Source organism: Nocardioides thalensis (assembly GCF_013410655.1).
Classification (GTDB): domain Bacteria; phylum Actinomycetota; class Actinomycetes; order Propionibacteriales; family Nocardioidaceae; genus Nocardioides; species Nocardioides thalensis.
This window is the reverse complement of sequence record NZ_JACCFP010000001.1, coordinates 57,672-112,379: the sequence shown is the minus strand read 5'-3', so window position 1 is coordinate 112,379 and position 54,708 is coordinate 57,672. Positions and strand designations below refer to the sequence as shown.

57 protein-coding genes and 1 tRNA gene (2 of these 58 running past the window's edge) are annotated in these 54,708 nt (G+C 72.8%); 21 read left to right on the top strand and 37 right to left on the bottom strand.

Annotated elements, in window-relative coordinates; all coding sequences use genetic code 11:
• The 4 genes from eccD to HNR19_RS00520 form a co-directional block, all read right to left on the bottom strand.
• On the bottom strand, positions 1-846 hold the 5' portion of the coding sequence (eccD, locus tag HNR19_RS00535) for a type VII secretion integral membrane protein EccD (protein WP_179666062.1). The gene continues 525 nt to the left of window position 1, outside the view; the window shows 846 of its 1,371 coding nt (coding positions 1-846); it begins with the start codon at positions 844-846; its stop codon lies off the left edge, out of view.
• A gap of 137 nt (positions 847-983) precedes the next feature.
• Positions 984-1,280 carry a WXG100 family type VII secretion target gene (locus HNR19_RS00530; protein WP_179666061.1) on the bottom strand — a complete coding sequence of 99 codons (297 nt, stop codon included), beginning with the start codon at positions 1,278-1,280 and terminating at the stop codon, positions 984-986.
• A 34-nt stretch (positions 1,281-1,314) separates the two neighbouring features.
• Complete coding sequence (locus HNR19_RS00525) at positions 1,315-1,635, bottom strand: WXG100 family type VII secretion target (protein ID WP_179666060.1); 321 nt, start codon at positions 1,633-1,635, stop codon at positions 1,315-1,317.
• Between the two features lie 134 nt (positions 1,636-1,769).
• Entirely contained in the window at positions 1,770-3,161 is a 1,392-nt protein-coding gene (locus HNR19_RS00520) for a hypothetical protein (protein ID WP_179666059.1), read from the bottom strand.
• A gap of 173 nt (positions 3,162-3,334) precedes the next feature.
• Between HNR19_RS00520 and eccCa the strand changes: the two genes are divergently transcribed.
• Positions 3,335-7,414 carry a type VII secretion protein EccCa gene (eccCa, locus tag HNR19_RS00515; protein ID WP_343046979.1) on the top strand — a complete coding sequence of 1,360 codons (4,080 nt, stop codon included), beginning with the start codon at positions 3,335-3,337 and terminating at the stop codon, positions 7,412-7,414.
• 6 nt (positions 7,415-7,420) lie between these two features.
• Here the strand turns inward: eccCa and HNR19_RS00510 are convergent, their stop codons facing one another.
• On the bottom strand, positions 7,421-8,143 hold the full coding sequence (locus tag HNR19_RS00510; protein ID WP_179666058.1) for a TetR/AcrR family transcriptional regulator: 723 nt from the start codon (positions 8,141-8,143) through the stop codon (positions 7,421-7,423).
• 77 nt (positions 8,144-8,220) lie between these two features.
• On the opposite strand from HNR19_RS00510, the gene HNR19_RS00505 reads away from it, so the two are divergent.
• A complete protein-coding gene (locus HNR19_RS00505; protein WP_179666057.1) occupies positions 8,221-8,607 on the top strand; it encodes a VOC family protein in 387 nt (128 codons plus the stop codon).
• Positions 8,608-8,620: 13 nt separating this feature from the next.
• On the opposite strand, the gene rpsN is transcribed toward HNR19_RS00505, so the two are convergent.
• The 3 genes from rpsN to rpmB are packed head-to-tail and all read right to left on the bottom strand — an operon-like array spanning position 8,621 to position 9,332.
• Positions 8,621-8,926, bottom strand: a complete 306-nt coding sequence (rpsN, locus tag HNR19_RS00500) for a 30S ribosomal protein S14 (protein ID WP_179666056.1) — start codon at positions 8,924-8,926, stop codon at positions 8,621-8,623.
• A complete protein-coding gene (rpmG, locus tag HNR19_RS00495) occupies positions 8,926-9,096 on the bottom strand; it encodes a 50S ribosomal protein L33 (protein ID WP_179666055.1) in 171 nt (56 codons plus the stop codon). The genes rpsN and rpmG overlap by 1 nt, the downstream gene beginning before the upstream one ends.
• Positions 9,096-9,332, bottom strand: coding sequence for a 50S ribosomal protein L28 (gene rpmB / locus HNR19_RS00490; protein WP_179666054.1), 237 nt, complete (start codon positions 9,330-9,332; stop codon positions 9,096-9,098). Before rpmB ends, rpmG begins: the two co-directional genes overlap by 1 nt.
• A 113-nt stretch (positions 9,333-9,445) precedes the next feature.
• Here rpmB and HNR19_RS00485 point away from each other — a divergent pair, with 113 nt between their 5' ends.
• The 3 genes from HNR19_RS00485 to ykgO are packed head-to-tail and all read left to right on the top strand — an operon-like array spanning position 9,446 to position 10,846.
• Positions 9,446-10,522, top strand: coding sequence for a GTP-binding protein (locus tag HNR19_RS00485; protein ID WP_179666053.1), 1,077 nt, complete (start codon positions 9,446-9,448; stop codon positions 10,520-10,522).
• A gap of 2 nt (positions 10,523-10,524) precedes the next feature.
• Positions 10,525-10,713, top strand: a complete 189-nt coding sequence (gene rpmF / locus HNR19_RS00480; protein WP_179666052.1) for a 50S ribosomal protein L32 — start codon at positions 10,525-10,527, stop codon at positions 10,711-10,713.
• A 10-nt stretch (positions 10,714-10,723) separates the two neighbouring features.
• Complete coding sequence (gene ykgO / locus HNR19_RS00475; protein WP_179666051.1) at positions 10,724-10,846, top strand: type B 50S ribosomal protein L36; 123 nt, start codon at positions 10,724-10,726, stop codon at positions 10,844-10,846.
• Positions 10,847-10,856: 10 nt separating this feature from the next.
• Here ykgO and HNR19_RS00470 read toward each other — a convergent pair whose 3' ends face one another.
• From HNR19_RS00470 to HNR19_RS00455, 4 genes are all read right to left on the bottom strand, one after another.
• Positions 10,857-11,333, bottom strand: coding sequence for a hypothetical protein (locus tag HNR19_RS00470; protein WP_179666050.1), 477 nt, complete (start codon positions 11,331-11,333; stop codon positions 10,857-10,859).
• Positions 11,326-12,024: a TIGR03943 family putative permease subunit gene (locus tag HNR19_RS00465; RefSeq protein ID WP_179666049.1), complete on the bottom strand. Its 699-nt coding sequence runs from the start codon at positions 12,022-12,024 to the stop codon at positions 11,326-11,328. Before HNR19_RS00465 ends, HNR19_RS00470 begins: the two co-directional genes overlap by 8 nt.
• A complete protein-coding gene (locus HNR19_RS00460; protein WP_179666048.1) occupies positions 12,009-13,004 on the bottom strand; it encodes a permease in 996 nt (331 codons plus the stop codon). The genes HNR19_RS00465 and HNR19_RS00460 overlap by 16 nt, the downstream gene beginning before the upstream one ends.
• Before the next feature lie 160 nt (positions 13,005-13,164).
• Positions 13,165-13,443 carry an HU family DNA-binding protein gene (locus tag HNR19_RS00455; RefSeq protein ID WP_179666047.1) on the bottom strand — a complete coding sequence of 93 codons (279 nt, stop codon included), beginning with the start codon at positions 13,441-13,443 and terminating at the stop codon, positions 13,165-13,167.
• Positions 13,444-13,562: 119 nt separating this feature from the next.
• Between HNR19_RS00455 and HNR19_RS00450 the strand changes: the two genes are divergently transcribed.
• Together HNR19_RS00450 and HNR19_RS00445 are read left to right on the top strand one after the other, a co-directional pair.
• Positions 13,563-14,132, top strand: a complete 570-nt coding sequence (locus HNR19_RS00450; RefSeq protein WP_179666046.1) for a hypothetical protein — start codon at positions 13,563-13,565, stop codon at positions 14,130-14,132.
• A 132-nt stretch (positions 14,133-14,264) separates the two neighbouring features.
• Positions 14,265-15,587 carry an FAD-dependent oxidoreductase gene (locus HNR19_RS00445; RefSeq protein WP_179666045.1) on the top strand — a complete coding sequence of 441 codons (1,323 nt, stop codon included), beginning with the start codon at positions 14,265-14,267 and terminating at the stop codon, positions 15,585-15,587.
• A gap of 15 nt (positions 15,588-15,602) precedes the next feature.
• On the opposite strand, the gene HNR19_RS00440 is transcribed toward HNR19_RS00445, so the two are convergent.
• Together HNR19_RS00440 and HNR19_RS00435 are read right to left on the bottom strand one after the other, a co-directional pair.
• Positions 15,603-16,163, bottom strand: a complete 561-nt coding sequence (locus HNR19_RS00440; protein WP_179666044.1) for a M15 family metallopeptidase — start codon at positions 16,161-16,163, stop codon at positions 15,603-15,605.
• Between the two features lie 72 nt (positions 16,164-16,235).
• Positions 16,236-16,775, bottom strand: a complete 540-nt coding sequence (locus HNR19_RS00435) for a GNAT family N-acetyltransferase (RefSeq protein ID WP_179666043.1) — start codon at positions 16,773-16,775, stop codon at positions 16,236-16,238.
• Between the two features lie 66 nt (positions 16,776-16,841).
• On the opposite strand from HNR19_RS00435, the gene HNR19_RS00430 reads away from it, so the two are divergent.
• Positions 16,842-17,423, top strand: a complete 582-nt coding sequence (locus HNR19_RS00430; RefSeq protein ID WP_179666042.1) for a TetR/AcrR family transcriptional regulator — start codon at positions 16,842-16,844, stop codon at positions 17,421-17,423.
• Here HNR19_RS00430 and HNR19_RS00425 read toward each other — a convergent pair.
• Both HNR19_RS00425 and HNR19_RS00420 read right to left on the bottom strand, forming a co-directional pair.
• A complete protein-coding gene (locus HNR19_RS00425) occupies positions 17,412-18,710 on the bottom strand; it encodes a hemolysin family protein (RefSeq protein ID WP_343046978.1) in 1,299 nt (432 codons plus the stop codon). The two genes, HNR19_RS00430 and HNR19_RS00425, sit on opposite strands and share 12 nt — an antisense overlap.
• A 116-nt stretch (positions 18,711-18,826) precedes the next feature.
• On the bottom strand, positions 18,827-19,780 hold the full coding sequence (locus HNR19_RS00420) for a GlxA family transcriptional regulator (protein WP_179666041.1): 954 nt from the start codon (positions 19,778-19,780) through the stop codon (positions 18,827-18,829).
• Positions 19,781-19,851: 71 nt separating this feature from the next.
• Between HNR19_RS00420 and HNR19_RS00415 the strand changes: the two genes are divergently transcribed.
• A complete protein-coding gene (locus tag HNR19_RS00415) occupies positions 19,852-20,094 on the top strand; it encodes a hypothetical protein (RefSeq protein WP_179666040.1) in 243 nt (80 codons plus the stop codon).
• A 43-nt stretch (positions 20,095-20,137) separates the two neighbouring features.
• Here the strand turns inward: HNR19_RS00415 and HNR19_RS00410 are convergent.
• The 9 genes from HNR19_RS00410 to HNR19_RS00370 form a co-directional block, all read right to left on the bottom strand.
• Positions 20,138-20,213, bottom strand: a tRNA-Thr gene (locus HNR19_RS00410).
• A gap of 124 nt (positions 20,214-20,337) precedes the next feature.
• Entirely contained in the window at positions 20,338-21,897 is a 1,560-nt protein-coding gene (locus tag HNR19_RS00405) for an alpha/beta hydrolase (protein ID WP_179666039.1), read from the bottom strand.
• A gap of 7 nt (positions 21,898-21,904) precedes the next feature.
• Positions 21,905-23,053, bottom strand: a complete 1,149-nt coding sequence (locus HNR19_RS00400) for a DNA polymerase III subunit delta' (RefSeq protein ID WP_179666038.1) — start codon at positions 23,051-23,053, stop codon at positions 21,905-21,907.
• A complete protein-coding gene (gene tmk / locus HNR19_RS00395) occupies positions 23,050-23,697 on the bottom strand; it encodes a dTMP kinase (protein ID WP_179666037.1) in 648 nt (215 codons plus the stop codon). The genes HNR19_RS00400 and tmk overlap by 4 nt, the downstream gene beginning before the upstream one ends.
• A gap of 83 nt (positions 23,698-23,780) precedes the next feature.
• On the bottom strand, positions 23,781-26,471 hold the full coding sequence (topA, locus tag HNR19_RS00390; RefSeq protein ID WP_179666036.1) for a type I DNA topoisomerase: 2,691 nt from the start codon (positions 26,469-26,471) through the stop codon (positions 23,781-23,783).
• Positions 26,472-26,603: 132 nt separating this feature from the next.
• Positions 26,604-27,584, bottom strand: a complete 981-nt coding sequence (locus HNR19_RS00385) for a DUF2510 domain-containing protein (protein WP_179666035.1) — start codon at positions 27,582-27,584, stop codon at positions 26,604-26,606.
• 28 nt (positions 27,585-27,612) lie between these two features.
• Positions 27,613-29,070, bottom strand: a complete 1,458-nt coding sequence (locus HNR19_RS00380) for a DUF7059 domain-containing protein (protein ID WP_179666034.1) — start codon at positions 29,068-29,070, stop codon at positions 27,613-27,615.
• 64 nt (positions 29,071-29,134) lie between these two features.
• The gene (locus HNR19_RS00375) at positions 29,135-31,417 is read right to left on the bottom strand and encodes a sodium-translocating pyrophosphatase (RefSeq protein ID WP_179666033.1); all 2,283 of its coding nucleotides are present in this window, start codon (positions 31,415-31,417) and stop codon (positions 29,135-29,137) included.
• Positions 31,418-31,606: 189 nt separating this feature from the next.
• On the bottom strand, positions 31,607-31,936 hold the full coding sequence (locus HNR19_RS00370; protein WP_179666032.1) for an anti-sigma factor antagonist: 330 nt from the start codon (positions 31,934-31,936) through the stop codon (positions 31,607-31,609).
• A gap of 173 nt (positions 31,937-32,109) precedes the next feature.
• Between HNR19_RS00370 and HNR19_RS00365 the strand changes: the two genes are divergently transcribed.
• Both HNR19_RS00365 and HNR19_RS00360 read left to right on the top strand, forming a co-directional pair.
• The gene (locus HNR19_RS00365) at positions 32,110-34,464 is read left to right on the top strand and encodes a DEAD/DEAH box helicase (RefSeq protein ID WP_343046977.1); all 2,355 of its coding nucleotides are present in this window, start codon (positions 32,110-32,112) and stop codon (positions 34,462-34,464) included.
• Positions 34,465-34,474: 10 nt separating this feature from the next.
• Positions 34,475-34,783, top strand: coding sequence for a hypothetical protein (locus HNR19_RS00360; protein WP_179666031.1), 309 nt, complete (start codon positions 34,475-34,477; stop codon positions 34,781-34,783).
• A 6-nt stretch (positions 34,784-34,789) separates the two neighbouring features.
• Here HNR19_RS00360 and HNR19_RS00355 read toward each other — a convergent pair whose 3' ends face one another.
• The 7 genes from HNR19_RS00355 to ssd form a co-directional block, all read right to left on the bottom strand.
• Complete coding sequence (locus HNR19_RS00355; RefSeq protein ID WP_179666030.1) at positions 34,790-35,137, bottom strand: Rv3654c family TadE-like protein; 348 nt, start codon at positions 35,135-35,137, stop codon at positions 34,790-34,792.
• The gene (locus tag HNR19_RS00350; RefSeq protein ID WP_179666029.1) at positions 35,134-35,520 is read right to left on the bottom strand and encodes a TadE family type IV pilus minor pilin; all 387 of its coding nucleotides are present in this window, start codon (positions 35,518-35,520) and stop codon (positions 35,134-35,136) included. Before HNR19_RS00350 ends, HNR19_RS00355 begins: the two co-directional genes overlap by 4 nt.
• Entirely contained in the window at positions 35,517-35,705 is a 189-nt protein-coding gene (locus tag HNR19_RS00345; RefSeq protein ID WP_179666028.1) for a DUF4244 domain-containing protein, read from the bottom strand. The genes HNR19_RS00350 and HNR19_RS00345 overlap by 4 nt, the downstream gene beginning before the upstream one ends.
• A 648-nt stretch (positions 35,706-36,353) precedes the next feature.
• Positions 36,354-37,073: a type II secretion system F family protein gene (locus HNR19_RS00340; protein ID WP_179666027.1), complete on the bottom strand. Its 720-nt coding sequence runs from the start codon at positions 37,071-37,073 to the stop codon at positions 36,354-36,356.
• Positions 37,070-37,852, bottom strand: a complete 783-nt coding sequence (locus tag HNR19_RS00335; protein ID WP_179666026.1) for a type II secretion system F family protein — start codon at positions 37,850-37,852, stop codon at positions 37,070-37,072. The genes HNR19_RS00340 and HNR19_RS00335 overlap by 4 nt, the downstream gene beginning before the upstream one ends.
• 18 nt (positions 37,853-37,870) lie before the next feature.
• Complete coding sequence (locus HNR19_RS00330; RefSeq protein WP_179666025.1) at positions 37,871-39,046, bottom strand: TadA family conjugal transfer-associated ATPase; 1,176 nt, start codon at positions 39,044-39,046, stop codon at positions 37,871-37,873.
• Positions 39,043-40,119, bottom strand: a complete 1,077-nt coding sequence (gene ssd, locus HNR19_RS00325) for a septum site-determining protein Ssd (protein WP_179666024.1) — start codon at positions 40,117-40,119, stop codon at positions 39,043-39,045. Before ssd ends, HNR19_RS00330 begins: the two co-directional genes overlap by 4 nt.
• 130 nt (positions 40,120-40,249) lie before the next feature.
• Here ssd and HNR19_RS00320 point away from each other — a divergent pair, with 130 nt between their 5' ends.
• Complete coding sequence (locus tag HNR19_RS00320) at positions 40,250-41,047, top strand: HAD family hydrolase (RefSeq protein ID WP_179666023.1); 798 nt, start codon at positions 40,250-40,252, stop codon at positions 41,045-41,047.
• Positions 41,048-41,334: 287 nt separating this feature from the next.
• Positions 41,335-42,699 (top strand): cytochrome P450, encoded by a 1,365-nt coding sequence (locus HNR19_RS00315; RefSeq protein ID WP_179666022.1) that lies wholly within the window; start codon positions 41,335-41,337, stop codon positions 42,697-42,699.
• A 1-nt stretch (position 42,700) separates the two neighbouring features.
• On the opposite strand, the gene HNR19_RS00310 is transcribed toward HNR19_RS00315, so the two are convergent.
• Complete coding sequence (locus HNR19_RS00310) at positions 42,701-43,423, bottom strand: Fic family protein (RefSeq protein ID WP_218910354.1); 723 nt, start codon at positions 43,421-43,423, stop codon at positions 42,701-42,703.
• A 43-nt stretch (positions 43,424-43,466) separates the two neighbouring features.
• On the opposite strand from HNR19_RS00310, the gene HNR19_RS00305 reads away from it, so the two are divergent.
• The 7 genes from HNR19_RS00305 (at position 43,467) to HNR19_RS00275 (ending at position 50,401) form a co-directional block, all read left to right on the top strand.
• The gene (locus HNR19_RS00305) at positions 43,467-44,396 is read left to right on the top strand and encodes a class I SAM-dependent methyltransferase (RefSeq protein WP_179666020.1); all 930 of its coding nucleotides are present in this window, start codon (positions 43,467-43,469) and stop codon (positions 44,394-44,396) included.
• Between the two features lie 107 nt (positions 44,397-44,503).
• Positions 44,504-45,658: a sensor histidine kinase gene (locus HNR19_RS00300; protein ID WP_179666019.1), complete on the top strand. Its 1,155-nt coding sequence runs from the start codon at positions 44,504-44,506 to the stop codon at positions 45,656-45,658.
• On the top strand, positions 45,655-46,398 hold the full coding sequence (locus tag HNR19_RS00295; protein WP_179666018.1) for a LytR/AlgR family response regulator transcription factor: 744 nt from the start codon (positions 45,655-45,657) through the stop codon (positions 46,396-46,398). Before HNR19_RS00300 ends, HNR19_RS00295 begins: the two co-directional genes overlap by 4 nt.
• A complete protein-coding gene (locus HNR19_RS00290) occupies positions 46,395-46,787 on the top strand; it encodes a hypothetical protein (protein WP_179666017.1) in 393 nt (130 codons plus the stop codon). Before HNR19_RS00295 ends, HNR19_RS00290 begins: the two co-directional genes overlap by 4 nt.
• A complete protein-coding gene (locus tag HNR19_RS00285) occupies positions 46,784-48,292 on the top strand; it encodes a sodium/solute symporter (RefSeq protein ID WP_179666016.1) in 1,509 nt (502 codons plus the stop codon). The genes HNR19_RS00290 and HNR19_RS00285 overlap by 4 nt, the downstream gene beginning before the upstream one ends.
• Before the next feature lie 43 nt (positions 48,293-48,335).
• Positions 48,336-49,793 (top strand): protein adenylyltransferase SelO, encoded by a 1,458-nt coding sequence (locus HNR19_RS00280; protein WP_179666015.1) that lies wholly within the window; start codon positions 48,336-48,338, stop codon positions 49,791-49,793.
• A gap of 140 nt (positions 49,794-49,933) precedes the next feature.
• A complete protein-coding gene (locus HNR19_RS00275; RefSeq protein WP_179666014.1) occupies positions 49,934-50,401 on the top strand; it encodes a calcium-binding protein in 468 nt (155 codons plus the stop codon).
• Between the two features lie 81 nt (positions 50,402-50,482).
• On the opposite strand, the gene HNR19_RS00270 is transcribed toward HNR19_RS00275, so the two are convergent.
• The gene (locus HNR19_RS00270) at positions 50,483-52,027 is read right to left on the bottom strand and encodes an LVIVD repeat-containing protein (RefSeq protein ID WP_179666013.1); all 1,545 of its coding nucleotides are present in this window, start codon (positions 52,025-52,027) and stop codon (positions 50,483-50,485) included.
• A gap of 94 nt (positions 52,028-52,121) precedes the next feature.
• On the opposite strand from HNR19_RS00270, the gene HNR19_RS22425 reads away from it, so the two are divergent.
• A complete protein-coding gene (locus HNR19_RS22425) occupies positions 52,122-52,814 on the top strand; it encodes a DUF305 domain-containing protein (protein WP_179666012.1) in 693 nt (230 codons plus the stop codon).
• Positions 52,815-52,821: 7 nt separating this feature from the next.
• On the opposite strand, the gene HNR19_RS00260 is transcribed toward HNR19_RS22425, so the two are convergent.
• The 3 genes in view from HNR19_RS00260 to nirB are tightly spaced (each overlapping or abutting the next) and all read right to left on the bottom strand, a layout consistent with a single transcriptional unit that may run on beyond the window.
• Positions 52,822-53,934, bottom strand: a complete 1,113-nt coding sequence (locus HNR19_RS00260) for a uroporphyrinogen-III synthase (protein ID WP_179666011.1) — start codon at positions 53,932-53,934, stop codon at positions 52,822-52,824.
• Complete coding sequence (gene nirD, locus HNR19_RS00255; protein WP_179666010.1) at positions 53,931-54,323, bottom strand: nitrite reductase small subunit NirD; 393 nt, start codon at positions 54,321-54,323, stop codon at positions 53,931-53,933. The genes HNR19_RS00260 and nirD overlap by 4 nt, the downstream gene beginning before the upstream one ends.
• Positions 54,320-54,708 carry the 3' portion of a nitrite reductase large subunit NirB gene (gene nirB, locus HNR19_RS00250; RefSeq protein WP_179666009.1) on the bottom strand. 2,179 nt of this gene lie beyond the right edge of the window, so 389 of the gene's 2,568 nt are visible here — the last part of the coding sequence; its start codon lies off the right edge, out of view; its stop codon occupies positions 54,320-54,322. The genes nirD and nirB overlap by 4 nt, the downstream gene beginning before the upstream one ends.

The following is a 54,708-nucleotide window of genomic DNA, read 5'->3' as shown; positions in this document are numbered from 1 at the left end:
GCCGAGAGCCAGCCACGGGAACACGCTGCCCAGCAGCACCACGACGCCGAGCAGGGTGACGAGCAGCGTCGCCGGGTCCGCGTCGGTGCCGCGCACGACCAGCCCCGCGGCGAGCGCGAGGGCCCCGAGCACCACCGGCGGGAAGACCAGGATCCGTCCCTCGCCGAGCCCGATGACGCACACCAGGCCCGCAACGAGCGCGCCCGCACCTGCGGCGGCCAGCGGGTCGGCGTACGCCGGGGAGTCCTCGGGGGCGAGCATGTAGCCGGCGAGCGCCGCGAACACCGCGCCAAGCCAGGCGACGCCGACCGCGACCTCGGCCTCCCGTTGCGCGCGGGACAGCACGATCGCGCCCGCGCACAGGGCGAGCGAGATCGCGCCGGCGGCGAACACGGCCAGGTCGGACTCGCGCTGGACCAGCAGCGCGAGCGCGCCGAGCACCAGCAGGATGGCCGCGGCGACCAGCGCGGTACGCCGGCCGGCGCTCGGCTGCCAGGGGCGGAGATCGTGCTCGACGACGTCGGTCATCGCCTCGACGACGTCGTCGTAGACCCGCGCGACGGGCTCGTCGACACCGGCGGTGAGGGTGAGCAGTCCGCCGTCCTCCACGCCCTGGAGGGTCAGGCCGGCGTCGGTGCCCAGGCGACGTCCGTCGGCGGTGACGACGCGGTAACCGCCGTGGACGGTCGCGGGGTCGAGCAGGCCGACGCTGCGCGCGAGCTCCGGCAGGAGCTCGGCCAGCGGCACGGCGCCGGGGAGGACGAGGTCCACGCGGCGGGTCCCGGAGCTGACGGTGACGCGCACCAGTCCCGAGGTGCCGGTGCCCTGACTCAGGCCCTGACTCATCTGTTCCTCACCTTTCGACGCCCGATCGCCGCCAGCAGGGGCATCGTGGCACGTCCCCTGTCCGAGCACGAGCAAAGGGGCTGCCCCTCAAGGACAGCCCCTTCCCCGCTTTCGTCGGCCGCGTGTGTCGCCAGCCGTCAGATCTCGAACCGGGCGGCGCCGCGGTGGTCGGCCGCGCGGTACTCGTCGTTCGACTGGTAGACCGTGCGCTGGCTGTCGTCGAGCAGGTCGCGCATCTCGCGGATGGCCCAGTCCCACTTGGCCTTCGCGGTGTTGTAGGCCTGCGGCTGGTTGCCGAGCCACTGGCTCTTGAGGGGGTTGAGCTCGGACTCGAGCCGGTTCATCCGGTCGTCGATGTCCTTCACGGTCTGGTACATGTCGCGAGCGGCCTGGTCGAGGGCCTCGTGGTTGACGCGGATTCCGTCGAGTGTCATCTCTGCTTCTCCTAAAGGTCGGGGGTGGCCGCGATCAGGCGTCGAGCCGGCCGGCGAGCTGGGTGTAGCCAGCGCCCTGCTGCTCGTCGACGTCGGTGTTGTCGCGCTCGGTGTCGGTCAGCGCGGCCTCGAACTCGTTGAGGGCGTCGACGATGACCTTCTGCTTCTCGGTCCACGCCTGGTTGAGCGTGAAGAAGGCGGTCGCACCGGCGCCGCCCCACTTGCCCTGCACCGCGGCGATCTGGCCGCTCAGGCGGTTGCTGTAGCCGAGGAAGTCGGTGCGGGCCTCGGCGATCATCCCGGCGGCGCGGGTGAGTGCTCCATGGTCTTGGCCGTACTCGCCGCTGTTCGACATGTCTGCTCCTTGTCTTTGGTGCTGCCACCAGACGTCCTGTGCCCGTGGCAGAAGTTGTCTTGCTTGGCTGGCTCCCGAGATTCCACGGAGCCGACAGGTATCAGCGTTACCCCACCCCTCTCACGCGCTAAACCTCAGCCCGTGATTTCCCACAGCTGACGGAAGAAGCCGACCGCCACGACCAGCGAGGAGACGGCGAAAGCGCCGCAGAGGGTCTCGGCGACCTCGGCCCGACGTGACCACCAGGCCGACCGCCAGCCCCGGCCGACCACGACCGCCACGAGCACCAGCACCGCGGCGATGCCGATGACGGCGCCGGTCGCGAGCGGCCGCGTCTGCTCGCCGGCGAGGTCGAGCGCCACGAGGGCCACCTCGACCACGCTGACGACGCCGGCCACCCAGAGCAGCCGGCGCGCGACCGGGTGTCGATAGCTCCGCGCGGCGAGCAGGAGTGCGGCGCCACCGAAGAACACCAGGCAGCGGGCGCCGATCCGGTCGAGCGGGAGGTCCGTAGTCACCAGCACCAGCGGGCCCGACACCAGCACGACCACGAGGATCGCGACGGACGCCGCGGTGACGGTCCGGGCGCCGCGGCGCGCGACCTCGTCCACGAGCTCCGGGGGTACGACGATGCGCCCCCGTCGCCCGGTCGGCCGGGCGCGGGCGGACCACGCCGTCACCGCGAGCCGCTGGAGGTCGATCAGGTAGTCGTCGGGCACGTCGATCGCCAGCATCGGCACGAACCGGGCGGCCAGCACGGCCGCGAGGAACAGCACCGACCACGCGACCTGCGGCGGGAGGGACACGATCGCGGCCAGCGCGGCGACGGCGAACCACCCCGCGCCCACGACCAGCCACACCCGCAGCGCCTCCTCGGACTGCGGGTTGAGCGCGCGTCCGACGGCCGCGGTCACCGCGCCGGCGAGGGCGGCGGCGCCCACCACGGTGGGCAGCCGCTCGGGTGCGGGATCCCACGCGAGCGCGAAGCTCGCCGCGGCGGCGAACGCGGGGGCCGCCACGATCCGGTGCGCCGTCAGCGGCCCGATCGGGAGCGAGCCGAGGAACGCGGCGACAGCGAGCACCACGACGGGCAAGGTGCGCTCGTCGGCAGGTTGCTGCGCCGTACACCACCCGGCGAGGAGTGCGACGACGGCGGCGACCGTGCACCAGAGCGCGGAGAGCGCGCCGGGCCGCAGGCCGGGCTCGTCCGTCGCAGGGGTACGGCGCCGCGCGCCTCCGTGGCGCGCCGGCTGGGCTGTCGGGTCGACGGCGATCAGCACCGACCCGGACGCGAGCCCGGCCGCGGTGACCGTCGTGTCGGCCGGGAGCGGCCGGCCCACTGCGGTGTGCAGCGGCAGCACCCGGTCGAGCCGCGCCTGCGCGGCGTAGACCTGGGCGACCTCGGCCATGGTGGCGGACGACGGGACGGTGAGGTCGACGGTGCCGCGGGGACCGTAGATGCTGAGCAGCGTCAGCTCTCCCGGCCCAGGGCGCCTGGGCCCGGTGCGCGACGGCGCCTGCGTCATCGAGCCTCCCGAGCTCTGCTCAACCGGACGAAGTGGACGTACCGGACAACTGGTCAGCCCATGATTGCCCACTGTGGGGCGAGGGTAGTCCTACCTCGCGACGGCTGGCAGGCTGTGGCAGGCGCCCGCCGCCGGCGCGGGCGCGATGATCGGGCATCGGAGGACGGGCACACGTGAGTTCCACGCAGTTGGGCCGCCGCGCGGCGGAGCCGAGCGCGCAGAGCGGGGCGCTCCGCGGTGGACGGGCCGGGCGGCCCGAGATGCCGGTGGGCCAGCTCAGGCTCGAGCCGCCGCCGCAGATCCAGCCCAGCGAGGGCGCGGCCGGCGTGGCGATGAACGCCATCCCGATGCTCGGCAGTCTCGGCTCGATCGTCCTCGTCGCGACGATCGGCGGCGTCGGCGGGCCGGTCCGGTTCATCGCCGCCGGCATGTTCCTCTTCGCGACGCTCGGCTTCATCTTCATCCAGATCGACCGGACCCGGAAGCAGCGCCAGCAGCAGGTCACCGGCACCCGCACCGAGTACCTCCGCTACCTCGCCGGCGTCCGCAAGGTCGCGCGTGACGCCGCCGACCAGCAGCGCCGAGCGTTGACCTGGCTGCACCCGGAGCCGGGCGCGCTGCCGTCGTTCGCCGAGGAGCGGAGCCGCATCTGGGAGCGGTCGACCACCGACCCCACGTTCCTCCAGGTCCGCTACGGCACCTGTGCCCAGCCCCTCGCGCTCGACCTGGTGCCGCCCGACAGCGCACCGGTCGAGGACGTCGACCCCGCGGCCGCGTCCGCGCTGCACCGGCTGCTCGTCGTCCACCGGCTCCAGCCCGACCTGCCGGCGTCGGTCGACCTCCGCGCGTTCGACCGGGTCGAGCTCTTCGGCGCCGAGGAGCAGGCGCGCTCCCTCGCCCGCGCGCTGATCTGCTCGGCGGCCGCGTTCCACTCCCCCGAGAACCTCCAGGTCGCCGTGCTCACCACCGACGAGCGGCTCGCCCACTGGGACTGGGTGAAGTGGCTGCCCCACGCCCACAGCCAGCACCAGTACGACGCCGTCGGGCCCGCGCGGATGGTCAGCACGTCGCTCGCCGACCTCGCCGCGATGCTGCCCGAGGACCTCTCGGAGCGGCCGCGCTTCGGTGCCGACGAGCGGGCGGCGATCCCGCACATCCTGTTCGTGATCGACGGCGCCGCGCTGCCGCCGGGCAACCACGTGATCCCGGCCGACGGCCTCCACGGCGTCACGCTGCTCGACCTCCCGACCGGGTGGACCGAGCTCGACGACCCCGCCGGGCTGCGGCTGGAGATCGACCCGCCGGCGCCCGAGGCCGAGCCCTCCGCGACGCTACCGATGCGCGCCGTGCGACTGCGGGCCGAGCCGATCCCCGCCCGCGGCGACCAGTGCTCGCTCGCGACCGCGGAGGCGTTCGCCCGCCGGCTCACTCCCCTCTACACCGCCGCCGGCACCGTCAGCGGCGTCGGGGAGGAGGCCGGGGGCGACATCACCGGCCCGATGGACTTCATGGACCTGCTCGGCCTCGGCGACGTGCACGAGTTCGACCCCGCGGCGGCGTGGCGGCCGCGGCCCGCGCGCGACCGGCTGCGCGTACCGATCGGCCTCGGCGAGGGCGGCGGGATGGTCCACCTCGACATCAAGGAGTCCGCCCAGCAGGGCATGGGGCCGCACGGGCTCGTCATCGGCGCCACCGGCTCCGGCAAGTCCGAGTTCCTCCGCACGCTCGTCCTCGGGCTCGCCATGACGCACTCCCCCGAGCAGCTCAACATGGTGCTCGTCGACTTCAAGGGCGGCGCGACGTTCGCCGGCATGTCCGAGATGCCCCACGTGTCCGCGGTCATCACCAACCTCGCGCAGGAGCTCACCCTCGTCGACCGCATGCAGGACGCGCTCTCCGGCGAGATGGTGCGACGGCAGGAGCTGCTGCGCGAGGCCGGCAACTTCGCGTCGATCCGCGACTACGAGAAGGCGCGAGCCGCCGGCGAGCCGCTCGCCCCCCTCCCCTCGCTGTTCCTGGTCGTCGACGAGTTCTCCGAGATGCTGTCGGCCAAGCCGGAGTTCATCGACCTGTTCGTCGCCGTCGGCCGTTTGGGCCGGTCCCTCGGCCTGCACCTGCTGCTCGCCTCCCAGCGGCTCGAGGAGGGCCGCCTCCGCGGGCTGGAGTCACACCTCTCCTACCGGGTCGGCCTGCGCACGTTCAGCGCCCAGGAGTCGCGGGCCGTGCTCGGCGTACCCGATGCCTACGAGCTGCCCGCCATCCCCGGCCTCGGCTACCTCAAGCCCGACCCGACCACGATGACCCGCTTCAAGGCGGCGTACGTCTCCGGCCCGCCCGCGACCGGGCGGCCCAAGGTGCGGCGCGACGAGAGCGGCCACATGCGCGGCATCCTGCCGTTCACGATCTCCGAGGTGCAGGCCCCGCTCGACCCGGAGCCCGCGCAGGAGAGCGCCGCGCCGGAGACCGTCGACGACACCGGTGCCTCGCTGCTCGACGTCGCGGTCGACCGGATGGACGGCATGGGGCCGGCGGCCCATCAGGTGTGGCTGCCGCCGCTCGACGTGCCCGACACGCTCGACCAGCTGATGCCGGACCTCGCCCCGCACCCGGAGCTGGGCCTGGTCTCGATGCGGTGGCGCTCCGTCGGCGGCCTGACCGTGCCGCTCGGCACCGTCGACCGGCCGCGCGAGCAGCGGCGCGACACCCTCACCGTGTCGCTCAGCGGCTCGGCGGGCCACGTCGCTGTCGTCGGCGGCCCGCGCAGCGGCAAGAGCACGTTGCTGCGCACGATGACGGCCAGCCTGTCGCTGACGACCACCCCGCTGGAGTCGCAGTTCTACGTCCTGGACTTCGGCGGCGGCACGTTCGTCCCGCTCGCCGACCTGCCGCACGTCGCCGGCGTCGGCACCCGCGCCGAGCCCGAGGTCGTACGCCGCATCGTGGCCGAGGTGCGCAGCATCGTCGACCGCCGCGAGGCCTACTTCCGCGAGAACGGCATCGACTCGATCGAGACCTACCGGCGCCGGCGGTTCCAGGCCGGCCGGCGCGGTGCCGTCGACGACGGCTACGGCGACGTGTTCCTGGTCGTCGACGGGTGGAGCACGCTGCGCTCGGACTTCGACGACCTCGAGCTCGAGATCCAGCAGCTGGCGTCGCGCGGCCTGACGTTCGGCCTCCACGTGCTCGCCGGCGCCTCGCGGTGGGCCGACTTCCGCGCGGCGATGCGCGACCAGTACGGCACCCGCCTCGAGCTGCGGCTCGGCGACCCGCTCGACTCGGAGGTCGACCGCAAGATCGCCGGCCTGGTGCCGGCGGGGCGCCCCGGCCGCGGCCTGGTGCCGGGCAAGCTCCACTTCCTGGGCGCGCTCCCGCGCATCGACCAGGACGCGTCGGCCGAGACGCTCGGCGACGGCGTCGACGCCCTCGTCGACCAGGTTGCAAAGGCGTGGCGCGGCCCCGCCGGGCCGAAGCTGCGGCTGCTGCCCGACCGCATCGACCTGGCCCGGGTGCGCGAGGTCGCCGGCGTCGGTACGGCGGACGAGCGGCCCGGTGCCCAGCGAGGGCTCCTGCTCGGGGTCAACGAGAAGGAGCTCGCGCCGATCGCCCTCGACGTCGACGCCGAGCCGCACCTGTTGCTGTTCGGCGACGGCCAGTCGGGCAAGAGCGCCACGCTGCGGTCCTACGTCCACGAGGTGATGCGCACCCGCACGCCCAAGCAGGCGCAGATCCTGCTCGTCGACTACCGGCGGTCGCTGCTCGGCGAGGTGCCGGAGGAGTACCTGCTCAACTACCTCACCTCGGCCAACCAGGCGCAGCCGGCGATCAAGGACCTGGCGGCGTACCTCGAGAACCGGATCCCGGGACCCGACGTGACGCCCGAGCAGCTGCGCAATCGGTCGTGGTGGAGCGGCGCCGAGGTCTTCGTGGTCGTCGACGACTACGACCTCGTGGCGACCCAGCAGAGCTCGCCGGTCGCCCTGCTCCAGCCGCTGCTCGCCCAGGCACGCGACGTGGGCCTGCACGTGGCGGTGGCCCGCCGGTCGGGCGGTGCGTCACGAGCGCTCTACGAGCCGGTGATCCAGTCGCTGCGCGACCTCGCGATGCCCGGCCTGCTCCTTTCGGGCAGCCGTGACGAGGGGCCGCTGATCGGCAACGTGCGCCCGTCGAACCTGCAGCCCGGCCGCGGCCAGCTCATCACCCGCGACCGCGGGGTCGAGGTCGTGCAGATCGCCTGGACGGACCCCGCGCTCTAGGGCCGGTCAGGGGCGCCGCAGACCGGCCAGCGCGTCGAGCACCCGCGCGAGCCCGAACTCCCACGCGAAGTCGGCGTCGCGGACGCCGCCCTGGGCCTCACCGGCGGCGGCTCCCACCCGCTGGGCCAGCGGGAAGTCGTCGCCGAGGTAGTGCGCGAGGCGCGGGCCCCACTCCTGCCAGTGCTCCGCGAGGTCCGCCGAGCGCGCGTCGGCCAGGGCGGCACGGACGCCGGCCCGCACGAAGTCCAGAACGAAGGTCAGCGCGGCGTCGCGGGTGAGGTCGTCGAGCCCGAGCTGCTCGAGCGCGCCCAGCTCGTGGTCGTACTTCGCGATCGTCCCCGGCCCGAGCGCGGTGCGCTCGTCGTCGACCTCGAGCAGCCACGGATGCGCCTCCAGCAACGCACGGTTGGCTGCGGCGACCAGGCCGACCCGGCCGCGCCAGCCGCGGCGCCCGAAGTCCGGCCGCTCCGCGGACAGGTGGACGCGGTCGGCCATCAGCACCAGCAGGTCGTCGCGGCTGTTGACGTGCGTGTAGACCGACATCGTCGAGACACCCAGCTCGGCGCCGAGGCTGCGGATGGTGACGGACGCCAGCCCGTGGGCATCGGCGAGACGTACGGCGGCGTCGACCACCGCGCCGGTCTCGACGCGACTGCGCGGCCCACGACGGCCGCCGCTCGGGGCCTGCGGGTGGTCGCGCCACAGCAGGTCGATCAGAGGTCGCGGCATCTCGGCTCCATGGCGGGAACAATCCTAGAACACTGTACGTTGTACGGCGTACAATGTTTAAGTCGAAAGGACCCTGCATGCACATCACCTCCACCGCCGTCTCCCTCAACGTGCCCGACGTCGCGGCGTCGGCGACGTTCGCGACGACGTACTTCGGCTTCGAGGAAGCGATGTCCGCCGACGGCTTCGTCTCCCTGGCGCACCCCTCGGCCGGACTGAACGTGATCTTCCTGCGCACCGGGCTGGAGACGTTCAAGCCGCAGGACATCGCGGGATCGGCCGGCCAGGGCACGCTGATCGTGTTCGTCGTCGAGGACATCGACGCCGAGTTCGAGCGGATCCGCTCCGGCGGCGCGCGGGTCGTGACGCCGCCGGAGACCGAGCCGTGGGGCGAGCGCTACTGCCAGTTCGCGGACGACAACGGCATCGTGTGGCAGCTCGTCCAGTGGGTCGAGGCGCCCTGACCGCCGGGCGACGTCACCAGCTCGACTTGCGGATCCCCGGCAGCTCGCCGCGGTGGGCCAGCTCGCGGAACCGGATCCGCGAGGTGCCGGTCTTCCGGAGGTAGCCGCGCGGCCTGCCGTCGACCTGGTCGCGGTTGCGCAGCCGGACCGGCGAGCTGTCGCGGGGCAGCCGGGACAGGGCACGCACCGCCTCCGCCAGCTCCCGCGAGCCGGGAGCGGCGCGCCGTACCTGCTCCTTCAGGGCGGCGCGCCGCTCGGCGTACCTCTCGACCGTGCGGCGACGCCGCGCCTCGGCCGCGACCTTGCTCTGCTTGGCCATCAGCGCTCCTCGCGGAACTCGACGTGGCGGCGTGCCCGCGGGTCGTACTTGCGGAGCACCATCCGGTCGGGGTCGTTGCGCCGGTTCTTCCTGGTGACGTAGGTGTAGCCGGTGCCCGCCGTGGAGCGGAGCTTGATGATCGGACGCACGTCGGATCCTCTCTTCGCCATCAGAACCGCTCTCCCCTCCGGGCGAGGTCGGACACGACCGCCTCGATCCCGCGCTGGTCGATCGCCTTGATGCCGCGCGCGCTGACGCGGAGGGTGACCTGGCGGCCGAGGCTCGGCACCCAGTAGCGCTTGCGCTGGACGTTGACGTCGAACCGCCGCTTCGTGCGCCGGTGCGAGTGGGAGACGTTGTTGCCGAACGCGGGTCGGGCGCCCGTGACCTGGCACACCTGTGACATCCCGGATCCTCTCTGTCATAGTGATGAGAACGATTCTCATTCTAATACGAGAGGCAAGGCATGCAGATCCGGAACCAGCTCGAGTACGGCGCCGCGATCGGGGAGGTGGGCCGATGAGGACGCCCATCGTGCTGCTCTCGGGCGTCGACGCGGACGCGATGGCTGCCACGATGGTCGGCCTCCAGTTCGACCTGCCCGGCGCGGTCGCCGTACGCCACCACATCGACGTCGAGCGCCAGGTGCTCACCCGGACGGTCAGCGACGTCACCGGCGTCATCGAGCAGCACGAGACGCTGCTGGAGCACGCCTGCGTGAGCTGCGCGATCCGCGAGGACATCCTGCCCACGCTCGAGCGGCTCGCCCGCGCCCGGCGCTGGCAATCGATCGTCGCGCACCTCCCGGTGGGAGCGGAGGCGGCGCACCTGTGCTCGGTCCTCGCGTGGGACACGCGGCTCGCGCGCTTCCTCCGGGTCTCGGCCGTCGTGACGGCCCTGAGTGCCCAGCACCCCGTCCGGGACCTGCTCGGCGACGACCTGCTCGCCGACCGCGGCTCCCACTGCTCCGACGACGACCGTCGCGGCGTCGGGGAGGTGCTCGCGGCGATGGTGGAGTACGCCGACGCCGTCGTGCTCGACGGCGCGGCGGATCCCGTCGCCAGGGGACTTGTCGCCGCGCTGGCGCGGCCCGACGCCTCGGTCGTGGACGGTGCCCACGGGCTAGACTCCGGCCTGCTCGTCGGGCGCCTCCATCAGCACCAGCGGACGGAGGCATGGACCAGCCCCGTCCGCACCGACGCGCTCCCCGACGTACGGGCCGAGGGCGTGTGGCGGCTCGACCTGCAGTCGCTCCAGCCCTTCCACCCGGAGCGCCTGCTCGAGGACCTCGAGCTGCTGGGTGCCGGGAACCACCGGTCCCGCGGGTGCTTCTGGCTCCCGAGCCGACCCGACCGGGCTCTCGAGTGGGACGGCGCGGGCGGTCAGCTGAGCATCGGCGACCACGCGTCGTGGGGCCGGCGTACGCCGTTCACGCGGATCGTCGTCACCGGCGTCGGCGCCGCACCCGAACGGCTGCGGCCGGCGTTCGAGGCTCTCGTGGCGAAGCCGGGCGAGGTCGACCGGCGCGACCCGCGGTGGCAGGTGACCGAGGACGGCTTCGAGCCGTGGCTCGGCCCGATCCGGGAGGTGGCATAGCGATGGCCGTCCCGAAGCGTCGTACGTCGCGCAGCAACACCCGCCACCGGCGCTCGCACTGGAAGGCGGTCGCACCCGACCTGGTGCCGGTCACCGTCGACGGCGTGCGCCACCGCGTGCCGCGGCGCCTGGTCGCCGCTGTCCGCTCCGGTCATGTCGACCCGGCGACTGGCAAGCCCACTCGTCCCTGAAGGAGAAGTGATGAAGGTCCGCAACTCGATCCGGTCGCTGAAGAACCAGCCCGGCGCGCAGGTCGTGCGCCGGCGCGGCCGGATCTACGTGATCAACAAGCTGAACCCGCGCCTCAAGGCCCGCCAGGGCTGATCGACCCTGCTCAGGCCGGGCAGTACTCGTTGAGCCAGCCGCTGAACGCCTGGTCGGACCCCGCGACCTGGGGTCCGTCGGCCGCACCGGGCACCGCGCTCGGCGGGAGGGTCTCGCCGAGCGAGCCGTAGATGCCGCTCAGCGCCGTGAAGAGTCCGCCGCGCGCCTCGATCGGCATCGACTCCGGGGGTCCCATCGCCACCACGGCGGCGGCGGCCTCCCGGAGGAGCTCCGCGCCGCGGGCGTCGGGCGTCGCGACGTACACCGATTGAGCAGCCGCGAGCGCGCGGAACGCGCGGCAGAACTCGCCGTCGGTCGCGGGCGGGCCCGTCGGCCCAGGCCCGGACGGCGACGTGCTGGGGTCTGCCTCCGGGCCCGGACCGGCGTCGTCGGTGCCACCCGGCCGCACCAGGAGGACAAGCGCCAGCACGACGAGGATCAGCAGACCCGCACCGACCCGCGACCACAGGTCGCGGCGGTCACTCATACGGTCGCTGGGGCGGTTCGATGGTGACGACGTCAGCGGCAGCCAGGGCCGGGGTCTCGCCCCGACCGGAGCCGACGCCCGTGCCCTCGACCCAGGTGCCGGTCACCTCGATCCACTGCTCCTCGGGCGGCGCCTCGGCACCGTCGACACGCACGCGGAAGGCGGCGGCGTCGGCCGCGCAGCATGCGATCGACAGGCGGGTGACGTACCAGCTGCCGCCGTCGTCGACGGTCACGAACCCCGTCAGCCGGACGTCGCGGTCGACGAGCGAGGAGCCCTCGTCGGTCGCCGCGCGCGCGACGAACGAGGCCACCGGCAGGTCCGAGACCTCGCCCTCGGGCAGCGGCGCGACCGCGACGTCGGTGTAGGCGCTGGCATCGAGGTCGTTGGCGTTGCGCTCGGCGACGTAGGCGCCCAGCGCCGGCGGCTGGACGACGAACGCGACCAGCACGGGAAGGAGGAGCAGCCACGCGAACCGGGTCGTCGTGTGCTCCTCCTCGTCGTCCGCCATGGGACCGAGGGCGGCGGTCGCGGCGAGTCCGACCAGGAGCAGGCCGCTGGCGAACAGCGGCCAGCGCATCCACTCGTTGACGTAGCGCGCGTACTCGTCGGTCCACGACACCCGGAGCGCGATGCCACCGAGGGCCGTGAGGACGAGGGCCTGCGCCGCGCGGGTCACAGGATCACCCACCCGACGATCGATGCCGTCGTGGCGGCCACGACGAGGACCAGGGGCACGAACTGCACGGCGAACGCACGGCCGAACTGACCGGCCTCCATCGCGGCGAGCTTGATGTCCATCGCCGGGCCGACGACGAGGAAGACGAGCTTCGCCGTGTCGGAGAAGGCCGTGAGGCTGACCGCGACGAACGCATCGGCCTCGGAGCACAGCGCGATCACGAACGCGAACAGGGTGAGCGCGCCGACCGCGAGGATCGGGTTGCCCGCGACCGCGTCGACGTACCTGACCGGCACGAGGACGTTGATCGCGGCGGCGATCATCGCGCCGAGGACGAGGAAGGCCGCCGCGGGCAGGAAGTCGTGCCACGCCGCGGCGACGAACCTCTGCCACCGGGTGTCGCCGTCGTGGTGGTGGAGGCGGTCGCGGAGCGACGGCGGCCGAAGCGCGGAAAACCGGCGCGAGGCCCACAGGTAGATCCAGCCGATCACCATCGCGGTCACCAGCGAGGCGAGGAACCGCGCCCCGACCATGTCCATCCGGCCACCGAACGCGACCGCCGTCGACACGAGCACGGCGGGGTTCACGGCGGGAGCCGCGAGCATGAACGTCAGCGCGACCGCCGCCGGCATGCCGCGCCGGGTCAGGCCGTTGGCGACGGGGACCACCGCGCACTCGCAGGTGGGTAAGGCGATCCCCGCCAGGCCGGCCGCGGGTACGGCGAGCGCGGTCCGGCGCGGCAGCAGGCGGGAGATCAGCTGCTCGGAGAGGACGACGGATATGACGCCGGAGAGCACGATGCCGACCACGAGGAACGGGATCGACTGCACGACGACCGCGAGGAAGACGGTGGCCCAGGTCTGGAAGGCCGACGAGCCCAGGCGGTCCTCGAGCAGCATCTGCGCCGGGACCGAGCCCACCAGCACGGCGAGGACGAGCCAGGTCTGGGGGTCGGCGCGTCGGTGGGTGCCCGGCGTTGCCGTGGTGGTCATGTCGAGTCCCTCCAGCGCCTGGTGCCGACCTCCGCGCGGGTCAGGATCTCACCCGAGCAGCGCGGCAACAAACCAACCGTCCATCGTCGTGGAAAGCCCATCGGGGGCCGGACCGGGCAAGGAGAACGGTCCGGCCCTCGCGGGCGCCCGGAGCTGGGGATCAGCCCTCGCTGACGAGCTTCTTGAAGGCCGCCGCGGGCTTGAACGCCGGTGCGACGCTCGCCGGGATGTCCATCGCCTCGCCGGTCTGCGGGTTCCGCCCGGTGCGGGCGGAGCGCTGACGCGGCTCGAACGTGCCGAAACCCGGCACGGTGACGGAGTCGCCCGACGCGACCGCCTTGGTGATCGCGTCCAGGGTCGCGGCGACGGCCGCACCGGCCTGCTGCGTGGTCAGCCCGGCCTGCTCGGCGACGGCGGCGGTGAGCTCGCTTCGATTCATGGCGCTCCTTCAGATGATTGAGAATGATTGTCATTACGATACTGCCACGTCGAGGCCCTTGCCGAATGGTCTAGACCGGCGCATAGTGAGAAGCGGGGGTCCTCTCGGAAGGGCACACCATGCGCGACAACCTCACCAGCAGCATCGCGGTCACCCACCACGTCCTCGGGGAGCGGCTGAGGCGGGCGGAGCAGAGTGCGCCGACGCCGGAGCGGCCCCGGGACCGGTTCCCCACGACCGACACGTTCCTCGCCAGCACCAGCCGGCACGTCGGCGCCATCAACGCGGTCCTGGTGCCGGCCGTGCGCAGGCTCTCGCCCGACGGGCACGACGTCGCCCAGGACCTCGTGGAGCGGAGCCGCAGGCTGGAGTGGGCGATGGCCCAGGCCAAGGCGAAGCTCTACGGCTCGACGTACGCCATCCGTCGCTCGTGGACGTCGATCTGGGCCGACGTCCACGAGCGGTTCGAGGAGCTGCTCACCGCGGAGGAGAGGGCCGTGGAGCGTCTCGGCGCGACGATCGATGAGCAGGCGCGCGACGACCTGTCCGATCGGATCTACCAGGCCGAGCTGGCGGCTCCGACCCGCCCGCACCCCTATCTCCCCCACCGCGGGCTTCCCGGCCGGATGGCCCGCGGGGTCGCGCACGGCGTCGACCGGTTCTGGGACATCCGGCCGAAGGCCGGATGATCCCGGAGCCGGTCCGCATCCGCGACCACTCCCGCGACGGCAGGCTCACGCAGTACCTGCTGGCGCAGTCGCGGCTGCCGGAGGAGTGAGCTCCCACTCCCCCGGCAGTCGCGAACCGGATAATCCCTGTTCGTGACGCACTACGACTCGATCGTCGTCGGAGCGGGCGTGGCCGGCCTGACAGCCGCACGCCTGCTCGCCCGCGCAGGGCAGCGCGTCGTCGTGCCGGAGGCACGTGAGCGCGTGGGCGGTCGTCTCCTCACCGACCGGCGCGACGGCCATGTCACCGACCTGGGCGCCTCGTGGATCCACGGGGTCGACGACAACCCGCTGGTCGACGTCGTCCGCGCCGCCGGCATGCCGATGGCCGAATTCACCGTGGGCAGCTTCCAGCCCGACGGGCGCCCGATCGCCTACTACGACCCGGACGGCGTACGGCTGAGCGCCGAGCAGGCCCGGCTCTTCGCCGAGGACGTGCACACCGTCGACGAGCACCTCGCGCACACGATCGCGGCGTCGTCGACCGGCGACTCCTACGAGACCGTCGTCGAGGAGGCGCTGGGTCGGCTCGACTGGCCGTCCGAGCGCGCCGAGCGGGTGCGGGAGTTCCTGCGGCACCGCACCGAGGAGCAGTACGGCGTGTGGATCGCCGACCTCGACGCACACGGGCTCGACGACGACCAGGTCGACGGCGACGAGGTCGTGTTCCCGCAGGGCTACGACCGGCTCGCGACGTACCTCGCGGAAGGACTCGACGTGCGACTCGGCCACGTCGTCGACAGGGTGCGCTGGGCGACCGACGGCGTGACCGTGTCCGGCGACTTCGGCACCTTCCGCGCCGACCGCGTCGTGGTGACCGTGCCGATCGGCGTCCTCAAGTCGCCGGGCTTCGCGATCGAGCCGCCGCTGCCCGAGCCGCTGGCGGGCGCCGTCGAGCGGCTCGAGATGAACGACTTCGAGAAGGTCGTGCTCGGGTTCGCGGAGCGCTTCTGGGACGCGGACGTCTACGCCGTACGGCGCCAGGGCGACGCGGGCCGGTGGTGGCACTCCTGGTACGACCTGACCCGGGTCGACGGCGCGCCGACGCTGCTCACGTTCGCCGCCGGCCCGTGCGCGCGGGCGATCCGGGACTGGGACGACGACGCCGTCGTCGCCTCGGCGCTCGCCGCGTTGAGGGAGATCTACGGCGACGCCGTGACGACACCGGACCGCGTGCACGTCACCCGCTGGCGCGACGACCCGTTCGCCCGCGGCTCGTACGCGTACCTGACGGTGGGCGCGTCACCCGACGACCACGACGTGCTCGCGACCCCGGTCGGAGGCGTGCTGCACCTGGCGGGCGAGGCCACGTGGACGGAGGACCCGGCGACCGTGACCGCCGCGCTGCGCTCCGGGCACCGCGCGGCGGAGACGATCCTCGGCCACGCTGTTCCCTTCAGCCCCCTGTGGGCATGAGCGCGTGACGAGGACTCACCCGCGGTAGCTGCTGTCCGGATACATCGGCGGGCACTCCTCACCGGGGGTCGTCGCCAGCTCGAAGTGCCAGATCTCGTTGGCGAAGATCTGGCACAGCCCGTACGCCGCACCGTGCTCGATGAGCCACTCGTCCGCCTCCTTCGGGCCGATGTCGACCGCGTCGCCGGTGACGTGCGCCGACGTGTCCGGGGTGGAGACGTAACGCAGTGCCTCCTCCTCGCTGCCGTGCTCGGCGACCGCCTCGTCGAACAGGCGTTGCTGGTGCTCGCGGCTGCGCCAGCCGCTGGTGATGACGAGGTGCACGCCGTCCGCCCGCGCGTCCTCAGCAGCGGCTTGGACGGCGTCGAGGAGCTCGGGGTCGAGGTTCGCGATCGTCGGCTGACTCTCGTCGAACACGTCGCCCGGCAGGTGCGGGGCCGGCGTCGAGCCGCGTGCGGCGCGGGTCAAGCCGGTCGAGCCGTTGGATCCGGGATCGTCCGACGTCGACTCGCTGCAGCCGGCGGTCAGCGCGACCACGGCGGCGAGGACGAGAGGGAAGGCAGGGGTCTTCGACATGCCGCGAACCTAGGAAGACGGACGGGTGCCGCACGTCCCCCGGAGGTACCGGACCGAAGCCCGCCCGTACCGCTAGCCGGGGACGTCGCGGGCCTCGAGTGCCGCCAGGTCGAGCGCCCAGTACTGCCCGACCAGCTCGGGGCCGAAGCTCCGGTGCCGCTCCTCCTCGCCGAGCACGAACCCGAACGACTCGTAGATCCGGCGCGCCGAGACCAGGACGTCGTTGGTCCAGAGCGTCACGCGTTCATAGCCTGCAGCTCGCGCGAAGTCCAGGCAGGTCCGCACCAGACGGGTCCCCAGGCCGAGACCGCGGGCCGAGGGGTCGACGAGCAGGATCCTCAGCTTCGCGTCGCCCGGCCGGTCGCCCCGGACCAGGAAGACGCAGCCCGCCCGCTCGCCGTCGACCTCGGCGACCCAGGCAGCCTCGCGGTCGGGGTCGCGGTCGACGGCGTAGTCGGCGACGATCCGGGCGACGAGCGCCTCGAAGTCCGCGTTCCAGCCGAACTCCCTGTCGTAGAGCTCGCCGTGGGTCATCACCACCCAGCCGAGGTCGCCCGGCCGGTCGGCGTGCCGGATCGTCACCTGGCGCCCGCTCTCCCGGACTGTCGTCATGACCCGCCTCCCGCTCGCCTGGCTCGGAGTTAGTGAAACACTCGTTTCAGTGGCTACTGTACCCCCATGCCCGAGGAGAGGACAGCGCCCTCCGCGCGGCATGCCGAGCTCCTCGAGGCGGCGTACCGCTATGCCCTCGAGAACGGGCTCGCGGACCTGTCCCTGCGCCCGCTCGCGGCGGCGATCGGCTCGAGCCCGCGGGTCCTCATCTTCCTGTTCGGCAGCAAGGAGGGCCTGGTGCGCGCCCTCCTCACCCGCGCCCGCGAGGACGAGCGGGCGCTCCTCGACGGCGCCGCCGGCGGCGACCCGGTCGGCCTCGCCGACGCCGCCCGACAGGTCTGGTCGTGGCTCGTCGAGCCCGAGCGGCGGCCGCTGCTGCGGCTGTGGGTCGAGGGCTACGCCCGCTCGCTGGTGGACTCGGACGGCGCCTGGGCCGGTTTCGGCACGGACACCGTCGAGGACTGGCTCACGCTCCTCGCCCGCCACCAGCCGGAGGGCGAGCGGTCCACGCCGGAGGGCGCGGCCCGGCGTACGGCGGTCCTGGCGGTGCTGCGGGGCGCCCTGCTCGACCTGCTCGCCACCGGGCAGGAGGCGCGGGTGGGTGCTGCCGTCGAGCTCCAGCTGGACCTGCTGGACTCACGGGCGTGAGCCGACCGGCGCACCCTCCGCACCACGGCGCACCAGCACCCGGGTCACGCGGCGACCGACCACCTCGGTCACCTCGATCCGGGTGCCGTCGACGTCCACCGCGTCGCCGACGTCGGGGATCCGCCCGAGCCGGGCGATGACGTAGCCCGCGACCGTCTCGTAGTCCCCGTCGACGAGCGGGACGCCCGTGCGCTCGAGGAATTCCTCGATCGTGATGCCCGCCGGGAGATCGGCGTCGGGCCCAGACGCGTCGGGTCGCTCGACGTCGTACTCGTCGCGGATGTCGCCCACGATCTCCTCGACGAGGTCCTCGAGGGTCACGATCCCGTCGGTGCCGCCGTACTCGTCGACCACCACCGCCAGATGTGTCCCTGCCTGGCGCATCACCGCGACAGCGGGCAGCACACGGTTGGTCGCGGGCAGCATCAGCACCTGTCGCACGACCGCGTCCACGGTCCGGGTGTCGGTCGGCTCCACGTCGAGCAGGTCCCGCACGTGGAGGAAACCCACGACGTCGTCGAATCCTCCGTCGATCACCGGATAGCGCGAGTACGGCCGCTCCTTCACGAACCGGGCGGCGTCGGCGAGCGGCATGGTCCGGTCCAGGAACTCCACCTCGCCTCGTGGCCGCATCGCCTCCTTCAGCGTCGTCCTGGTCGCGCCGAACAGGCTCCCCGCGATGCGGCGCTCGTCGGCGGTCAGGCCCTCGTGCGTCGAGACGATCTCGCGCAGCTCCTCCTTCGTCACCTGCTCGCTGGTGGCCTCCGGGTCGCCCCCGAGCAGTCGCACCACCGCGTTCGTCGACACCGACAGCAGCCAGATCACCGGACGCATCAGGACGGCGAACCGGTCGAGCACCGGCGCCGTCACCAACGAGAGCTCGGCCGAGCGCTGGAGGGCGAGCCGCTTCGGGACAAGCTCGCCCAGGACCAGGGAGAGGTAGGCGATGAGCAGCGTCATCACGACGAGCGCCACGGTGTCGGCGGCGTCGTCACCCAGCCCGATGTCGACGAGGTACGGCGCGAAGTCCGGCGCGAGCGTCGAGCCGCCGTACGCCGCGGAGAAGAAGCCCGCGACGGTCACGCCGATCTGCACGGCTGCCAGGAAGCGGTTCGGATCGCGGGCGACCGCCGCCACCCGCGTGCCGCGACCACCGCGCTGCTCCATCTGGGCGAGCTGGCTCTCGCGCAGCGAGACGAGCGCGAGCTCGGTGGCAGCGAATACCCCGCCCACGAGCACGAAGGCCACCACGAGACCCAGGTTGAGGAAGGTCTGCGAGTCGATCACCGTTCACCCCCGCTCGCGGGCGGACGTGAACGGCTGGGACTTCGGGGGTCATCCATGGCAGGGATCCTACGGAAGCCGCGGTCGTCGTACCGCTCCGCTTCTGCCTCGCCGCGCGATCACGCGGTGCGGCTCGCGAAGCGGCGCCGGTAGCGCCCCGGCGTGATCCCGACCTCGGAGGTGAAGCTCGCGCGGAACGTCACCGGCGAGTAGTAGCCCGCCTCGTGGCTGATGCGATCGAGCGAGAGGTCGGTGGTCTCGAGCAGGGTCTTGGCGATCGCGATCCGCTCGGCCGCCACCCAGCGCATCGGCGTGGTCGCGAGGTCGCGCTGGAACCGGCGGGCGAGGGTCCGGGGCGAGGCCGCTGCCGCCTGCGCGAGCCGCTCGAGGGTGATGTCCTCGTGCAGGTGGGACCGCAGCCAGGCGCGGAGCTCGTCGAGCCAGTGGGCCTGCTCTGTCAGCGGGTCGGCCGCGACGTACTGCGCCTGGTCGCCGTCACGGTGCGCGGCGATGACCAGGTTGCGCGCGATCGTGTTCGCCGCCTGCTGCCCGTGGTCGGTGCGGATCAGATGGAGGCAGAGGTCGAGGCCCGCGGCCGAGCCGGCGCTGGTGAGCGGTCCGTCGTCGACGTAGATCGCGCGCGCGTCGAGCTCGACCGCCGGGTAGGTGCGCTGGAACAGGTCGGCCCAGCGCCAGTGCGTGGTGGCTCGGTGTCCGTCGAGGATCCCCGCCTCTGCCAAGGCGAAGGCGCCGGTGCAGAGCGAGACCATGCGTACGTCGGCTGCCGCGGCCCGGCGCAGCGCGCGGACGAGTGCCTCGTCGATGGGCTCGTCGGGGCGAATCGCCGGCACAAGGACGGTGTCGGCCTCGGCGAGTGCGGCGAGCGGTCGCTGCGGCATCAGCCGAGGTCCGCCGTGGACGCGCACGCCCCGCAGGTCGCCGTACAGGGCGACGTCGTACAGCGGGCTGGCGTCGCGGTCCCAGTCGTAGCCCAAGGCCTCGAGGGGCATGCCGATCTCGAAGAGCGTCATGCCGTCGACGACCGGGATGGCGATCGACCGTTGCTTAGGCATGGCAAGAATCTAACACTTGTTGTCGATCTTGCCACTACTTCGTGGCCGCCGACCGGCGGATCGTTGAGGACATGACCACGCACCAGCTGACCGACTCGTCCGCCGCCCGCACGACCGATAGCGCCGCACCGGTGCCCGCCGGGCGCAGCATCCTCCGTCGTCTCTGGCAGGCCGTCCTCGACGTGGCGCACGGCGTCGACGCCGGCGCCTTGGTCGCGCACGGCCGGCCGGTGCCTCCGGACCACCCGGCGCGCCGTCGGCTCGATCACGAGGAGGTCGCGAACCGGCTGGACGAGCTCTACCCGAGAGCCTGAGCGGAGTCGGCGTCAGCCGTCGGCCAGGGCGAGAATTCCGGAGTGGAGCCGCCTGTCGGAATCGAACCGACGACCTAGTCATTACGAGTGACTCGCTCTACCGACTGAGCTAAGGCGGCGTGCTGCCGACGCGAGGTCGACAACCCGCGGAAGCATACCGGCGGGGTTGACGGGAGACGAAACCGGCGCCTTGGTTTCGAGGCTCGGCCGCGGGCGGCCTCGCACCTCAACCAGCGGCGGAGGTCAGCACTCCAGGCCGTCCTGCGGGACGGTGCCGTCGATCAGGTAGGCGTGGACGGCGTCGTCGATGCAGGCATTGCCCTGGTTGTAGCCGGTGTGGCCGTCGCCGTCGCGGGACAGGAGCACTCCGGACTCGAGCGCCTTCGCCATGGCGACGGCCTCGTGGTACGGCGTCGCGGGGTCGCGGGTCGTACCGATCACCACGATCGGCGCCGCGCCGGGGGCATCGATCTCGATGTCGGGCTCGGTGCGCTCGACCGGGATCCCGTCACAGGCGATGAGGAACCACGCGAAGATCCGGCCGAACGTCGGCGAGGCCTTCTGGAACTCGTCGTAGTGCGACGGCACCTCCTCGGGCGGCACCGCCTCGGGGTTGTCGAGGCAGTTGATCACCGAGATCGACTCGAGGCTGTTGGCGGTGTACTCGCCGTTCTCGCGCGACCCGTAGGCGTCGGAGAGGCGCAGCAGCGTGCTGCCGTCGCCGTCGAGCGCCATCTGGAGCGCCTCGTCGAGGATCGTCCAGTACTCCTGGTTGTACAGCGGTGTGATCACGCCATAGACCGCGTTGCCGATCTCGAGGTCGCGCTCCTGGTCGGTCGGCAGCGGCTCCTGCTCGATCGAGTCGAGGAGGTCGGTGATCGTGGTGAGGCCCTCGTCGACGGAGTCGCCGAGGAAGCAGTCGCCCTTGTCGACGCAGTCCTGGACGTAGGACCTCAACGCCACCTCGAAGCCCTCGGCCTGGCTGAGCGTGCTCTCGTACGAGGACAGGCCGGGGTCGGTCGCGCCGTCGAGGACGAAGCGCCCCACCTTCTCGGGAAAGAGGTCGGCGTACGTCGAGCCGAGCCGGGTGCCGTAGGACCAGCCGAAGTAGGCAAGCTGCTGCTCCCCGAGCACGGCGCGCAGCACGTCCATGTCGCGCGCGGCCTCGATCGTGCTCACGTGGCCGAGGATCTCGCCGGTGTTGTCGGCGCAGCCCTGCCAGTAGTCGAGCTGGATCTTGGCGTAGCGCCGCTCCTCGCTCTTGTTGTCGGGGCCCGGGTCCTCCGCGACGTAGTCGTCGAGCTCGCTGTCGCTCAGGCAGTCGATGGGAGCCGAGTCGCCGGTGCCCCGCGGGTCGAAGCCGACGACGTCGTAGCGCTCGAGCACGTCGGGCGCGAAGTAGAACTCCGAGCTCTCGGGGACCGAGGTGCCGGGTGCGCCCGGGCCGCCGGGGTTGACCACGAGCGAGCCGATCCGGTCGCCCGTCGCGAGCGTGCGCTCCAGCGCGAGCTCGATGGTGGCGCCCTCGGGCTCCTGGTAGGAGACGGGCACCTCGAGCGTGCCGCACTCGTTGGCGCCGCACGACTCCCAGGCGATCTCCTGCGAGTAGAAGTCCTCCAGCCCGGCCGGCGCCTTCTCGGGAGCACCGCTGTCCGAAGGCGACGACGGCGCGCCCGACGTCTCCGCCCGCGTCGGCTCCTCGTCGTCGTCCCCCGCCTGCACGATGGCGGTGATGGCCACGCCCGCGCCCGCGACGAGCACCAGCGACCAGATGACGACGACCGCGACGACCAGCTTCTTCATGATGACCTCATCGGGACTCGGGCTCGGATGGCACCCGGAGACTCACCATCAAGGATTCCAGGGCGAGCGGGATCGGGACGTTGAACTCCAGCATCTGCTCCCGTGCAGCGAAGATCCAGCCGATGCGCCGCAGGTTGAGCTCCGGCGTCGAGGTGCGCACGAGCTCCTCGATGTCGTCGCGGATGTCCTCGTTGACCAGGGCTGTGCCGACGCCGGTGCCGAGCGCGATGGCGTCGCGATAGACCGACACCAGGTCGGTGAGCCCGCGATCGACGACGTCGAGGTGGCGCCGCTTCGCGCGGGTCTTCTGGTCCTTCTCGAGGTCGCGCAGGGCGGGCCCGTACTCCCGCGGCCGGCGGCCGCGCTCGACTACGCCGTAGGCCGCGTCGAGGTCGGTCTTCTCGCGCGCGTCGAGCTCGGCGGTGATCGCCTCGGCCTCCGCCTTCGCGAGGTCGTGCAGCCGGGTCGCGGCGGACATGCACCGGCCCAGCGACGTGAGCCGGGCGGGCATCGTGACGATGTCGGTACGCCGGCCGCGGACTTCCGGGTCGCGGGCGAGCGCGCGGGCGCGGCCGATGTGGCCCTGGCTGGCACGGGCCGCCGTCGTCGCGAGCGGCTCCTCGACGCCGGTGCGTCGCAGGAACTCCGCGACGTCCTCGGTGGTCGGTGTGGACAAGGTGACCAGCCGGCAGCGGGAGCGGATGGTCGGCAGCACGTCCTCGACCGTCGGGGCGCACAGCATCCAGACGGTGCGGCCGTTGGGCTCCTCGATCGCCTTGAGCAGCGCGTTGCACGCCTGCTCGGTGAGCCGGTCGGCGTCCTCGACGACGAGGATCTGCCAGCGCTTGCCCATCGGCGTGAGGGCAGCCCGCCGGACGAGCTCGCGGACCTCCTTGACGCCGATCGAGAGCTTCTCGGTGCGCACGACCGCGACGTCGGCGTGGCTGCTGGCGAGCACCGTGCGGCACTCGTGGCACTCACCGCAGCCGCCGGACTCGCACTGGAGCGCGGCCGCGAACGCGACGGCCGCGTTGGAGCGTCCGGACCCGGGCGGGCCGGTGAACAGCCAGGCGTGCGTCATGCCCTGCCCGGCCACCGCCTGCCGCAGGGTGGCGATCACCGGTCGCTGACCGACCAGCTGGTCCCACACGGTCATGACGTCACCTGGCCGAGCAGGCCGACGACGCGGGCGCGGATCAGCTCGTGGATCTCGTCGATCGGGAGCCGCGCATCGATCACGAGGTAGTGCCCGGGGTCGCGCCCGGCCAGGTCGAGGAAGCCCTGCCGCACGCGCTGGTGGAACTCCAACGACTCCCCCTCGATCCGGTCGCGCTCCTCGAACCGACCCAGGCCGGCAGCGGGCTCGACGTCGAGCAGGACGGTCAGGTGCGGGCGCAGGTCGCGGGTCGCCCACCGCTGCACCGCCTCCACACCGGAGAGGTCCTCGACCCGGCCCGCGCCCTGGTAGGCGAGGGCGGAGTCGACGTAGCGATCGGTGATGACGACCTCGCCGCGCTCGAGCGCCGGGAGCACGACGGTGTCGACGTGCTCGGCCTTGTCGGCGGCGTAGAGCAGCACCTCGGTGCGATTGCTCAGCTCGCCCGTCTGGGGCGACAGCACGATCCGTCGGACCTCCTTGCCGACGGCGGTGTCGCCGGGCTCGAAGGTCAGCAGCACCCGGTGGCCCTCGGACTCCAGCCAGTCCTTGAGCAGCCGCGACTGGGTGGACTTGCCGCCGCCCTCGCCGCCCTCGAAGCAGACGAAGAGCCCGGTGTCGGTGAAGCGGCCGGGCGAGGTCATGGGCACAACCTACGAGATGGGGCCGACCGGTCTCGATACGCCCGAGCGCCAGGGCGCTCGGGCTACTCGACCAACCTGTGCGGCTAGGACTTCTTGGTGGTCTTCTTCGCAGCCGTCTTCTTCGCCGCCGTCTTCTTGGCGGTCTTCTTCGCCGTCTTCTTCGCGGCCTTCTTGGCGGCCTTCTTCGCCGGGCCCTTGGCCCGGCGCTCGGCGAGCAGCTCGGCGGCGCGCTCGATGGTGATCGACTCGACGGTGTCGTCCTTGCGGAGGGTCGCGTTGTACTCGCCGTCGGTGACGTACTCGCCGAACCGTCCGGCCTTCACGACGACGGGCTGGCCCGAGACCGGGTCGTTGCCGAGCTCCTTGAGCGGGGCGGCGGCCGCCGCGCGACCGCGCTGCTTGGGCTGGGCGTAGATCCGCAGGGCCTCGTCGAGCGTGATCGAGAGGAGCTGGTCCTCCGACGTCAGCGAGCGCGAGTCGGTGCCCTTCTTCAAGTAGGGCCCGTAGCGGCCGTTCTGCGCGGTGATCTCCTCGCCGGACTCGGGATCGGTGCCGACCACCCGCGGCAGCGACAGCAGCTTCACCGCGTCGTCGAGGGTGATCGTGTCGAGCGACATCGACTTGAAGAGCGAGCCGGTGCGCGGCTTGGCCGACTTGGGCGCGTCCTCGGGCAGCACCTCGGTGACGTAGGGCCCGAACCGGCCGTTCTTCGCCACGACCTGGAGCCCGGTCTCCGGGTGGACGCCGAGGTCGATCTCCTCGCCGGCCGGGTTGGCGAGCAGCTCCTTCGCCTTGGCGACGGTCAGCTCGTCGGGCGGGAGGTCGTCGGGCACGTTGGCGCGCTTGGCGAACGCGGTGCCGTCGTCGCCCGGTCCCTCGAGGTAGGGCCCGTACTTGCCGACCCGCAGGTGGATGCCGTCCTCGGCGTCGCCGACCGGGAAGGTCGCGAGCTCCTTGGCGTCGATGTCGCCGAGGCCCTCGACGAGCGGCTTGACGCCGCGCAGCTTCTCGGAGCCGAAGTAGAACTCCTGGAGCTCGGTGACCTTGTCCTTCTCGCCCTTGGCGATGTCGTCGAGCACGTCCTCCATGCTGGCAGTGAACTCGTAGTCGACGAGCCGGGTGAAGTGCTCCTGCAGCAGGCGCACGACGGAGAACGCGATCCACGCCGGCACCAGCGCGGTGCCCTTCTTGTACACGTAGCCGCGGTTGAGGATCGTCCCGATGATCGAGGCGTACGTCGACGGCCGGCCGATGAGCCGGTCCTCGAGCTCCTTGATCAGCGTCGCCTCGGTGTAACGCGCGGGCGGCTTGGTCTCGTGACCGTTGGCGGAGATCGACGCCGCGGAGACCGCGTCGCCCTCGGCGAGCGCGGGCAGGCGGGTCTCCTGGTCGTCCTTCGCGGCACCATGGTCGGTGCCCTCGACGTACGCCTTGAGGAACCCGTGGAACGTGATCACGCGGCCGGACGCGGAGAACACGACGTCCTCGCCCGACGCCGCGCGGCCGCCGAGCCGCACGGAGACCGTGTTGCCGACCGCGTCCTTCATCTGCGACGCAACGGTGCGCATCCAGATCAGCTCGTAGAGCCGGAACTGGTCGCCGGTCAGCCCGGTCTGCGCCGGCGTGCGGAAGCTGTCACCGGCGGGCCGGATCGCCTCGTGCGCCTCCTGCGCGTTCTTGACCTTCGAGGCGTAGACGCGCGGGCTGTCCGGCAGGTACTCGGCGCCGTACAGCTCGCGGACCTGGTTGCGGGCGGCGTCGATCGCGGAGCTCGACAGCGAGGTCGAGTCGGTGCGCATGTAGGTGATGAAGCCGTTCTCGTAGAGACGCTGCGCGACCGACATGGTGACGCTGGAGCTCATGCCGAGCTTGCGGCTGGCCTCCTGCTGCAGCGTGGTCGTGCGGAACGGCGCGTAGGGCGAGCGCTTGTAGGGCTTCGACTCGACCGAGCGGACGTCGTACGTCGTCTCCGCGAGCGCCGTCGCGAGCGCCTCGGCGGTGGCGCGGTCGAGGTGGACGACGTCGGCGCCGGGCTTGAGCTGGCCGTCCTGCCCGAAGTTGCTGCCGCCGGCGACGCGCTTGCCGTCGACGGAGTAGAGCTTGGCGGGGAACATCCGCTGGTCGTGCTTGCTGCCGGCGTCGAACGTGCCCTCGAGGTCCCAGTAGGACGCGACGCGGAACGCCATCCGCTCCTTCTCGCGGTCGACGACGAGCCGGGTCGCCACCGACTGCACGCGCCCGGCGGACAGGCCGGACATGACCTTGCGCCACAGCACCGGGCTGACCTCGTAGCCGTAGAGCCGGTCGAGCAGGCGACGGGTCTCCTGTGCCTCGACGAGGTCCATGTCGAGCTCGCGGGTGTTGGCCGCGGCCTCCTGGATCGCCGTCCGGGTGATCTCGTTGAACGTCATCCGCTTGACGGGGATGTTCTTCGGCTTGAGCTCGTCGAGCAGGTGCCAGGCGATCGCCTCGCCCTCGCGGTCCTCATCGGTGGCGAGGTAGAGCTCGTCGGCCTCCTTGAGGAGCTTCTTGAGCTTGGCGATGTGGCTCTTCTTGTCCCGCGGGACGATGTAGTAGGGCTCGAAGTCGTTGTCGACGTCGATCGCGAGCCGTCCCCACGGCTTGTCCTTGATCGACGCCGGCGTGTCCGCAGCGTTGTTGGGAAGGTCGCGGATGTGACCGATCGAGGACTCGACGACGTAGTCGTCGCCGAGGTACCCGCCGATCGTGCGGGCCTTGGCCGGTGACTCGACGATCACCAACTTGTGTGGCACTGCGACTCTCTTTCCTCCTGCTTCAGCGCAGCCCGGACTGCCGCTGAGGGACGTTACGGCTGGTCACGGTAGCGCGTGATGTCCAGACCTCCCCCATGGAAGGCGTACGGCGGACCCGCCGTGTGGCCCGTGTTACCGGACGTCGATCTGGTCGAAGACCTGTGCCTGCCGGTTGATCTCGGCCTGGTCGCCGATGGGCACGACGCTGATGTAGAGGCCGTAGCTCTCCGGGTCGCCGGTGTCGACGACGACCACCTGGGCGACGTCGCCCTCCGCCTGCACGTCGGGGTTGTCGACCCGGACCTCGGTGAGGATGGAGTAGGCGTCGTGGCCGTCGACGGTCACCGGGCCGACGTCGAGGTCGGTGGTCCCGGAGTAGCCCTGGTACATGTCCGAGGAGGTCATGCACTGGAGCACCACCTCCGCCGCCTGCTGCGGGGACTCGAACCCGTTGGCCCTCGGCAGTGCGCCCACGCCGTAGTTGGCGATCCAGCTCTCGCCGGCGCTCTCGATGACCTTGTAGGAGACCTGGTAGCTGTCGGCCCAGGTGAACGCGAGTGCCACCGACGCGTCGGGGCTGTAGCCCTGGTCGGTGAGCGAGGGGATGGTGAGCCCACCACCGGTGAGGGTGCTGGCCGACGCCTGCAGGCGCCCGGGGTCGGGCGCGCCGCCGCTGCACTGCTCACGCGTCGGCCCGACGTCGATGCCGCCACTGGTCTCGTCGTCCGTCGGCTCGGCGGTCTCGGTGGACTCGGTCGGCGACGGAGTGTCGTCGGTGGCACCGGTCTCCGACTCGGTCGGCTCGACCGACTCCGAGGTGTCGTCGGAGGCGGTCTCGTCGCCGTCGTCGGCGAGCGAGCGCACCAGGAAGAACGCGCCCGTGCCCAGCGCCGCAAGCAGCACGACGCCTGCGACGACGAGGGCGACGACCTTGCCGGCGCCGCCCTTCGCCCCGGGCGGCGGTGGCGGAGGGGTGGGAGGCACCGGCGCGCCGTACCCCTGGCCGGGGCCTGCCTGGCCGTAGGTCACGTCCTGGGTCCACGCCTGGCCGTTCCAGTAGCGGTAGGCGTTCGGTTGGCCAGCAGGGTCGGGGTACCAGCCTGGGCTCGTCACCCGGCCATTGTGCACAGCGCGCCGACGCTCAGGCGACCAGGAAGCCCTCGTGGACGAGCTCCTCGACCTCCGGGAGGTAGGTCTCCCGCAGCGCGACCGCGTCGCGCTCGAGGAGCTGGGCGACCGCGTCGAGGATCTGGCCGACGGTGAGCTCGCCGTCGCACGCCCCGACCACGGCGGCCATGACCGTGTCGACCTGACGGGCCCTCCGGAAGCCGCGCTGCTGGCGCAGCAGGATCGTCGCGGGGTCCTCCGCCCCGACGGGGCCGACGGTCTCCTGCCGCACGTCCTCGCGGGTGGTCAGCCGGCTGTCCGCGGCGACGGTCGAGTGGACGGCCGTCGCCCACTCCCCGATCGCCGGCGCGATGGGCTGCTCCACGTCGTACGGCCACTCCAGCAGGGTGTGGACGGCGCCGCCCGCGCCGGTGCGGCGCAGGTTGATCCAGCCGAAGCCCACGCCGGCGACGCCCTGCTGCTCCAGCCACGAGAGCCAGGTGTCGTAGCGCTGTGGGTAGTCGGGGCCGCCGTGGTGGCCGGAGTCCTTGAGCCAGAGCTCGACGTAGGCCGAGGGGTCGAGGGTCTCGCGCTGCACCACGAACGCGTCGCAGTCGTCGGGCAACCACGCGGCGAGGCGCTCGTCCCAGGGCCGGTCCTCGGCCACCACCCAGTTGGCGAGGACCTGGCACCAGCCGCCCTCGGCGAGGTGGTCCGGCGCCGTCCGGACGATGTCCTCGACCACGCGGTCGCCCGGGAGGCCCGAGTCGCGGTAGACCAACCGCTCGCCGGTCGCCGGCGAGATCACGAACGGCGGGTTGGTGGCGATGAGGTCGAACCGCTCACCAGCCACCGGCGCGAAGAACGAGCCGTCGCGGACCTCGACACGGTCCGCCACGCCGTTGAGCGCGGCGTTGAAGCGGGCGACGTCGAGGGCGCGCCGGTTGACGTCGGTCGCGACGACCCGGTCGCTGTGCTCGGCGAGGTGCAGCGCCTGCACGCCGCAGCCGGTGCCGAGGTCGAGCGCGCTCCCGACCTCGTCACGCAGCGTGAGCTGGGCCAGCGACGTCGACGCGGCGCTGATGCCGAGAACGTGGTCGGCGCTCACCCGGTGGGGCGCGCCGTCGAGGCCGGGCGTGAGGTCGCTGACCACCCAGAGGTCCACGTCGTCCGCGGTGTAGGGCCGGCAGTCGAGCCGCGCCGCGACCTCGCCGACGCTCCGCACGAGCATCCCGCCGGCGGCGAGCCGGTCGACGAGTCCGGGCAGGGCGCGCTCGGCGGCCTCGGCGCTCACCGCGTGCTGGAGGAGGAAGAGCCGGGTGAGCGTCGCGAGCGGCGAGCCCGCGTCCGCCGTACGGCGCAGCGCCGGCGTCGTCTCGTTGCGCGAGAGCGCCGTGTGCGCGACCTCGCCGAGGAGCTCGCTGACGGCGGCGTAGGTGAAGTCGGCGGCGAGCAGCGCGTCGCGCAGCGGGGCGGCGAGGTCGGGAGTCACGGAGCCACGCTAACGACAACGCCCCGGCACCACGCGGGCGCCGGGGCGTCGTACGCCGTGGTCGTCAGGCGGTGCTGTCGACCGTCTCCGGTGCGTCGTGGAGCGACGACGAACGCTGCTTGGAGATGATCACCGCGGCCGCGATGCCCGCCGCCGCGACCAGCGCGATGAGGATCCGGACCACGTCGTTCTCGTCCTCGCCGATCGAGAGGCTGACGATCGCGCCGACGATGAGCAGCGAGACCAGGTTCATCACCTTGAGCAGCGGGTTGATGGCCGGTCCGGCGGTGTCCTTGAACGGGTCGCCGACCGTGTCGCCGGTGACCGTCGCGGCGTGCGCCTCGGAGCCCTTGCCGCCGTGGTGTCCGTCCTCGACGAGCTTCTTCGCGTTGTCCCACGCACCACCCGCGTTGGCGAGGAAGACCGCCATCAGGGTGCCGGTGGCGATGGCGCCGACGAGGAAGCCCGCGAGCGGGCCCACGCCGAGGCCGAAGCCGACGGCGATCGGGCTCAGTATCGCGAGGATGCCGGGCGTGGCCAGCTCCCGCAGCGAGTCGCGGGTCACGATGTCGACGACCCGGCCGTACTCCGGGCGACCGGTGCCCTCCATGATCCCGGGGATCTCGCGGAACTGGCGGCGCACCTCGAACACGACCGCGCCGGCCGCACGACCGACCGCGTTGATCGCGAGGCCCGAGAACAGGAACACCACGCCGGCGCCGAGCAGGGCGCCGACGATGAGCTTGGCGTCGTAGACGATGAACTCGCCGAGCAGGTCGAGCGACCCCGCCTCGCCGGCCTCCTCGAACGCGCTCTGTGTGTACGACGCGAACAGCGCGCTCGCGGCGAGCACGGCGGTCGCGATCGCGATGCCCTTGGTGATGGCCTTGGTGGTGTTGCCGACGGCGTCGAGCTCGGTGAGGATCTGCGCGCCCTCCTCGCTGACGTCGCCCGACATCTCCGCGATGCCCTGCGCGTTGTCGGAGACGGGTCCGAACGTGTCCATCGCGACGATCACGCCGACCGTGGTCAGCAGGCCGCAGCCCGCGAGCGCCACGGCGAAGAGCGCGAGCTCGACCGCGCCGCCGGCCAGCAGCGCCGCGCCGAAGACCGCGCCGCCGATGACGATGGCCGTGTAGACCGCCGACTCCAGGCCGACCGAGAGGCCGGACAGGATGACGGTCGCGTGGCCGGTCAGCGACGTCCGGGCGACGTCCTGGACCGGCTTGTGGTCGGTGCCGGTGAAGTAGCCGGTGAGCGCCAGGATGCCGGCGGCGAGGATGATGCCGATGAGGACCGCACCGGCCGCGAAGACGGCCGGGGAGAGGTCCGGCGCGTTGTCGCCCATGTAGCCGAAGTCGGCCCAGTCCTCGGTCAGGTAGACGAAGGCGAGCACGATGCAGGCGACCGCGCTGATGGCGGCGGAGATGTAGAAGGCGCGGTTGATCGTGGTCAGCCCGTTCTCGCCGGCGCGCGGCTTGCACAGGTAGGTGCCGATGACTGCGGTGATCGCGCCGATGGCGGGGATCAGGAGCGGCAGCACGAGACCCTTGTCGCCGAACGCCTGGGAGCCGAGGATCAGGGCCGCGACCAGGGTCACGGCGTACGACTCGAACAGGTCGGCCGCCATGCCGGCGCAGTCGCCGACGTTGTCGCCCACGTTGTCGGCGATCGTCGCCGCGTTGCGCGGGTCGTCCTCCGGGATGTTCTGCTCCACCTTGCCGACCAGGTCGGCGCCGACGTCGGCGGCCTTGGTGAAGATGCCGCCGCCGACGCGCATGAACATCGCAAGCAGGGCCGCGCCGAAGCCGAAGCCCTCGAGCACGTGCGGCGCCTCGTCCTGGAAGGCCAGCACCACGACGCTCGCGCCGAGCAGGCCGAGACCCACGGTCGCCATGCCGACGAACGCGCCGGTGCGGAAGCCGATGTTCATCGCGGGATCGCGCCCCACCTCGTTGGCCGCGGCGGCCACGCGGAGGTTGGCGCGAACGGCCAGCGACATGCCGAGGTAGCCGATGGCGGCGGAGAAGCCGGCGCCCACGAGGAAGAAGACCGAGCGGAAGATCCGCACCATCGTCTCGTCGGCGGGCAAGGCCATCAGGGCGAAGAAGGCGACGGCGGCGAAGATGCCGAGGGTGCGGAACTGCCGGGCGAGGTAGGCGTTGGCGCCTTCCTGCACGGCCTTCGCGATCACCTGCATCTTCTCGGTGCCCTCGCCGGCCGCGAGGACCTGCTGCCGGAACATCGCCGCCATGGCGAGTGCTCCGACGGCGATGGCCGCCACGATCACGACGAGGACGAGGTTGCCGCCATCGACCTCCACGGCAGCGGGAATGATCCCGGGCATTCGTCCTCCTGGGGAGATTGCAGAAGAGGGTCTGACGACCCAGAGCGTGGAACGCGCCGGAGTCTACGCAGGGTGTGTCGTGGAACACACGGAGGATGTGACGTGAGTCACCCTTCGGATTTCCGGCGCACGACGAAGAAGCCCGGACCCCGTCGGGATCCGGGCTCTCGGGCCGTGCGGGTCGAGGCGTCAGGCCAGGGCGTCGGCGGAGGGGTGGATCGTGAAGACCTTCGCCAGCCCGGTGATCTTGAAGATCTTGAGCAGGCGGTCCTGGTTGCAGACCAGCTCGAGGGAGCCGTCGTGGGCGCGCACCTTCTTCAGGCCGCCCACCAGGACGCCCAGGCCGGTGGAGTCGAGGAACTCGACGCCCTCCATGTCGATGACCAGGTGGTAGGCGCCCGAGGCGACCAGGTCGGTGATCGTGTCGCGTAGCTTCGGCGCCGTGTAGACGTCGATCTCACCGCCGACAGCAACGACGGTACGCCCGCCGGCCTCACGAGTCGTCAGCGTCAGATCCACAGTTCTCCCACCCCACAAGGTCGTCCGTCGGTCGCTCGGTCGTCCACCGTCTTCTCCCCCATGCTCGGCGAACCCGAAACGACCGGCGTGTGCTATCAAACCACGCCGCTCCGTCGTATGCATCACGGTCACTACGACGCTCTGCTGTCGGGATCGGTTGCCACAATCGTCCTGTGAGTCTGTCTGGGTCGATCAAGGCGCCGGTGAGCAGCCACCGCGTCGACCCGGTGGCGCTCGTCTCGCGCCTCACCGCGGGGGTCGGGCGCGCCGACCGGTTGACCCACCTGGAGGTGCTCCCGGAGCGCGCCGCCGACCACGCCGACTGGCCCGGATGGGCCGACCCGGAGGTGCTGGGGGCGTACGCCGAGCGGGGCGTCGACCGGCCCTGGCGGCACCAGGTCACGGCGGCCGAGGCGGCGTACGCCGGGCAGCACGTGGTGGTCGCGACCGGCACCGCGTCCGGCAAGTCGCTCGCCTACCTGTTGCCGGCGCTCACGTCCATCCGCGCCGCCCGCGGGCCGCGGGGCCAGCGCGGCGCGAGCGTCCTCTACGTCGCGCCGACCAAGGCGCTCGCGCAGGACCAGCGCTCCGCGATCGCCGACCTCGGGCTCGACGTACGCGTCGCCACCCACGACGGCGACAGCCCGCAGGAGCAGCGCGAGTGGACGCGCGACCACGGCGAGTACGTGTTGACCAACCCCGACATGCTGCACCGATCCCTGCTGCCGGGCCACGAGCGGTGGTCGCGCTTCTTCGGCACCCTGCGCTACGTCGTCGTCGACGAGTGCCACCACTACCGCGGCGTGTTCGGCGCCCACGTCGCCCAGGTGCTCCGCCGGCTGCGGCGGGTCTGCGCAGCCCACGGCTCCGACCCGACGTTCGTGCTCGCCTCGGCGACGGTGGCGGAGCCCGGCCTCGCGGCCGCGCGGCTCACCGGTCACGACGTCCTCGAGGTCGCCGACGACGCATCGCCGAGGGGCGAGGTCGCGGTCGCGCTGTGGGAGCCGCCGCTCACGCCGTACACGGGCGAGCATGGAGCGCCCGTACGCCGGCCCGCCCCTGCGGAGACCGCCGACCTGCTCGCCGACCTGGTCGTCCAGGACGTGCGGACGCTCGCCTTCGTGCGCTCCCGCCGCGGCGTCGAGCAGGTGGCCCGGCGGGCGGGCGAGCTGCTCGAGGAGGTCGACCCCGCGCTCGCGGCCCGGGTCGACTCCTACCGCGGCGGCTACCTCCCCGAGGAGCGCCGAGCGCTCGAGGACGACCTGCGCAGCGGGCGGCTGCTCGGCATGGCGGCCACCAACGCGCTCGAGCTCGGCATCGACATCAGCGGCCTCGACGCGGTCGTGGTCACCGGGTTCCCCGGCACCCGGGCGGCGTTCTGGCAGCAGGTCGGACGCGCGGGCCGCACGGGCGGCGGCGCCCTCGGGATGCTGGTGGCGCGCGACGACCCGCTCGACACCTACCTCGTCCACCACCCCGACGCGTTGCTCGGGCGGCCGGTCGAGGGCACCGTGTTCGACCCGGGCAACCCCTACGTCCTCGGCCCGCACCTGTGCGCCGCCGCGCAGGAGCTGCCGCTCACGGTCGCCGACCTGCCCCTGTTCGGTCCCACGACCCGCGACCTGCTGGCCGACCTGGTGGAGGCCGGTCTCCTGCGCCGCCGGGCCCAGGGCTGGTTCTGGACCGACCGAGGCCGCGCCGCCGACCTCGCCGACATCCGCTCGGCCGGGGGCGCCCAGGTGCAGCTGGTCGACGGCAGCACCGGCCGCGTCGTGGGCACGGTCGACGGCGCCCGGGCGCACTCCACCGCCCACGCGGGTGCGGTCTACGTGCACCGCGGAGAGACCTGGATCGTCGACGAGCTCGACCTCGACGAGCACGTCGCCGTGATGCGCCGCGCCGACGTCGACTACACGACGACCGCCCGCGAGGTCACCGACATCACGATCGTGGCCGAGCGGGAGCACCGGCGCTGGGGGCCGTGTCGGCTCGCGGTCGGCACCGTCGACGTGTCGAGCCAGGTCACGTCCTACCTCCGGCGCCGTACGTCGACCGGCGAGGTGCTCGACGAGACCCGGCTCGACCTCCCCGAGCGCACCCTGCGCACCACCGCCGTGTGGTGGACCGTCCCGGACGAGCTGCTCGACGACGCCGGCCTGCTGCGGGCCGACCTGCCGGGCGCCGCCCACGCCGCCGAGCACTGCTCGATCGGGCTGCTCCCGCTGTTCGCCACCTGCGATCGGTGGGACATCGGCGGGGTGTCGACCGCGCGCCACCCCGACACCGGGGTGCTCACCGTGTTCGTCCACGACGGCCACCCGGGCGGCGCCGGGTTCTCCGAGCGCGGCTACCGCGCGGCCGAGGAGTGGCTGACCGCGACCCGCGACGCGATCGTCGCCTGCGAGTGCGCCGCCGGCTGCCCGTCATGCATCCAGTCGCCCAAGTGCGGCAACGGCAACGACCCGCTCGACAAGGACGGCGCCGTCCGCCTGCTCGACGTGCTCCTCGCGGGGGCTCCGGAGCGGTAGGTTGCCCGGCATGGTGCTCTTCGGGCTGGTCCTCGTGCTCCTCGGCGTCTGCATCCTCCTGGCCGGCCTGTTCGGGTCGGGCTACGACAGCGAGGGCGGCTCGCTCACCAACGAGCTGATCAACGTCAACATGCCGGCCGAGGTGCTGTTCCTCTTCGGCGTTGCCTCCGGCGTCCTGATCCTCCTCGGCCTGTGGCTGATGAAGCTCGGCGCGCAGCGGGGCTGGAAGAACCGCAAGAAGGACCGGAAGCTCAGCGAGCTGCAGGAGGAGCTCGACCGCGTCGAGGCCGAGCGCCGCGGCGACGACGACCAGGCCTGAGTCCGCTCATCCGGCCGGTCCCGCCCGCGCCCGACCGGTGAGGTCGCCGGTCGCGCCCAGCCATCGCGGACCGGCCACCACCACCTCGACGACCACGTCGTAGCCGTCGACGGCGCACGAGGTCACGGACCCGCCGTTGGCCTCGGCCACGGCCGCCGCGTCGCCGCAGGGGTCGCCGCCGACCACCGCCGACGCGCCGGCCAGCGCTGCGAGGTCGGCCGCGGCCTGGGCCTGCCGGTGGGCGGCGACCATCGCGCCCACCACCGACAGCGCGGCCCCGAGCAGGAGCAGCAGGCCCAGGCAGCTGACCGCGAGCAGGCTCGCGGCTCCTCGGTCGTCGCGCGAGGGTCTCACTCTGGAGCACCCGCTTCCTCCGCGAGCGCCACGGCCTCGGACGCGACGGTCGCGCCCGGCAGGAACGAGAACAACCCGCCCGGGCCGGGCACCTGCCCGCTCGCCCTCGCCACGACCCGGTCGCCCTCGGTGCTCACGACGACACCCACGCCCTCGGGCGCGACGCGCTCGCCGATCGCGACCGCGGCCGCCGAGTCGTCGCCCCGGGCCACCGCCCGCGCCGCCTCGCGGGCGGCGTCGACGGTGCGCACCTGGGCCGCCCCCACCGACAGCAGCCAGGCCAGGGCGACCGTCACCGCCAGCAGGGTCGGCAGGGCGAGCGCCGTCTCGGCCGTGACGGCACCCCGCTCGCCCCGCCGGATCACCCGGGCCGTCCGCGTCATCCGATGCCAAGCAGGCCCATGACGTGGTCGAACAGGGTCTTGAGCATCCGGTCGCCGAAGCCGCCGGTCAGCAGCTTGTAGAGCAGCCCGGCCAGGCCGGCGCCGGCCGCGGTGCCCACGGCGTACTCGGCCGTGGTGATGCCGCGCTCGTCGCGGCGGCGGGTGATCGACCTCGTGATCGACATGGTGTCTCCTTCGCGTCGTCGGGCCGCCCGGTGCGGCCACGCGACCACGAGGCTGGACCTCCACCCCGACCCCACGGCCTCCCGCGCCGCCCGCCTGTGGAGGGCCGGCGATCCGGCCCTCCCCTGTGGATGCCTCGTGGCCCGGGGAGGACGCACACGCGCCGCAGTGGGTCACGGCTTCAAGCAGCAACGACGACGGGCGGCCGGTGCTCGCCGTGCCGGTCGGTGGTGGGCGCCGTTGGGTGCGGCCCGCCCCGGACTACCTCGGTGTTACGTCCACTTGATGGGCGCTGTGGCCAGTCACAGCACCCATCAAGCGTTCGTAACACTGAGTTACCTCACTGGTGCGCCGCCCGACCGCTGGGCCGGCGAGACGGGGCGCCGTCCCGGCGATTTCGCACCGAGCCGCCCGACCGCTGGGCCGGCGAGACGGGGCGCCCTCCCGGCGATTTCGCACCGAGCCGCCCGACCGCTGGGCCGGCGAGACGGGGCGCCGTCCCGGCGATTTCGCGACGACGCGCCGGCGCCCCGGCCCCAGCGGCGGCCGACGACAGAGCGCCGCAGCGCGGCGGAGCGAGCAAGCCGGGAGGGCGCCCCGGCTCGCCGGCCCAGCGGCCGGACAGGTTGACCCCCACCGACCAAGACAGGTCACAACGTGATCTGCGAAGCCAACCCCGCCACCAGAGGCACGATCCCCAGCAGCAGGAACGCCGGGAGCAGGCACACCCCCAAGGGCACGGCCGCCCGCACCCCGACCGCCCGCGCCCGGTCCTCGACCTCCGCCCGCGCCTGCCTCGCCAGGTCCTCCCCGAGCCGGTCGACCGCGTCGACGACCGGCGCCCCCGTGCGGTGCGTGCGGGCCATCGTGCGCCCGAGCGGCCCGAGCGCCGGATCGTCGGCCAGCTCGCCCCAGACGGCGGCCGGGTCGGCGCCCAGCTCCAACCGGGCGGCCACCGGGCGCAGCCGGTCGGCCGCCGCCCCCGGCAGGGCGCGGCACGCGAGGTCGACCGCGACGGCCGGCGCAGCCCCGGACCGGAGCGCGGCCCCGAGGAGAGCGACCACGTGCGGCAGGTCGCGCCGTACCTCCTCGCGGCGCAGCCGCACGCCGCGCGGCTCGACCCGCCCGGCGACGACCCACACGGCGGCCCCGACCAGCGCGCCGGCGACCGGCGCCGCCGGACCACCCAGCAGGACGGCCGCGCCGGCTCCGGCGAGCAACGCCCAGAGGGGCCGCCACCGGCGGAGCAGGCCGTCGACCTGCGTCGGAGGCCGGGTGGAGCCCGGCCGGGCCCGCGACGGCATCCGTCCGGGCCGTGACACCAACAGGGCCGCCGCAGCACCGGCGGCCACCGCCGCGAGCAGGGTCATCGTCCCCGCTCCACGTCGCGCGCCAGCGCCTCGATCCAGGTCAGCCCGGCGAGCACGAAGCCGAGCCCGCCGCCGAGACAGGCGAGACCGAGCGGGTGGCCGACGAGGAACGCCCACGGGTCGGCACCCGCGCCGCTGCCCATCAGCAGCGCCACCACCGGCAGCCCGGCGACCAGCCGAGCCGTCGCCCGGGCCGACGCCAGCTCACCGGTGACGACGCGCCGGGTCTGCTCGGCGCCGCGCAGCTCCTCGGCCACCCGAGCGACCGCGTCACCCAGTCCGTGACCCGTGCGGTGGGCCACTTGCCAGGCAGCCGCGACCACGCGGAGGTCGCCGGCTCCCGGCACCGACGTCAGGTCGCGCAGCGCGGCGGGCACGTCCCCGCTCGTCGCCGCCGTCCGGACGACCGGGGCGAGCAGGGGCCAGTCCGCGGCCGCCCGGGCCAGCGCCGGTCCCGGTCCCTGCCCTGCGGCCAGCTCCGCGTGCAGCGTCGCGCACAGCTCGACCACCCGCGACCGCACCACGGCCGCCCGCCGGTCCTCACGGTGGCGGGCAACCAGGCGTGCGCCGGTCAGCCCGGCCGCGCCGACGATGACGACCAGCACCGCGACCCGCGGTTCGTCGGCCACGACGACACCGGCCGCAACCGCCGCGACAGCCAGCGCGTACGGCGCCGCCGGCCGCCGCCGCTGCCGCTCCTTGCCCAGCCCGCCTCGGGGCACGAGCAGCAGCGACGCCGCCGTTGCCATCAGCGCAGCAGCCACCGCCGCGCTAGTCACGGCCGACCGCTCCCGGCCTCATCGTCCGCTCCGGTCCAGCACGTCCAGCAACCGCCGGGCACCCGGCCCCGACGACAACCGCCCGTCGCCGTCGACGGTGACCGCGGTCGCCGTACGGACCAGGCCCGCGGGATCGCGCTCGAGCACCGCGACCTCGGCGAGCCGGCGCCGGCCGCCGCGGTCGCGCGCCATGTGGAGCACCACGTCGACGGCGGCGGCGAGCTGGCTGTGCGCGGCGTCGCGGCCGAGGCCCGCGGCGAGCGCGAGCGCCTCGATCCGGGCGGGCAGGTCGGCGGCAGAGTTGGCGTGCACGGTGCCGCACCCGCCCTCGTGCCCGGTGTTCATCGCGGCGAGCAGCTCGACCACCGCGCCGTCGCGGACCTCGCCCACCACGAGCCGGTCGGGGCGCATCCGCAGCGCCTGCCGCACCAGGTCGCGCAGGGAGACGGCCCCCGCGCCCTCGAGGTTCGCCGGACGGCCCTCCAGGCCGACGACGTGCGGGTGCGCCGGCCGCAGCTCGGTGGCGTCCTCGACGACGACGATCCGCTCGGCGGGGTCGACCGCACCGAGCAGCGCCGAGAGCAGCGTCGTCTTCCCGCTGCCGGTCCCGCCGGTGACCAGGAACGCCACCCGCCCGGCCACCACCTGGCGGACCAGGTCGTAGGTCTCCTCCCCCAGCGTGGCGTCGTCACGCAGCTCCTCGAGCGTGAAGCCGCCCTGCCGCGGCACCCGCAGCGAGATCGCCGTCCCGGGCCGGGCGAGGGGCGCGAGCACGGCGTGGCAGCGGGTGCCGTCCGGGAGACGTACGTCGGCCCACGGCGCGGCGTCGTCGAGCCGGCGGCCGCCCGACGCGACGAGCCGCTGCGCGAGCCGGCGCACCTGCTCCTCGCTGTCGAACCGCACGCTGGTCGCCCGCAGGCCGCGGCCTTCGTCGACCAGCACCGGGCCCGATCCGTTGACCAGCACGTCGGTGACGCCGGGCCGGCGCAGCAACGGGTCGAGCGGGCCGGCGCCGACGACGTCGCGGCGCAGGGCCTCGTAGACGGCGAGCACGCTGGCGTCGCCCACGGGCCGGCCGGCGGCGCGCAGCGCCTCGGCGACGCGGTGGGGCGTCAGCTCGCCCGGTGTCCGCACCAGCCGACCGCGGACCTCCTCGACCAGGCCGGCCACCTCGTCGAGGTCGCCCTGGCTCACGCGGCCTCCCCCTCGGCCGACCGAGGCCCGAGGAGCGCCTCGGCGGCCCGGGCCAGCGGCCCGCGGCGGGCGCGGAGCGGACCGAGGCCGAGGTCGATCGCCTCCTCCAGCCCGCGCTGGTCGCGCATCTGCACGGCGACCGGGGCGCGCACGGCGGCGCCGACGTCGGCGGCGGTGAGGGCCTCGCCGCGGATCACCACCTCCAGGCCCGGGTGGTCGGCGAAGCGGCTGCGCATCCGGGTCGCGGCGGCGACTCCGGCGACGCCCGCGACCGTCACGAGGAGCAGCCGGTCGCAGCGCGTGGCCACCTCGTCGATGAGCGCGTCGGCGCTCCGCGGCAGGTCGACGACCACGGTCCGGTGACCGCGCCGCGCGGCCGACAGGGCCTCGCGCACGGCGAATGCCTGCAGCCGCGGGGTGCTGCCGTCGACGTACCACGACAGGACGCCGAGCCGACCCTTCCGCGGGAGCGCCTCCCGCAGCGCACGCGCCGAGATCCGCCCGGTCGTCTGGCAGAGCGCGTCCCACCGGAAGCCGTCGGTGCGCTCGAGGCCGAGCATCCGGTCCAGGCCGGGCCCCTGCGGGTCGCAGTCGATCACGACCGTGTCGCCGTGCCGGGCTGCGTACTGACCGAGCGCGCACGCCAGGGTGGTCGCGCCGGCGCCGCCGGACCCGCCGATGACGCCGATCACCTCGCCCCGGCTCGGCTGGTGCTCGGTCAGGTCGGCGAGCTGCTCGACGAGCCAGGCCGACGAGCCCGGGAGCTCGACGACCTGCTCGACGCCGAGGGCGACCGCCACGCGGAACAGCTCGTCGGGAGCGCGCTGCTGGGTCACCAGGTAGGCGTGCGGCCGCCGCTCGAACGCGATCTTCAGCAGCTCGGGCGCCAGGTCCGGCCCGACGAGCGCGACCGGGGCGCGGACCCAGCCGGCGAGCGCCTCGACCGGGTCGCGGGCCACGACCGGCGAGATGTCGGCAGCCGCCGTCAGCGGCAGCAGGGTGGCGATCAGGTCCTCGTCGGCGGTCGCGACGAGCAACGGCTGGTCCGGGCGTCGGGCGGGGCGTGCAGTCATGCCGGCCTTCTCGCCGTACGGCGCCGCCGGCACGCGTGTCGGGTCGACGCCTGTGGACACGGTCGGCCGCATCCGGCTCTGTGGAGGGTTTGTGGCCCGTCCCCCTCTACCCCACCCATACGATCGAGTCATGGCCCCCGCCCGCACCGCGGCGTTCTTCGACCTCGACAAGACGATCATCGCCAAGTCGAGCGTGCTGGCCTTCAGCAAGCCGTTCCAGGCGGGCGGCCTGATCTCGCGCCGCTCGGTGCTGCGGTCGGCGTACGCCCAGTTCGTCTTCATGGTCGGCGGCGCCGACCACGACCAGGTCGAGAAGATGCGGCAGTTCATGTCGCAGCTCGTCGCCGGGTGGGACGTCGCCACGGTCCGCGAGATCGTCGCCGAGACCCTGCACCACGTGATGGACCCGCTCGTCTACGACGAGGCGGTCAACCTGATCGAGGGCCACCACCTCGCCGGCCGCGACGTCGTCATCGTGTCGACGTCGGGCAGCGAGGTGGTCGAGCCGATCGGCGCGATGCTCGGCGCCGACCGCGTGGTCGCGACCCGGCTGAAGATCGAGGACGGCCGCTACACAGGAGAGATCGACTACTACGCCTACGCCGAGGAGAAGGCCACCGCGATCCGCGCGCTGGCCGAAGAACAGGGCTACGACCTCGCCGAGTGCTACGGCTACAGCGACTCGATCACCGACCTGCCGATGCTCGAGGCGGTCGGCCACCCGCACGTGGTCAACCCCGACAAGGAGCTGCGCAAGATCGCGGTCGCCAACGAGTGGCCGGTGCTGACGTTCGTGCGCCCGGTGGCCCTGAAGAGCCGGCTCCCGCTGCCGCCGGCGAAGCCGACGCTGGCCGCGCTCGCGGTCGGCGGCGTGGTCGCGGTGGGCGCCGCGGTGTGGGTCGGCGTACGACGCCGCACCATCGCCTGAGGACATGTCCCGACGATCCACGTTCCTCCGGTGCGCCCGAAAAGACAACCCTTGAAGGTGCCCGCCGAGGGGCGTACAAAGGAGTGCAAGAACTCCAAAGTCAACACGTGACCCGGGTACCCACGCGGCGATCTACCCTTCCTAACAGGGCGCTGGCCGACCGGGAGAATCCCGGGGCAGCACTAGTCGATGCACGCCTGGTAGCCCACGGTTCACGTGTCAGCGGTGGCATCCGAGAGACCTTCGTGACTCGGGTGCCACCAGCATATTTACGGCAAGGTGGATCCATGACCATCGCCGACCCGGTGCTCCCCGCGCCGCCCGACCATCCGGTGGGCGGCCTGACGGCGGCGCGCGAGATCACCCGCAACCAGATCGACTTCTTCACGTCCACGGTGACGCCCGAGTCCGACGTCGTCCGGGTCGTGCTCGGGGCCGGGCCGCTGTCCAAGCACCTCTACGTCTGTCACAGCCCGACGGCGGTCGAGGAGGTGCTCTCCGCGAAGACGTTCGCCCACTACAGCAAGGAAGGGCAGCGCTTCTACCAGCAGATCCAGGTCGCGCTGGGCGACGGGATCCTCACCGCCTGGGGCGACGAGTGGCTGCGGCAGAAGCGGTTCATCCAGCCCGTCTTCACCCGAACCCGGGTCGAGTCCTACACCGACGAGATGGTCGATGCCGCCGACGAGCTCGTCGACCGATGGCGCGACGGCGGCACCGTCGACCTCGGCGCCGGCCTCACCCACCTCACGCTCCGGGTCGTCACGCGGGCGCTCTTCGGCACCGACGCCGGCCCGCTGGAGGCGGCGGTCGCGCGCTGGTTCCCGGCGCTCAACCGGTCGATCGTCACCCGGGTCGCGCTGCCGGTGCCGGTCCCGCTCGCCGTGCCGTTCAAGTTCAACCGCGAGTTCAAGGGCGCGCGCGACGCGCTCCAGCAGGTCTGCTCCGACCTGATCGCGCGGCGCCGTACGGCCGGCGCCGGAGGCGACGACCTCGCCTCGCTGCTCATCGCGGCTCGCGACGGCGACGCGCACATGACCGACGAGGAGGTGCGCGACCAGGTCCTGATCTTCCTGCTCGCCGGGCACGAGACCACGTCGACGGCGCTGACGTTCACGCTGCACCTGCTCGGGCGGCACCCCGAGGCCCAGGAGCGCGTGCGGGCCGAGGTCGCGGACGTGCTCGGCGACGCGCGGCCCACGGCGGCGAGCCTGCAGGCGCTGCCCTACACGACGGCGGTGCTCAAGGAGGCGATGCGGCTCTATCCGTCCGCTCCGTTCACGGGCCGCCTCACGGCCGAGGACAGCAACATCGGCGGGTACGCCGTACCGGCCGGATCCGACGTCGTGCTCTCGGTGTGGACCATCCACCGCCGGCCCGACCTGTGGCCCGACCCGCTGGCGTTCGACCCGGACCGGTTCCTGGGCGACGAGCGCCGCAACCGCTACGCGTGGGTCCCGTTCGGCGCGGGGCCGCGCGCGTGCATCGGCCAGCACTTCTCGATGCTCGAGTCGGCCGCGACGCTCACGCAGCTGGTGCGGGCGTTCGACTTCTCCGCCCCGGCCGGCACCTCCGACCACCTGCCGGTCGGGTCGGGCATCACGCTCTACCCGCTCGAGCCCGTCCTCAGCGAGGTCACGCCGCGCGGCTGAGCTACTCGGCGTCGCGACGGAGCGGGCTCGCCTCCGCGGCCGCGGCGTACGCCTCGGCGGCGTACAGCAGCCACGAGTGGATGCCCGCCGGCTTGCCGGAGCCGAAGCCACGGAGGTTGGACTCGTACTCCGCGCGCAGCGCCAGGTGGGCGGCCTCGGGCACCACGAGCGACTTCTCGTCGACGCCTTTCGCGACCAGCACCAGTCGCTCGGCGGCCCGCGCCACGATCCCGTTGTGCGAGGGGAAGGGCGCGGCCGTCGCGAGCTCGGCGTGGACGAGGGCGGCGACGCCGAGGGCCGGCGCCTCCGTCGGCGAGGTCAGCAGCTGGGCGAGATCGCGCACCCGCTGCGCCGCCTCGCCGTCGCGCGGGCGGCCGAGCCGCTCCTCGGGCAGGGAGCCCGCGGCGGCCAGCGCGTGGATGCGGGCCAGGGCCTGGAGCGGGGCGCGGCGCAGCACCGGCACGAGCGCGAGCAGCTCGGTGGACACCCGCACCGCGTCGGCGGCGATCTCGTCGCCGGCCCCTGCGCGCACCTCGGCCAGGCTCGACGCGGAGCCCTCGAGCACCGCGGAGGCGTGCGCCCCGCGCAGCAGCGACTCGGCGGTCGTCTCCGGCGACGTACGGCGCAGCCCGCGATCGCGGAGCACGACGTCGATGCCGTCACGGGCCGACGCGAGGGCCGACGGCACGCCTTCCAGCGACACCAACCACGACAGCGGGTCCATGCTCACCGACGGAACGTTACCGAGCGGCTACCGTGAACCTGCGATGCCTACCGACGACACCAGCCCGACCGCACCGACCCCCGCCCTGTCCTTCGGGAGCGTGGTCGACGCCTACGAGCGCGGACGTCCGGGCTATCCGCTCGACGCCGTCCGCTGGCTGACCGGCGACGACCCGCTGTCGATCCTCGAGCTCGGCGCGGGCACCGGCAAGCTGACCGCGGCGCTCGTCGAGCTGGGCCACGACGTGCACGCCACCGATCCCGACCCGGCGATGCTCGACCGGCTCGCTCAGAACGTGCCGGTCGCCCGGCTCTCCCAGACCTCGGCCGAGGACATCCCCGCCGCCGACGCGTCCTACGACCTGGTGATCGCGGGCCAGTCCTACCACTGGTTCGACAAGGACAAGGCGCTGCCCGAGATCGCCCGCGTGCTCAAGCGCGGCGGCAGCCTCTCCCTGGTCTGGAACACCCGCGACGAGCGGATCCCGTGGGTCAAGCGCTTCGGGCGGATCATCGGCCGGCAGGACACCGTCGGCGGCGGTATCGACGATGCGCTCGAGTCGTCGCCCTACTTCGGCCCGGTCGAGTCCGAGTCGTTCAAGCAGTGGCAGGTCGTCGACCGCGAGTCGATCCGCCACCTCGTGCTGTCCCGCTCCAACGTCGCCACCCTCCAGCCGGAGGAGCGCGAGGCCAAGCTCCGCGAGGTGCTCGCCTTCTACGACGACTACGGCCGCGGCATGGACGGCATGCAGCTGCCCTACGTCGTGGAGTGCTACCGCGCCGTGGTCGGCATCCGGCCGAAGACCGAGGCCCGTACGCCGGCCGCGGCCGACCCGGCGCCCGACGGCAGCGACGTCGAGGCACCCGCCCTCGACGGCCCGGCCGCCGAGGTGCCGTACGGCGAGGACACCGTCGCGATCACCGAGCCGCCGACCGACGACGACTCCGGCGTGCTGCTCATCGACTTCCGCTGATCCGCATCCTTAGCCGCTGGCGCGGCTGGCTCGCGCGCTCGCGGCCAGCCCTTCGGGCTCGTTCCTCGCCCGGTGCTGTCGCTCGCTTACTCGCCTAGAGTTCGCCCATGGTGCGCTGGCTGCGCCGGTGGCGTCCGGGCCACCTCGGGACCGAGGCCGATCGGGCGACCTTCCGCGCCCTGCACCAGGCGTCGCTCGCCTCACCGGCCCTCCGCGAGGGGCTGACCACCGACAGCGCGGAGCGGGCGATCAAGCACCTGCGCACCCTGCTCGGCACGCCCGCGCTGGCGCTCACCGACACCGCGACCACGCTCGCCTGGGACGGCCTCGGCAACCACCACCTCGACCAGTCGGCCGCGCTGGCGGCCGCCCTCGTCAGCGGTGACACGGCGCAGAGCGGCACCACCCGCACCGTCGACCGCGACCAGCTGCCGTGCTCGGTGCCGAGCTGCCCGGTGCGCACCGCCGTGGTCAGCCCGCTCGTCGTCGAGGACCGCGTCGTCGGCACGGTGCAGGCCTACGCGACCGACGCGACCGCGGGCCTGGTGCGGGCGACCGACGAGGTGGCGCAGTGGGTGTCCGGCCAGCTCGAGCTCGCCGAGCTCGACGCCAGCCGCCGGCGGCTGATGGAGGCCGAGGTCCGCGCGCTGCGGGCCCAGATCAGCCCGCACTTCGTCTACAACTCCCTCGGCGCGATCGCCAGCTTCGTCCGCACCGACCCCGACCGGGCCCGCGAGCTGCTGCTGGAGTTCGCCGACTTCACCCGCTACTCGTTCCGCCGGCACGGCGAGTTCACGACCCTCGCCGACGAGCTGCGCTCCATCGAGCGCTACCTCCTGCTCGAGCAGGCGCGTTTCGGCGACCGGCTCCGCGTCACGCTCAACGTCGCGCCCGAGGTGCTCCCGGTCGCCGTACCGTTCCTCTGCATCCAGCCGCTCGTCGAGAACGCCGTCCGCCACGGCCTCGAGTCCGCCCCCGGCCGCTCCGGCCACCTGCGGATCGCGGCGTTCGACCGCGGCCACGAGTGCGTCGTCGAGGTCGAGGACGACGGCGTCGGCGAGGACCCCGAGGTCGTACGGCGCGCGCTGGCCGGCGACAAGGGGATGGACTCCGTCGGGCTCGGAAACGTGGACTCCCGGCTGCGTGCGACCTTCGGCGACGACTACGGTCTCGTCGTGGAGACGGCACCGGGCGCGGGGACGAGGGTCGTCGTACGCGTGCCCAAGTTCGCCCCCGGCGTCTCGGTCGGGACGCCGGCATGACCGGCGACAACCGGCCGCTGCGGGTGCTCGTCGTCGACGACGAGCAGCCGGCGCTCGACGAGCTCGCCTACCTCCTCGACCGGGACGACCGGGTCGGCGAGGTCATCCCGTGCACGTCGGCTACAGAGGGCCTGCGGCTGCTGCGCGAGAAGGACGTCGACTGCGTGCTGCTCGACATCCAGATGCCCGGACTCAACGGGCTCGAGCTGGCCGAGGTGCTCGGCAACTTCAAGGAGCCGCCGCCCGTGGTCTTCGTGACCGCGCACGAGGAGCACGCCGTCGAGGCGTTCGACCTCCACGCCGTCGACTACGTGCTCAAGCCGGTGCGCGCGGAGCGGCTCGCGGAGGCGATCCGCCGGGTCGTCCAGGGCAGCGACCGCCGGCCGCCGCCGGCGGACACCCAGATCGCCGTCGAGCGCGGCGGCGTCACCCGCTTCGTCGACCGCGGCGACATCTCCCACGTCGAGGCGCAGGGCGACTACGCCCGGCTGCACACCGCGAGCGGCGAGTCCTACCTGGTGCGAATCCCGCTCTCCACGCTCGAGGACGACTGGCGCCCCGCCGGCTTCCATCGCATCCACCGGTCACTGCTCGTCGCGCTGGCGCACGTCACCGAGGTGCGCACCGAGGCCGGGCGCACCAGCGTGGTCGTGGCGGGCACCGAGCTGCCTGTCAGCCGGCGCCACAGCCGCGAGCTTCGCGACGTGCTCGTTCGGCGCGCGCGGAGCGGCTCGTCGTGAGCGAGGACCGGCCGCAGCGGGTGCGGGTGACCGGGCCGCCGCGGCGGACGGCGGCCCGGCCGCGCGACCGGCTGGGTGACGTCCACGAGCAGACCCCGCTCGGCGGCGTCTACCTGCAGTCCCTGCTGCGCGAGCAGCTGTTCCTCGCGCTGCGGATGCTGCTGCTCGTGGCGGTCACCGTCGGCGGGATCCCGCTCCTGTTCCGGCTGGTGCCCGACCTCGGCGACCTGCACCCGTTCGGGCTCCCGCTGGCCTGGGTGCTGCTCGGCGGTGCGGTCTACCCGTTCCTGCTCTTCCTCGGCTGGCGCTACGTCCGGCTCGTCGAGCGCAACGAGCGCGACTTCGCCGACCTCCTGGTCGACGTCCCGGACCGGGAGCCCGACGCATGAGCACCGACTCCGTGCCCGGTGTGATCGCGGTCCTCCTGGTCACCGCGGTCACGCTCGGCATCGGCACCTGGGGGCTGCGGTTCTCCCGCACCACGAGCGACTTCTTCGTCGCGTCCCGCACCGTCAACCCGCGGCTCAACGCGTCCGCCATCGGCGGGGAGTACCTCTCCGCCGCCTCGTTCCTCGGCGTCGCCGGCCTGCTGCTCGTGGGCGGCGCGGAGATGCTCTGGTATCCCGTCGGCTGGACCGCCGGCTACCTCGTCCTGCTGGTCCTCGTCGCCGCCCCCCTGCGCCGGTCCGGCGCCTACACGCTCCCCGACTTCGCCGAGGCACGGCTCGGGTCCGCGGTGGCCCGGTCGGCGTGCTCGCTCCTCGTCGTCGGCGTCGGCTGGCTCTACCTGCTGCCTCAGTTCGAGGGCGCCGGCATCACGCTCGAGGCGACGATCGGCGCACCCGAGTGGGCGGGACCGGTCATCGTCGGCACCGTCGTGCTCGTCAACGTCGCGTCGGGAGGGATGCGGTCGATCACGTTCGTCCAGGCCTTCCAGTACTGGCTGAAGCTGACCGCGCTGCTCGTCCCCGCGATGGTGCTGCTCGCGGTCTGGTGGGACGACGGCCGGCCGGCCGGCACCGCGTCCGGCGGCTGGTCGGTCCCGGTCGCGGGCGACGGCTCGATCGGCCTCTACACGACGTACTCGCTGATCCTCGCCACGTTCCTCGGCACCATGGGGCTGCCGCACGTGGTCGTGCGGTTCTACACCAACCCCGACGGCCACGGCGCGCGCCGTACGACGCTCGTGGTGCTCGCCCTGCTCGGCCTCTTCTACCTCTGGCCGCCGGTGTACGCCGGGCTCGGCCGCATCTACGGCGAGGAGCTCGTGCGCGACAACCGGTCGGAGGTCGTGGTCCTCGAGCTGCCCCGACTGATGCTGTCGGGTGCCGGCGGAGAGATCCTGACCGGGCTGGTGACCGCCGGCGCGTTCGCGGCGTTCCTGTCGACCGCGTCGGGGCTGGCGATCGCCGTCTCCGGCGTGCTGACCCAGGACGTCACGCCGCGGCTGCTGCCCGCCAAGGGTGCGGGCGTCAGCGCATGGCGGCTGTCGGCCGTGGTCGCGGTCGTGATCCCGGTGGCGGTGTCGCTCGCGGTGCCGAACCTCGGCGTGGCGGTGTCGGTGGGTCTGGCCTTCGCGGTCGCCGCCTCGACGTTCTGCCCCCTGCTGGTGCTCGGCATCTGGTGGCACGGCCTGACCGACGCCGGCGCGATCGCCGGGCTCGGCGCGGGCGGCCTCGGCGCGGGAGGCGCCGCGGTGCTCACGCTCGCCGGGGTGCACCCCGACGGGTGGATCGGCGCGCTCCTCGCCCAGCCTGCGGCGTGGAGCATCCCGCTGGCGTTCGCGGTGATGGTGGTGGTCTCGCGGCTCACCGCGAGCAGGGCGCCCGCCCACGCCCGTCGCTTCCTCGTGCGGCTGCACACGCCGGAGGCGCTGGAGATGGAGCGGCGCTGAGCACGGAGGCGATCCGTGCCGGTCGCATCCGTACGCTCGAAGCATGACCACCGCCCCTCCCGGCACCGGCCTCCTCCGTGCGCAGTTCGCGACCGAGCTCGAGGAGCTGGCCGCGCCCTGGCAGGCGGAGGAGCCGCCGGCGCCGCGGCTGCTGGTCCTCAACGAGCCGCTGGCCGAGGAGCTCGGCCTCGACCCGGAGTGGTTGCGGACCGAGGCCGGCGTCGGGCTGCTGACGGGCAACCGGCTCCCGCCCGACGCGAAGCCGGTGGCGCAGGCCTACGCCGGCCACCAGTTCGGCGGGTTCGCCCGGCTCGGCGACGGCCGCGCGCTCCTCCTCGGCGAGCTGACCGGTCGGGACGGCAGGCTGCACGACCTCCACCTGAAGGGCTCGGGACGGACGCCGTTCGCCCGCGGCGGCGACGGCCGGGCCGCGGTGGGCCCGATGCTCCGCGAGTACGTCGTCAGCGAGGCCATGCACGCGCTGGGCATCCCGACGACCCGCTCGCTGGCCGTGGTCGCGACCGGCCGGCACGTCCAGCGCGAGACAGCCCTCCCCGGCGCGGTGCTGGCCCGGGTCGCCGGCAGCCACCTCCGGGTGGGGACGTTCCAGCTGGTGCGGGCGACCCGCGACGACGCCCTGCTGCGCCGGCTCGCCGACCACGCGATCGCGCGCCACCACCCGGCGGCGGCCGGCGATCCGGAGCCCTACGTCGCGCTCTACCGCTCGGTGGTCGCCGCGCAGGCCGACCTCGTCGCCCGCTGGATGCTGGTCGGCTTCGTCCACGGCGTCATGAACACCGACAACATGACGATCTCCGGCGAGACGATCGACTACGGGCCGTGCGCGTTCCTGGGCGCCTTCGACCCCGCCACCGTCTTCAGCTCGATCGACCACGGCGGCCGCTACTCCTACGGCAACCAGCCGCTGGCCGCCGAGTGGAACCTGGCCAGGTTCGGCGAGGCGCTGCTCCCCCTCCTGCACCCGGACCTTGAGCGCGCGGTCGCGATCGCGACCGAGGTGCTCGGCGAGTTCCGGCCGGCGTACGGCGCCGCGTGGTCGGCGGGCATGCGCGCCAAGCTCGGGCTGGCCCGGGCGGACGCGCCGGCCGCCGACGGCCTGGTCGACGAGCTGCTGCCGCTGCTCCAGGCCAGCCACGTCGACCACACCGCGTTCTGGCGGCGCCTGGGCTCCGCCGCGCGCGGCGAGTCCGAGCCGGTGCGCGGGATGTTCCTCGACCTCGCTGCGATCGACGACTGGCTCGCCCGCTGGCGCGCACATCACCCCGACGCCGACGCCATGGCCGCGGTGAACCCGCACTACGTCCCCGCCAACCACCTGGTCGAGGAGGCGCTGGCGGCCGCCGTCGCCGACGACCTGGCCCCGCTCGGGCGGCTCCTGGACGCGGTGACACGGCCCTTCACGCCGCGGCCCGGACTGGAGCGGTACGCCGAGCCGGCACCCGACGACTTCGGGCGCTACCAGACGTTCTGCGGCACCTGACCCTCCCCGATCGAGCGCTGCCCGGTAGGGAGGTGGCGCCGAAAAGGTGGGGACATCACCCAATGTCCCCGGCGGCGCCTTAGGGCGAGTCTTCCGGCACCAGGTCCCATCGGGGGACCGTTGCTCCCAGGAGGAAGACCATGTTCATCAACACCGCCACGCTGATCCGCAGCACCTTCGTCGCCGTCACCACGACGGCGCTCGTCGCCGCTGCCACCACCGCTGCGCACGCCGAGGAGTTCCACGGCGGGTCCGGCGTCGACCGCTTCGAGGGCGGATCCGAGGACGACTGGGTCTACGGCTATGGCAGCGGCGACGCATTCGGCGGCAACGACGGCTGGGACCACCTGTTCGGGCACGTCGGCAACGACACGCTGTGGGGCGACGCCGGCAACGACGACCTCTACGGAGGGGCGGGTCGCGACAACCTCCAGCCGGGCTACGGCAACGACATCGTGCTCGGCGCCCGCGGCGCGGACGATGTCTACATCTTCGCCGACGGTGAGCCCGACCTGATCAAGTGCGGCCGCGGCACCGACACCGTTCACTACTCGGACCTCGACGACAACGACGTGTTCCGCAGCTGCGAGGAATGGGACCTGCTCTGAGTCCTCGAGCGGCTCCGGTCGGCACGCGGCAACGCACCGGAGCCCCCGCCGATCGGCGAGGGCTCCGGTGCGAGCGTGCGCTCAGTACGACGTCTGCGACTGGACGTTCAACTCGTCCATGCGCACCTTCAGGGCGGGGGCGACGCGCGGGTCGTTGACCTTGAACACGTCGAAGCCCTTCTGGATGTCGCTGGAGTAGATGTGGCCGTTGTACCAATACGCCGACCACGAGCCACCCACGATCAGCCGCTCGGTCGAGAGCGGACCGCGGTCGAAGTAGGCGATCTCCTTCGGGTTGGCGGAGTCGGTGAAGTCCCACACCGAGATGCCGCCCTGGTACCACGCCTGCACCATGATGTCGCGGCCCTTGACCGGGATCAGCGAGCCGTTGTGGGCGACGCAGTTCTCGGTGTTGGCCTGGGTCCGCGGGATCTTGAAGTAGGAGCGGAACTCCAGCTGCCCGTCGACGATGTCGTAGATGGCGTCGGCGCCCTTGGTCTGACCGATCGTCGGGTTGCAGGTCGGGCCACTGCCGCCGCCGAGCTCGTCGGTGAAGACGACCTTGGTGGCGGCGTTGTTGAACGTGGCCGAGTGCCAGAACGCGAAGTTCTCGGTGTCGCGGACCCACTCGGTGACCGCGGGGTTCTCGCGGTCGGAGATGTCGATCAGCACGCCGTCACCCATGCACGCACCCGCCATGACGTCCTTGGCCGCGTAGGCCGTCAGGTCGTGGCAGCCCACGGTCTCGCGGGAGTAGTTGCCCGCCGGGTTGCCGCCGGCGATGTCGCCCTCGGCAGGGAACAGCACCGGCTCGTTGACGACCGCCGCCTCCTCCGGCGACGACAGAGGCACCTTCACCACGCTGATCAGGTCGTGGGGCGGCTGGCAGTCGGGGTGCTTCGGGTTCGGCGCGTACGACGACACGTACGCGTAGACGGCGCGGCCGTCCTTCGACGGGGCCAGCGTGTGCGTGTGCGACCCACACTTGGTCTCGACCGCGGAGACGTACTCCGGGGCGGTCGGGTCGCTGATGTCGAAGACCCGGATGCCCTCCCACGACTCCTTGATCTCCGCGGACTGCGGCACGTTGTCGCACGTCTCGTTGCTGCGGCTGGAGTCGACGCTGAGCACCAGCAGGTCGCCGTACACCGAGATGTCGTTCTGCGAGCCGGGGCAGAGCACCTGGGTGACCATCCGCGGCTTGTGCGGCTTGGTGATGTCGAAGACCGCGAGTCCGTTGTAGTTGCCCTGGAACGCGTAGTCGCCCTGGAACGCGAGGTCGGAGTTGAACGCCGCCTCGGGCGCGAACGGTCCCGACTTGGGGATGTTCGCGATCAGCTCGATGTTGGGGCTCTTCTCGATCTCGCCCGGCGCCAGCGTCGCCGCGCTGTCGTCGAGGGCCGCGAAGTCCTGGCCGGGCAGGCACGCGTCTGCGAAGTTGTCACCGGCTCGCTCGGCCGCGCGCTTCTGCAGGCCGGGCGGACACGCTGACGCGTTCTGGTCGCTCTTGTCGCCGTGGTCGTCGTCGTGCGCGACGGCGGGCAGCGTTGCTGAGAGTCCGAGGGCCAGCACACCCAGCGTGGTGACGCCGAGGCTGCGCAGGCGCAGCGGGACAGGGATCGCCATGTTCACTCCCGAGAAAGGTTGGATGGAGAAAACCGCTTGATGACTCTCGCCTAAGGTGGAGTTTCCGCACAACCCCCTTTCGAGGAGCTTCTCGGTGTCTCGTTCCCGCTCGTCGTCCCCTGCCCTCCTCGCCCTCGCGTCCACGGTCTGCGCCCTGTCGCTGGTGCTCGGCGGATGCACGGACCCCGAGGCAGAGCGCGACGAGCCCCAGGCGGACAGCTCGTCCCCGAAGGTCATCCAGCCCGGGGCGCCCGGCGAGGATGCCTCCACGGTCGGGGCCGACGAGACCGTCGATCAGGGCGGTGCCGCCCACGACGACGTGGCCTTCATGCAGATGATGATCCCCCACCACGCGCAGGCGCTCGCCATGTCGAAGCTCGCGCCCAGCAGGGCATCCTCGCCGGAGGTGAAGGCCATGGCCCGCCGGATCCTCGCCGCGCAGCGCCCGGAGATCATCACCATGGCCGCGTGGCTCACCGACCGCGGCGTCGCCGTACCGAAGGCCACCGACGACCCGGCCGACTACGACCACGGCGAGCACGGTCACGACACCATGCACGGCATGCTGACCGCTGCGCAGATGCGCGAACTGCGCGCAGCGAGCGGTCGCGAGTTCGACCGCCTGTTCCTGACCGGGATGATCCAGCACCACGAGGGCGCGATCGCCATGGCCGACGCCGTCGCGACCGGCGGCACCGACGTCCAGGTCACCGAGATCGCCAACGACATCGTCATCGGTCAGGGCGCCGAGATCGGCCGGATGCGGGAGCTGCTTCGGGGGCTCTGACCAGCGGTCAGGGCGCGACCGCCAGGCGGTAGCCGCGCTTGACGACCGTCTGCACGCACCGGGTGCCGATCGCGGCGCGCAGCCGGGCGACGGCCATCTCGACGGCGTGCTCGGAGCCGGCCGTGCCCGACGGCAGGGCGGCGAGCAGGTCCCGGCGCGAGACCACGTTGCCGGGGTTGACGAGCAGCGCCTGCAGCACCGCGTACGGCGCCGGCGACAGCTTGATCTCGGCGCCGTCGAGCAGCACCTCGTCGCCGTGCAGCAGCAGGGTGTGGCCGGCGACCTCGAGCGAGGTGCCGGTCGCCCGCGACGGGAGCTCGACCTCGAGCTGCTTGACCATCGCGGCCAGGCGCGACCGCTCCGGGTAGACCGACGGGACGCCCCACATCTCGAACGCGGCGGCCGTGACGGGCCCGACGCACGACGCGACCACGTCGGCCTGGAAGGCGGTGATCAGCTCGTCGCGGCGACCGACCGAGGCGGCCGCCTCCATCAACGCCCCGACCGCGGGCGCCGCGGTGAACGTCACCGCGTGCACACGCCGCTCGGCGACCTGCTCCACCAGGTCGAACATCGGCTCGACGTCCTCGGCCGTCACGACGCGGTAGACCGTGACCGTGGTGACCTCGGCGCCGAGGCGGCGCAGCGCGTGCGCCGCCATCGACAGCGACTGGCCGTGCTCCTGGACCACGATCCGCTGGCCGGTGAGGTCGCGGCCGCGGAGGTGGCCGAGCACGTCCTCGAACTCCTCGGACTCGGGGGTCCAGAGCTCGCGGAGGCCGAAGCGGCGCAACGCACCGACGCTCTTCGGCCCTCGCGCCAGGATCTCGGCGCTGCCGAGCACGGCGAGCAGGTCGTCGAGGAGTCCCCACCGCTCGGCGGCCTGGAACCACGACTTCATGCCGATGCCGGTGGTGGCGAGGAAGATGTCGACGTCCTGGCGGAGCACCGCCTCGGTGGCGGCCCTCAGCTGCTCCTCGTCGATCTGGTTGGGGTCGACGGACAGCGCGGGGGCGTGGACCACCTCGGCGCCGCGTCGCTCCAGGAGCGCGATCTGCTCCTCCGCGCGACGCGCGGCGGTCACCCCGATCCTGAAGCCGGACAGGGGGAGGTCGCTCACGGCTCGATTGTCTCGCGCTTCGGGCCCACTTCGACAACTCCGTCGTCGACCCGCACCTCGTAGGTGGGCACGATCACGGCCGGGTCGTCGAGACAGGCGCCGGTGCGGAGGTCGAACGGCTGCTTGAGCAGCGGGCTCGCGACGAACGGCACCTCCTCCTCGCCGACCGTCTTCGTGCCGACGATCCCGCGGGAGAGCACGGAGGCCCGCCCGAACGGGTCGTAGTTGGACAACGCGAAGACGCGGTCGTCGTACGTCCGGAAGACCGCGACGGCCTCGCCGCGGACGAGCGCGGTGACGCCGCCCTCCCGGTCGATCTGGTCCAGCCGGCAGACGGTCTCGTACGCCGTGCCGGCGCTCACGTCGTTCATGTCGGTCGTCGTGCTCATGCCGGGCCTCCCACCGGAATCGTCGCACCGAGCGACACGGGGCCGTCGGTGAGGTCTGCCTGGATCTGGCCGCGCTCCTCGCGGAAGGAGATGTTGGGGTCGGGCGTGCCGGGTGCGTTGACGAAGGACACGAACCGCGCCATCTTCTCCGGGTCCTCGATGGTGGCCTTCCACTCGTCGAAGTAGGAGTCGACGTGCTGCGCCATCGCCGCCTCGAGCTCGGCACCCAGGCCCAGCGCGTCGTCGACGACGACCTCGCGGATCCGGTCGAGCCCGCCGATCGCGTCCATCCAGTACGACGTCCGCTGCAGCCTGTCGGCGGTGCGGATGTAGTACATGAGGAACCGGTCGAGGTAGCGGATCAGCTCGTCCTTGGTGAGGTCGC

What these genes read in the sequence shown, in the direction of transcription:
- HNR19_RS00530 (WP_179666061.1), bottom strand. Translation starts at nt 1,280, where the DNA reads ATGACACTCGACGGAATCCGCGTCAACCACGAGGCCCTCGACCAGGCC.
- HNR19_RS00525 (WP_179666060.1), bottom strand. Translation starts at nt 1,635, where the DNA reads ATGTCGAACAGCGGCGAGTACGGCCAAGACCATGGAGCACTCACCCGC.
- HNR19_RS00520 (WP_179666059.1), bottom strand. Translation starts at nt 3,161, where the DNA reads ATGACGCAGGCGCCGTCGCGCACCGGGCCCAGGCGCCCTGGGCCGGGA.
- HNR19_RS00510 (WP_179666058.1), bottom strand. Translation starts at nt 8,143, where the DNA reads ATGCCGCGACCTCTGATCGACCTGCTGTGGCGCGACCACCCGCAGGCC.
- HNR19_RS00505 (WP_179666057.1), top strand. Translation starts at nt 8,221, where the DNA reads ATGCACATCACCTCCACCGCCGTCTCCCTCAACGTGCCCGACGTCGCG.
- rpsN (WP_179666056.1), bottom strand. Translation starts at nt 8,926, where the DNA reads ATGGCCAAGCAGAGCAAGGTCGCGGCCGAGGCGCGGCGTCGCCGCACG.
- rpmG (WP_179666055.1), bottom strand. Translation starts at nt 9,096, where the DNA reads ATGGCGAAGAGAGGATCCGACGTGCGTCCGATCATCAAGCTCCGCTCC.
- rpmB (WP_179666054.1), bottom strand. Translation starts at nt 9,332, where the DNA reads ATGTCACAGGTGTGCCAGGTCACGGGCGCCCGACCCGCGTTCGGCAAC.
- HNR19_RS00485 (WP_179666053.1), top strand. Translation starts at nt 9,446, where the DNA reads ATGAGGACGCCCATCGTGCTGCTCTCGGGCGTCGACGCGGACGCGATG.
- rpmF (WP_179666052.1), top strand. Translation starts at nt 10,525, where the DNA reads ATGGCCGTCCCGAAGCGTCGTACGTCGCGCAGCAACACCCGCCACCGG.
- ykgO (WP_179666051.1), top strand. Translation starts at nt 10,724, where the DNA reads ATGAAGGTCCGCAACTCGATCCGGTCGCTGAAGAACCAGCCCGGCGCG.
- HNR19_RS00470 (WP_179666050.1), bottom strand. Translation starts at nt 11,333, where the DNA reads ATGAGTGACCGCCGCGACCTGTGGTCGCGGGTCGGTGCGGGTCTGCTG.
- HNR19_RS00460 (WP_179666048.1), bottom strand. Translation starts at nt 13,004, where the DNA reads ATGACCACCACGGCAACGCCGGGCACCCACCGACGCGCCGACCCCCAG.
- HNR19_RS00455 (WP_179666047.1), bottom strand. Translation starts at nt 13,443, where the DNA reads ATGAATCGAAGCGAGCTCACCGCCGCCGTCGCCGAGCAGGCCGGGCTG.
- HNR19_RS00450 (WP_179666046.1), top strand. Translation starts at nt 13,563, where the DNA reads ATGCGCGACAACCTCACCAGCAGCATCGCGGTCACCCACCACGTCCTC.
- HNR19_RS00440 (WP_179666044.1), bottom strand. Translation starts at nt 16,163, where the DNA reads ATGTCGAAGACCCCTGCCTTCCCTCTCGTCCTCGCCGCCGTGGTCGCG.
- HNR19_RS00435 (WP_179666043.1), bottom strand. Translation starts at nt 16,775, where the DNA reads ATGACGACAGTCCGGGAGAGCGGGCGCCAGGTGACGATCCGGCACGCC.
- HNR19_RS00430 (WP_179666042.1), top strand. Translation starts at nt 16,842, where the DNA reads ATGCCCGAGGAGAGGACAGCGCCCTCCGCGCGGCATGCCGAGCTCCTC.
- HNR19_RS00420 (WP_179666041.1), bottom strand. Translation starts at nt 19,780, where the DNA reads ATGCCTAAGCAACGGTCGATCGCCATCCCGGTCGTCGACGGCATGACG.
- HNR19_RS00415 (WP_179666040.1), top strand. Translation starts at nt 19,852, where the DNA reads ATGACCACGCACCAGCTGACCGACTCGTCCGCCGCCCGCACGACCGAT.
- HNR19_RS00405 (WP_179666039.1), bottom strand. Translation starts at nt 21,897, where the DNA reads ATGAAGAAGCTGGTCGTCGCGGTCGTCGTCATCTGGTCGCTGGTGCTC.
- HNR19_RS00400 (WP_179666038.1), bottom strand. Translation starts at nt 23,053, where the DNA reads ATGACCGTGTGGGACCAGCTGGTCGGTCAGCGACCGGTGATCGCCACC.
- tmk (WP_179666037.1), bottom strand. Translation starts at nt 23,697, where the DNA reads ATGACCTCGCCCGGCCGCTTCACCGACACCGGGCTCTTCGTCTGCTTC.
- HNR19_RS00375 (WP_179666033.1), bottom strand. Translation starts at nt 31,417, where the DNA reads ATGCCCGGGATCATTCCCGCTGCCGTGGAGGTCGATGGCGGCAACCTC.
- HNR19_RS00360 (WP_179666031.1), top strand. Translation starts at nt 34,475, where the DNA reads ATGGTGCTCTTCGGGCTGGTCCTCGTGCTCCTCGGCGTCTGCATCCTC.
- HNR19_RS00350 (WP_179666029.1), bottom strand. Translation starts at nt 35,520, where the DNA reads ATGACGCGGACGGCCCGGGTGATCCGGCGGGGCGAGCGGGGTGCCGTC.
- HNR19_RS00345 (WP_179666028.1), bottom strand. Translation starts at nt 35,705, where the DNA reads ATGTCGATCACGAGGTCGATCACCCGCCGCCGCGACGAGCGCGGCATC.
- HNR19_RS00340 (WP_179666027.1), bottom strand. Translation starts at nt 37,073, where the DNA reads ATGACCCTGCTCGCGGCGGTGGCCGCCGGTGCTGCGGCGGCCCTGTTG.
- ssd (WP_179666024.1), bottom strand. Translation starts at nt 40,119, where the DNA reads ATGACTGCACGCCCCGCCCGACGCCCGGACCAGCCGTTGCTCGTCGCG.
- HNR19_RS00320 (WP_179666023.1), top strand. Translation starts at nt 40,250, where the DNA reads ATGGCCCCCGCCCGCACCGCGGCGTTCTTCGACCTCGACAAGACGATC.
- HNR19_RS00315 (WP_179666022.1), top strand. Translation starts at nt 41,335, where the DNA reads ATGACCATCGCCGACCCGGTGCTCCCCGCGCCGCCCGACCATCCGGTG.
- HNR19_RS00310 (WP_218910354.1), bottom strand. Translation starts at nt 43,423, where the DNA reads ATGGACCCGCTGTCGTGGTTGGTGTCGCTGGAAGGCGTGCCGTCGGCC.
- HNR19_RS00305 (WP_179666020.1), top strand. Translation starts at nt 43,467, where the DNA reads ATGCCTACCGACGACACCAGCCCGACCGCACCGACCCCCGCCCTGTCC.
- HNR19_RS00300 (WP_179666019.1), top strand. Translation starts at nt 44,504, where the DNA reads ATGGTGCGCTGGCTGCGCCGGTGGCGTCCGGGCCACCTCGGGACCGAG.
- HNR19_RS00295 (WP_179666018.1), top strand. Translation starts at nt 45,655, where the DNA reads ATGACCGGCGACAACCGGCCGCTGCGGGTGCTCGTCGTCGACGACGAG.
- HNR19_RS00285 (WP_179666016.1), top strand. Translation starts at nt 46,784, where the DNA reads ATGAGCACCGACTCCGTGCCCGGTGTGATCGCGGTCCTCCTGGTCACC.
- HNR19_RS00280 (WP_179666015.1), top strand. Translation starts at nt 48,336, where the DNA reads ATGACCACCGCCCCTCCCGGCACCGGCCTCCTCCGTGCGCAGTTCGCG.
- HNR19_RS00275 (WP_179666014.1), top strand. Translation starts at nt 49,934, where the DNA reads ATGTTCATCAACACCGCCACGCTGATCCGCAGCACCTTCGTCGCCGTC.
- HNR19_RS00270 (WP_179666013.1), bottom strand. Translation starts at nt 52,027, where the DNA reads ATGGCGATCCCTGTCCCGCTGCGCCTGCGCAGCCTCGGCGTCACCACG.
- nirD (WP_179666010.1), bottom strand. Translation starts at nt 54,323, where the DNA reads ATGAGCACGACGACCGACATGAACGACGTGAGCGCCGGCACGGCGTAC.